The following is a 57,671-nucleotide window of genomic DNA, read 5'->3' as shown; positions in this document are numbered from 1 at the left end:
TGCACCTCGGGTCCCGGCCCGTCGGGATAGGACCCGTCGAGCCGGGGCCACCGAGCGATCGGCAGGTCCGGCACGTCCTGCAGGTCCGCCAGCGTGAGCCGGTCGCGTGACGCGAGCGGATGCCCGGCGGGCACGATCGCGACCTGGCCCTCGACGTAGAGGTCCTCGGAGTCGAACCCGGCGAGGTCGTCGTACGGGTGATGCATGAGTGCCACGTCGGCGTGCCCGTCGCGGAGCAGCCGTGCCTGCTCGCCGACCTCGCACAGGAGGATCTCGATCGGTGGCGCTTGCGGGTCGCTCGCCACCGAGTCGAGGAGCTTTTGTAGCACTTCGTGGGATGCCCCGGCCTTCGTCGCGAGCACCAGCGGTCGCTTCGGGTCCCCGGCACGCCGCGTTCGACGTGCGGCGGCGGCGACCGCGTCCAGGGCCGCTCCGGCCTCCCGGAGCAGCACACTGCCGGCCTCGGTGAGCGCCACTCCGCGACGGTCCCGGTCGAGGAGCCGCACGCCGAGCCGGCGCTCCAGCCTCGCGATCGCGCGGGAGAGCGGCGGTTGCGCGATCCCGAGCCGAAGGGCGGCGCGCCCGAAGTGCAGTTCCTCGGCGACGGCGACGAAGTACCGAAGCTCGCGGGTCTCGAGATCGTCCACCCGGACAGCCTACCGACTGATACCCGGTGAGTATCACAGTGCACCGGTTCGATATTGGACGGTCAATGAACGGCTCGCCCAGCATGGATGGCGTGAACGACATGAAGACCGCGCTGGTCACCGGCGCGAACAAGGGAATTGGTTTCGCCATCGCACAGGGTCTCGGGACCCTTGGCTTCACGGTCGCGGTGGGAGCCCGCGACGACTCCAGGCGCGAGCAGGCCGTCAAGGAACTGCGGGCCGCGGGCGTCGACGCGTTCGGTGTCGCCCTCGACGTCACCTCCGACGACAGCGTCGCCGCGGCGGCGGCGACCGTCGAGCGGACGGCAGGTCGGCTCGACGTGCTCGTCAACAACGCGGGCGTCTCCGGCGCCATCGAAAACGGCACGCAGGATCCGACGACGCTCGACCTCGACGTCGTCCGCACCGTCCTCGACACCAACGTCCTCGGGGTCGTCCGGGTGACGAACGCGATGCTCCCGCTGCTCAGCCGCGCGAACTCACCGCGCATCGTCAACGTGTCGAGCAGCATGGGCTCGTTGACGCTGCAGACCGGACCGATCATGGCCGCGTACGCACCGTCGAAGTCGATGCTCAACAGCGTCACGGCGCAGTACGCCCGCAGGCTCGCCGATACGAACGTCATCGTGAACGCCTGCTGCCCCGGCTATGTGGCGACCGACTTCACCGGCTTCAACGCACCGCGGACACCCGAGCAGGGCGCGGCGATCGCCGTCCGGCTCGCCACCCTGCCGGACGACGGACCGCGCGGCGGCTTCTTCGACGACGAGGGCGTGGTCCCCTGGTGACCCCGGAAGGACGGCGGCGGCAGCGACGCTGCCCGTCCGGCGTCGCATGCCCGTGGCGCGCCTGACGGTCTCGGTCCGGTACTTCGGTGGTGCCGGACCCGCAGCTCATCGGCCGCCCGCTCGCGGCACGCGCGCCTGCGTCCTCGGTGGCGCCCTGCGACGGGGCCCGGCAGGCTTGCCCATCGCTTCCGTCCGGCGCCGGTCGCGTCGCTGACCGGGAACGTGTCCGTGGCGCGCTTGACGGTCGCGGTCCGGTACTTCGTTGGTGCCGGACCCGCAGCTCATCGGCCGCCCGCTCGCGGCACGCGCGCCTGCGTCCTCGGTGGCGCCCTGTGACGGGCCCGCCCGGCAGGCTTGCCCATCGCTTCCGTCCGGCGCCGGTCGCGTCGCTGACCGGGAACGTGTCCGTGGCGCGCTTGACGGTCGCGGTCCGGTACTTCGTTGGTGCCGGACCCGCAGCCCATCGGCCGCCCGCTCGCGGCACGCGCGTCTACGTCCTCGGCGGCGCCCTGAGACCCTCGCCTCCCGCACCGCTTGGCCCGTGCCGTCTGTTCCGGTGCCGACCAGCACACGCGGCTCAGGCGGGCGGCCGCCCCGTGCTCTCCCGGACCACCAGTTCCGGCACGGAGAGCGGACGCGGGGCGATCGGCGCGGACTCTTCCAGTACTCCGTGCAGCAGGGCGAACGCGGCTCGGCCGAGGCCCGTGAAGTCCAGGCGTACGGTCGTGAGGGACGGCGTCAGATAGGCGGAATGCGGGGCGTCGTCGAACCCGGCAACACTGACCTCGCCCGGCACCGAGCGGCCGGCCTCGTGCAGGGCGCGCAGCACACCGACGGCGAGGTCGTCGTTGCCGCACAGGATCGCGGTGACGGACGGATCCCGGGCGAGTGCAAGGCCCGCCGCGTGGCCGTCGGCGGGGCCCCAACCGCCCTGCACGGGAGGGGGTTCCGGAGCGTCCGCCTCCTTCAGTGCCCGGCGCCAGCCGCCGGTGCGGGCGCTGGTGCGACGGGTGCTGGAGGGAATGGCGACGTAGTGCACACTCTCGTGGCCCAGGGACAGCAGATGCCGGGTCACCTCGTAGGCGGCCTCGCGGTCGTCGGTCCACACCCACGGCCGGTCGCCGGTGGGCGCGCTCGCCGGGGTCTCGACGACGCCGACGACCGGCAGCCCGGCCGGGACCGCCTCAAGGGCCCGAACGCCCGCGGGATCGTAAGCGATCGCGATCAGCCCGCCGCCCGCGTCGGCGGCACGCTGCACCTCTACGGTGACGGCGGCCTCGTCGGCCGATTCGAGGACGCCAACACCCACCGAGTACGCTGCCGCGCGCGCTGCCTCCTCGACGCCCTGGAGGATCGAGGCGTACCCGTAGTGCGTGGTGTTGGCGGTGAGCACGGTGACGGCCCTGCTGCGGCCCCTGGCCAGGGCGAGCGCGGTGGCGTTGCGCCGGAAGCCCAGCTCGTCGACGGCGGCGAGAACCCGCTCCCGCGTCGACTCCTTGACGCTGGGGTGGCCGTTGATCACCCGGCTGACGGTCTGGTAGGAAACGCCGGCGGCCGCGGCGACATCCCGGATGCTCGCCGCACTGCGGGTGTGACCGGTCACATTCACCCCCGGATTGTGGCCGGTCACCAGCGGAACGTCAAGAGAGCTCCGTGCGCTTCGACCCGGGATGTTCCGGCGGCTCGACTCCGTCAGCGGGGCCGGTACGCCCTCGGCAGCGGCATTCCGCGGTCGGCCATGATCTGCCGTATGTGATTCGGGTAGTTGGTGATGATCCCGTCCACGCCCATGTCCATGAGCGCCTCCACGGTGGCGGGGTCGTCGCAGGTCCACGGGACGACCTTCAGGCCCCGGGCGTGCGCCTCCCGGACCATCGTCCGGTCGGCGTAGAAGCGGAAGCCGGGGTCGCCGACCTTGCCGCTCTGCGGGAAGCCGTAGTTGGGGGAGAGGGCCCTGACGCCGGGGATCGTGGCGGCCGCCCTGACGAAGTCGCCGCCGTAGTCGTCGGCGTCGATCCCGCCGAGCCACGGGGAGGCGCCTGGCAGGCCGACCTGGAGGAAGTCGTAGTTGGTGAGCGCGACGAGGGGCCACTTCGGGGCCAGTCGGTGCATCGCCTTCAGCGCGCCCCAGTCGAACGACTGGATGGTGACCTGGTTCTCGATGCCCGAGCGGTGGATCTCCTCGTAGACCCGCCGTACGAACAGCGCGCGCGGTGCGGTCTGTTCGGGTGCTCCCGCCTCGACCTTCGTCTCGATGTTCAGCTTGACCTGCTTGGCGCGGTAACTCCTGACCAGGTTCAGGACGTCCCTCAACTCGACCATCCGGAAGCCCTTGACCACCTCCTGCTCGGGGAAGCCGGGCAGTTGCTGGTAACCGCAGTCCATGGTCCTGATCTGAGCCAGCGTCAGATCCTTGATGTACTTGCCGACATACGGATACATCGGGTCGCCGGCCGTCACCGGCCCCGTGTCACGGCACTTGACCGCGCTGATCTGCCGGTCGTGGTTGACGACGACCTTCCGGTCCCTGGTGACATGGGTGTCCAGCTCCAGCGTGGACACCCCGAGGCGCATCGCCTTGCCGAAGCCCTCCAGGGACTCCTCGGTCGTCATGCCGATGCCGCCGCGATGGGCCTGGAGGTCGAAGTGCGGCTTGGACTTCGGGAGTTGGTTGCCGTCGTACGCGATCGCGGGCGTGGCGGCCGACAGCGCGAGCACCGGAACCAGCGCCAGGCCGGCGAGGACACGTCTTGAGGACATCGACACCTCACTCCTATGGGTCGGGACGCCCACAGACGCTAATGAGGACGCGGTTCGGTTCAACCCCTCGGACGTGATCCGGGCGTGAATGTCCGAGGAACGCCGTCCATGCGCGCGTCCACCGAGTACGGCCGTACGTCGGTCTCCGGGAAGGTCCCGAGATACGGCACCCCCGGCAGCCCGAGCCGGCCGATCCGGTGCGTCCGGAACGCGACCAACCGGGACTGACGGGAGCCGGGTTCGGCGCGGGGGCCAGGGTGGCAGACACCGATCGTGTCCGGCCCGGCGGTGTGCCGGACGGGGCGGCGTCCACCGAGCCATGCGGCCCGGCGGACGCCGCCCCGTGAGACCGCCGTCAGTTGCGGCGACCGGCCGGATCCTGCACCACCGTGTCCCGGCCGCCACCGGAGACCGGTGCGGGGGCGGCCGGCGGTTCCTTCGCCCGGTCCGCGTGCCCCGGCCACCAGGCCGCGTGGCCGATGAGGGCCGTGAGGCTGGGCGTGAAGAACATCGCCATGACGAACGCGGCGACGGCGATGCCGAAGGAGACCGCGAAGCCCATCTCCGTCAGCAGGGCGTTGCCGGCCAGCATCATCGTGGCGAAGGTCGCCGCCAGGATGAAGCCCGCCGCGGCCACCGTGGGACCGGCGTGCCGCAGCGCCATACCGGCTGCCTCGCGTGGTTCGCGGCCCTCGCGGGCCTCCTCCCGCAGCCGGGCGATCATGAGGATGTTGTAGTCGGTGCCGATGGCCACCACGAAGAGATACATGATCACCGGGAGCATGAACATCAGGCCCGAGTGCCCCTGGCCCTCCTGGAAGATCCAGACCGTGGCACCGAGCGTCGCGCCGAAGCCGAGGCCCACCGACGCCATCAGGTACAAGGGGGCGACCACACTGCGCAGCAGCAGCCCCAGGATGAGCATGATCAGCACGGCGGCGACGGGGAAGACCGTCCGGTAGTCGTGGTTGACCGCGGTGTCGATGTCCTTGAAGATCGAGGACATGCCGCCGACCAGGGCCTCGGTGCCCTCCGGGGCGTTGGCGTGCGCGACGTCGCGGACCCGGCCCACCGCCTCGATGGCCTTGTCCGTCGACGCCTCGTACTTGAGGGTGACGGTGAAGTCGACGGTGGTGCCCTCCTTGTTCGTCTGCGCCCGGCGAGCGTTCGCCACGCCGTCCACGGCCCCGAGTTTCTTCACGTACGCGTCGGAGACCGTCGTGTCGATCGGCTTGCCGTCGGTGCTGGACAGATAGACGTCGGTCGGCGCGGCGGCACCCGCCGAGTACGCCTTCTGCATCTCGTCCTGGACGACCATCGACTCCTTGGTCTTCGGCATGGAGCCGGATGCCAGGTCGAAGGTGGCGTTGTAGCCGAACGTCCCCAGCGACAGCGCGACCAGGACGAGCCCGGAGAGCGCGGCGGTGAGCGCCGGACGGTTCCGCACGCCGCGGCCCAGAGCGGCGAACCGGGCGTTCTCCGGCTCGCGTTGCCAGGACTTGGACGGCCAGAAGACCTTCGGGCCGATGAGGGAGACGACCGCCGGGATCAGTGTCAGGCCCGCGATCAGGGTGACGGTGACCGCGATCGCGAGGGCCGGGCCCATCTGCTTGAGGAAGCCCAGCGTCGACAGGACCAGCGCCAGGAAGGCGATGATGACCGCTCCGGCGGCGGAGGCGATGGCCTCCCCGACCCGGTCGACCGCGTTGATCATGGCCTGCTTCGGTTCGTCGCCGAGGCGCAGGCGTTCGCGGTAGCGGAACATCAGGAACAGGAAGTAGTCGGTACCCACGCCGAAGAGCACGACGATCAGGATCGACGAGATCGAGCTGTTGGCCTGGAGGTCGAACAGCTTGGTGGCGTACGCGATCAGCCCGTTGGCGATCGCCGACACCAACCCGATCGTGATCAGGGGCAGGAAGGCCAGGATCGGAGCCCGGAAGATGATCAGCAGGGTCACCAGGATGATGACGAAGGTGCCGATGCCGATCAGCGCCTCGCCACGCTTGGACGAGTCCTGCTGGTCGAGGGCCTGCGCGGCGGAACCGCCGAGCTTGACGTCGAGGTCCGTGCCCTTGGCGAGTTGCTTGACGTCCTCGCGCAACACCTCGGCCGCGTCGGCCTGTTTGGGCTGACCGGCGTTCTTGCTGTCCATCTGGACCAGGGTCAGGGCGTACCTGCCGTCCGAGGACGGCTGGCCGGGGACGACCTTCTGCACCTGGTCGATCTTCTTCTTGCCGAGCTCGGAGGTGATCCGGGCGACGTCCTTCTGGTCGGCGGCGGTCAGCTTGCCGCCGTCGGTGCGCTGGTACAGCGCGATCGCGGACGGGGTGAAGGCGCTGGGGAACGCCCTCTCCTGGAGTTCCGCCGCTTTGATGGACTCGTAACTCTTGGGGAGGAAACTGCTCTCGTCACTGTTCGAGGGCAGGCTCGGGGCGGTGGCGACGATCGCCACCGCAGCGAATAACCATGCAACGATCGTCCAGACGGGATGCCGGACGACAGCGTTGCCAATACTTCGGAACATGCGGAAGGTCCTCCTGGGAAGGAAGATCACCGCAACCCGGGGAGCGGTCCCTGGCATCGGCGACCCCCGGCCGTCCCTCAGGGCAGTCCCCCCGTCGGACCGACCGGAATGGTTGTCTTGAGCTCTTATCCTAGGGATCACCGGTGAAGATCGCTGGAGGTGCCGTACCTTCACCTGTCGTGCCGCTCGGGACGTATGTGTACGGGCGAGTTGGTTCGGGACGCGTCTACCAGTTCGGCATCATGCTCTCGGGGTAGCGGGAGCCGGCCGAGCCGCGGGGGAGGAGCTCCTGGATGCGGGCGAGGTCCTCGGGCGTGAGGTCGACGTACGCGGAGGCGACGTTCTCCTTCAGGCGACGCGGGCTGCGGGTGCCCGGGATCGGCACGATGTCCTCGCCCTGCGCCAGCAGCCAGGCCAGGGCCAACTGGGTCACCGCGATGTCCTTGGACTGCGCAAGGGCGGTCAGTTCACGCACCGCGGCCAGGTTCTTCTCGTAGTTCCCGGGCTGCCAGCGCTCGTCCCAGCTGCGCATGTCGTCGGCCGGGTACTCCGCGGCCGGCTTCACCGCGCCGGTGAGGAAACCGCGGCCCAGCGGCGAGTACGGGACGAAGCCGATGCCGAGTTCGCGCACGACCGGCAGCACCTCCGCCTCAACGGCCCGCTCGAACACCGAGTACTCGGTCTGAAGCACCGATACCGGGTGCACCGCGTGGGCGCGGCGGATGATGTCGGGGCCGGCCTCGCTCAGGCCGAAGTAGCGCACCTTGCCTTCGGCGATCAGCTCGCCCACCGTTCCGGCGACGTCCTCGATGGGTACGTCCGGGTCGACCCGGTGCTGGTAGAGCACGTCGACATGGTCGGTGCCCAGGTGGCGCAGGCTGTTCTCGGTGACCTCGCGGATGTGCTCGGGGCGGCTGTCCAGGCCGAATCCGCCCGCCGTCCCACCGCTCAGGTCGAAGCCGAACTTGGTGGCGAGGACGACGTCGTCACGTACGTCCTTCACGGCCCGCCCGAGGAGCTCCTCGTTGCTGCCGGTGCCCATGCCGTACAGCTCGGCGGTGTCGAAGAGGGTGACGCCGAGTTCGTAGGCGCGGCGGAGGGTGGCGATGCTGCTCTGCTCGTCCGAGGCGCCGTAGGCCATGGTCATGCCCATGGTGCCGAGGCCGACGGCGCCGACCTCCAGACCCTGGGTGCCGAGCCTGCGGTGCGGGAGGTTCCTGTCGTGCTGTGTCATGCCTCAACGCTAGGAAAGCGGCACCGGGGAGTCATGGGGCACGGGTCGCATAGGATTGCCTGATCCTCTCAGTCGAAGGGTGCTCTCATGCTGGACCGGCTCGCCCACGCCATCGAGCGGCACTGCCCGGGGCTGTGGTCGCAGACCGCTGTGCCCAAGCTGTCGCTGGTCTCGCTCGACGAGCTCGTGGACCCGATCGAGGTGACGTACGAGCCGATGATCTGCTTCATCGCCGATGGCGCCAAGCGCACCGCTGTGGGTGAGCGCAGCTGGATCACCCCACCCGGTGAGATGGCCCTGTTCACCCTCGACCTGCCGGTCGTCGCCGCCTTCGAGAAGGTGCCCTACCGCGCCGCCGTCATGCGGATCGACAACGAGGTCCTCTCCGCCGTACAGCTGGAACTGGCGGAGAGCGGACCGCCGCAGTCCCCGGCGGCCGCCGTCGCGGCGGTCACCGCGCCGATGCCCCCGGAGATCGTCGACGCGGTCACCCGGTGGGTCCAGCTCCTCGACAGCCCGGAGGACATCGGTCCCCTGGCGTCCCGCGTCGAGACCGAGATCCTCTATCGGCTGCTGCGCAGCCCGCTCGGACCCGTCCTGCGGCACTGGTCGCTCGCCGACTCGACCGCCGGCCGGATCCGAACGACCGCCCGCTGGATCCGCGACCACTGCACCGAACCGCTCGGCATCGACGAGATCAGCGAGGTGGCCCGGATGAGCCCGGCCACGTTGCACCGGCACTTCAAAGCGGCCACCGGCATGAGCCCTCTGAGGTTCCAGAAACACCTGCGGCTCCAGGAGGCCCGAAGGCTGCTGTTCACCAGGGATATGACGGCGGCTCAGGTCGCCCAGGAGGTCGGGTACGTCAGCGCCACCCAGTTCAACCGCGAGTACCGCCGCGCCTACGGCCTGCCGCCCGGCCAGGACGCGGCACAGCTGCGCACCCGGCTGGTCGAGGCCCGGGAGGTGCCCGTGCTGCACGACGGCTCGGGCGCGAAGCCGTGAGGGTCGTTCACGCGCTTGCCTCCTCGGGGTCGCACCCATAGATCCAGCCGTTGCCACCAGCGGCTGGAGCCGACGAGCGCCGCGTCGCGGGCTCGCTGGTGGCGGCCGTCGTGAGTGCGCTGTCGAGGCGCTCGCCCGGCTCCCCGACCTGCCGACCCGGCACCGGCGGCGCATCACGGCGGTGGGCTGGCTCGCTTCGCGCCGGTGCGCGGACCGTGGCTGTCGCCGGGATGACCGGTGTGGGGTGTGAGTGCGGTCGTGTCGGCGTCTGCCTGGGTGCCGTCTGTTGTGGGATTGCAGCCTCGTGGCGTGGGCTGTCTCGGCTCGCGCTGGTCTGCGGCGCCGTGGTTGTTGCTGGGGTGATCCGTGTGGCGTGCGCGTGCCGTCGGGTCGGCGCCTGTCTGGGCGCCGTCTGTTGTGGGATTGCAGCCTCGTGGCGTGGGCTGTCTCGGCTCGCGCCGGTCCGAGGAGCCGTGGCTGTCGCCGGGGTGACCGGCGTGGCGTGCGAGGCCACCGCGTCTGCCTCGACGCCATCCGCTGTGGGATCCCCCCTCCGCGGCCGTCCGCTGTCTCGTCGTCGGCGCGGTGGCCGCCGTGAAGCCGGCCGCTCGCGCCGTGTCCGCCGATTCGCGGCAGTCGCCGCGCTGAGCGGCATCGCGCCGCATGCGGCCGTGCCGAGGCCTCGACTCCGTCGGGTACAGGCATCGCCTGCCACCTCGGCGAAACCGCCTACGGCGCCGGTGTGTGGCTATCCGCCGTGCAGGGCCGCTGACGGGCGGCCCTGTGGTCCCGCCCGGTCGGCCGTCGGGTAGGGCGGCGTGAGCCTTCTGCTGTGCTTCTGCTCACCCCGGCTCCGCGATTTTACTAGGACGTCCTACTATTTTCTCAGCCCGCGTTTTCCGACGTGTCCTGGGAAGGCTCCGCCATGAGCGATCTGCATCGCCCCGTCCACCCCGTCCGCCTGGTCACCGCCTCGGCACTGTTCGACGGGCACGACGCCTCGATCAACATCATGCGGCGGATCTTCCAGTCGCAGGGCGCCGAGGTCATCCATCTGGGCCACAACCGATCCGTGCGGGAAGTCGTGGACGCGGCTCTCGAAGAGGACGCGCACGGCGTGGCGGTCTCGTCCTACCAGGGCGGACACGTCGAGTACTTCGAATATCTGGTCGCCTCACTGCGCAAACAGGGCGCGGAGCACATCCGGGTGGTGGGCGGCGGAGGCGGTGTGATCGTGCCCGAGGAGATCACCCGGCTCAGGGAGAGCGGGGTGACGATCTTCTCCCCCGAGGACGGCCAGCGCATGGGCCTGGCGGGGATGGTCAACACGGTCGTCAAGGACTGTGACTTCGACCTCTGGGACGGCAAACCGGCCGACCTCACCGCGGTTCTGGCTGGCGACCGGTTCGCGATCGCCCGCGCCCTCACCGGCGCCGAACTGGGCAAGCTACCGCCGGAGTTCCGGCAGGAACTGCGGACCACCGCGGCCGGGCGCCACGTGCCGGTGCTCGGCATCACCGGCACCGGCGGTTCGGGCAAGTCGTCCCTGACCGACGAGCTGGTGCGCCGGTTCCGTGTCGACCAGCGGGACGCCCTGCGCATCGCCGTGATCGCGGTCGACCCGACCCGTCGCCGGGGCGGCGGCGCGCTGCTCGGCGACCGGATCCGGATGAACTCCCTCGACGGCGACAAGGTCTTGTTCCGCAGTTTGGCCACCCGCGGCAGCCGCGAGCTGCCCGAGCACCTTTCCGACGTGATCGATGTCGTGAAGGCCGCCGGATTCGACCTGGTGATCGTGGAGACGCCGGGCATCGGTCAGGGCGACGCGGCGATCGTGCCCTTCGTCGACGCCTCGCTGTACGTGATGACGCCGGAGTTCGGTGCCGCCTCGCAGCTGGAGAAGATCGACATGCTCGACTTCGCCGACGTCGTGGCGATCAACAAGTTCGAGCGGCGCGGCGCCAAGGACGCCCTGCGCGACGTGGGCCGCCAACTGGTGCGCAACCGCGAGGCGTTCGGCAAGCGGCCCGAGGACATGCCGGTGTACGGCACCTCCGCGGCCACCTTCAACGACGACGGCGTCACCGCCCTGCACCAGCACCTCACCGCCGTCCTCGCCGAGAAGGGACTCCCGCTGCCCGAGGGCACCCTGGCGCGGGTCGACGTACGCCACTCCTCCGGCATCCGGCAGGTGGTCCCGCCCGAGCGGGTGCGCTACCTCGCCGAGATCACCGACACCGTCCGCGGCTACCACGCCGACACCGAACGGCTGGCCGAAGCGGCCCGGCGGGTCCAGCGGCTGGAGCTGGTCGGGGCCGAACTCGCCGACGCCGGCTCCGATGCCGCGAACGTGCACGCGCTGCTGGAGAACGCCCGCACGCACCTCCCGCACGACATCGTGCGGCAGATCGAGAGCTGGCCCGCCGTGATCGCCTCGTACTCCGGCGACGAGCAGGTCGTGAAGGTCCGCGACCGGGAGATCCGCACCAAGCTGACCCGCGAGTCCCTGTCCGGCAACAAGATCCCCCGCGTCGCCCTGCCCCGCTTCACCGACCACGGAGAACTGGTCCGGTTCTGGCGCGCGGAGAACCTGCCCGGCCACTTCCCCTTCACGGCCGGGGTGTTCCCCTTCAAGCGCGACGGCGAGGACCCGGCACGGATGTTCGCCGGCGAGGGAGACCCGTTCCGCACCAACCGCCGCTTCAAGCTCCTCTCCGAGGGCCAGCCCGCCACCCGCCTGTCCACCGCCTTCGACTCGGTGACGTTGTACGGCCGCGACCCCGACGAGCGCCCCGACATCTACGGCAAGGTCGGCACCTCCGGCGTCTCGGTGGCCACCCTGGAGGACATGAAGGCGCTCTACGACGGCTTCGACCTCGTGGCGCCCACCACCTCCGTCTCCATGACGATCAACGGACCCGCCCCGGCCGTCCTGGCGTTCTTCCTCAACACCGCCATCGACCAGCAGACCGAACGCTTCCGCGAGCAGGAGGGCCGCGACCCCTCGCCCGAGGAGACGGCCCAGCTGCGGGCACACGCGCTGGCGAACGTGCGCGGCACCGTGCAGGCCGACATCCTCAAGGAGGACCAGGGCCAGAACACCTGCCTGTTCTCCACCGAGTTCAGCCTGCGGATGATGGCGGACATCCAGGAGTGGTTCATCACGCAGAAGGTCCGCAACTTCTACTCGGTGTCCATCTCCGGGTACCACATCGCCGAAGCCGGCGCGAACCCCATCAGCCAGCTCGCCTTCACCCTGGCCAACGGCTTCACCTACGTCGAGGCCTACCTCGCCCGCGGCATGCGCATCGACGACTTCGCCCCGAACCTGTCGTTCTTCTTCTCCAACGGCATGGACCCCGAATACTCCGTGCTCGGCCGGGTCGCCCGCCGCATCTGGGCCGTGGCGATGAAGGAGAAGTACGGGGCCGGCGAGCGCAGCCAGAAGCTGAAGTACCACGTCCAGACCTCCGGACGCTCCCTGCACGCCCAGGAGATGGACTTCAACGACATCCGCACCACCCTCCAGGCCCTCATCGCCATCTACGACAACTGCAACAGCCTGCACACCAACGCCTACGACGAGGCCGTCACCACCCCCACCGAGGAGTCCGTACGCCGGGCCCTGGCCATCCAGCTGATCATCAACCGGGAGTGGGGCCTGGCGATGAACGAGAACCCCCTCCAGGGGTCGTTCATCATCGACGAACTCACCGACCTGGTCGAGGAAGCCGTCCTTCAGGAGTTCGAGCGGATCAGCGAACGCGGCGGCGTGCTCGGCGCGATGGAGACGGGCTACCAGCGTGGCCGTATCCAGGACGAGTCGATGCTCTACGAACAGCGCAAGCACGACGGCTCCCTGCCGCTGATCGGCGTCAACACCTTCCGCAACCCGCACGCCGACACCGCCGAGCCCGCCGTCGTCGAACTCGCCCGCGCCACCGAGGAGGAGAAGCAGTCCCAGCTGGAACGCGTACGCACCTTCCACGCCCGGCACCACGACGAGGCCCGGGCCGCCCTGGACGCCCTCAAGGACGCGGCCGTACGCGGCGACAACGTGTTCGCGGTCCTCATGGAGGCCACCCGGGTCTGCTCCCTCCAGCAGATCACCGAGGCCTTCTTCGAGGTCGGCGGCCAGTACCGCCGCAACGTCTGAAGCCGGCGTCGGCCTGGTGGGTCAACCGCCGTCAACCGCACCCACCGACCCACCCCCGACCGCGTCCACGACATGACGCAGGAAGCCCGCCGCGGTGGCTCCGTCGCAGACGCGGTGGTCGAAGGTCAGGGACAGGCCGACGACCTTGCGCACCTCCACCCGGCCGTCCACCGCCCACGGGCGGTCGGTGATGCGGCCCACGCCGAGCATCGCCACCTGTGGGTGGTTGAGGATCGGCGTGGCACCGTCGACGTCGAAGACGCCGTAGTTGTTGAGGGTGAACGTGCCGCCCGTGCGGTGCCCGACCGGCAGGGCGTCCTGCCGCGCGAGCCCGGTCAGGCGGCGCAGTTCCGCGGCGAGGGCGTCGAGGGACAGCCGGTCCGCATCCCGTACGACGGGCACCACCAGGCCCTCCGGCGTCTGCGCGGCGAAACCGAGGTGCACCTGGGAGAGGCGGACGACCTCCCCGCGGTCACTGTCGACGCGGGAGTTGAACTCCGGGAACTCGGCGAGCCCGGTGAGACAGGCCCGGGCGAGCAGCGCCAGCAGTCCCGCCCCGCGGGAGGCCCGCTCGACGAGCAGTCCGGTGGCGTCCACGTCCGCCCAGATCGTCACCGAGGGGGTGTCGCGATGGGCGCGGAGGAACTTCTCGGCCGACGCCCTCATCGGCACCCGGGCATCGGACGCCTCGACTCCGCCGACCGGACGGGCCCGTGAGAGGGACCAGCGCTCCGACTCCCCCGTCCCGTACCCCGTCAGCACCGCACCCGAAGCGTCTTCGGACCCCGCCACGGAGAGCAGCGGCGCTCCCACCCGTACGACCTCACCGGCCGGGCAGTGCAGGGCGGTCACCGTTCCCGTGAACGGACTCGGCAGCGTCACCACCGACTTCGCGGTCTCGACCTCGGCAACCACCTGGTCGTGCGCGACGGAGTCGCCCACCTCGACCTTCCACTCCAGGAGTTCGGCCTCCGTCAGGCCCTCACCCAGGTCGGGGAGGGTGAAAGTGCGGTCGGCAGCGGGCCGCAGGGGCCGGGCGGCCGGCCGGCCGCCCACCCCGGACAGCCGCTGCAGCCCGGCCAGCACACGCGCGACCCCCGGAAGGTAAGCGCCCTCCAGCAGCGGCGGGGGACAGGGCACGTCCGGGCCCGTGACCCGCAACACCGGTGCGCGCAGGGCCTCGAAGCATCGCTCCTGCACCAGCGCCGCGATCTCCGCGCCGACGCCCGCGAACCCCTGGGCCTCGTGGACCACCAGACAACGCCCGGTGCGGCGCACGGACTCCGTGAGCGCACGGTCGTCCAGCGGAACGAGGGTGCGCAGATCGAGCACCTCGACGTCCAGGCCGACGGCGGCGGCCTCCGCGGCGGCAGCCAGGGCCACGGCGACCGAGGGGCCGTAGGCGACCAGAGTGGCGTCGGCACCGGGGCGACGGACTGCTGCGGTGCCGAACGGCTCGGTGCGACAGGGGAGTTCGGTCTCCTCCTTCGTCCAGTAGTGCCGTTTCGGTTCGAGGAAGATCACCGGGTCGGGGTCCTCGATCGCCTCGCGCAGCAGCGAGTAGGCGTCCGCCGTCGTCGCCGGGGTCACGACCTTCAGGCCCGCCGTGTGCGCGTAGTACGCCTCGCTGGAGTCGCTGTGGTGCTCGACGGCGCCGATGCCGCCGCCGTAGGGGATACGCACCACGATCGGGAGTCCCACCAGCCCTCGGGTCCGGTTGCGCATCTTGGCCATGTGGGAGGCGATCTGCTCGAAGGCCGGGTAGGCGAACGCGTCGAACTGCATCTCCACCACGGGGCGGAAGCCCGCCATCGCCAGCCCGATCGCGAGACCGGCAATGCCGGCCTCGCTGACCGGTGTGTCGAAGCAGCGCCGGTCGCCGAAGGTCTCCGCGAGCCCGTCGGTGATCCGGAAGACCCCGCCGAGACGGCCGACGTCCTCGCCGAAGACCAGGACACGCTCGTCCGCGGCGAGCGCGTCGCGCAGGGCGGTGTTGAAGGCCTGCGCCATCGACGTCGGTTCCAGAGCCTGTGTCATCTCAGTGCCTTTCCGACTCGCGGTGCAGCGACGCGCGTTGGGCGAGCAGTTGGGGGGTCGGGGTGTCGAAGACGTGGTCGAACAGGGCGGAGGGGTCGGGTTCGGGATCCTGCGCCAGCCGTCCGCGCAGCCGGGTCGCGTACGCCTCGGCCTCTTCCGACGCGGCGAGGACGTCCGCCGCGGTCAGCAGGCCTTCCGCGCGCAGCGCGGCCTCCAGTCGGGCGAGCGGGTCCCGGGCCCGCCAGTGCTCCTCCTCGGCCGCCGTGCGGTAGCGGGACGGGTCGTCGGCGCTGGTGTGCGGACCGACCCGGTAGGTGTGTGCCTCCACCAGCCAGGGCCCGCCGCTCCTGCGCGCGTCCTCCACGGCGGTGGTCAGTACCGCGAGCACGGCGGCCGCGTCGTTGCCGTCCACCTGCTCCGCACGGACGCCGTAACCGATGCCCTTGTAGGCCAGGCCGGGCGCGGCCGTCTGCGCGGAGAGCGGCACGGAGATGGCGTACCGGTTGTTCTGCACGAGGAACACGACCGGCGCGCGCAGCACCCCGGCCAGGTTCACGGCCTCGTGGAAGTCGCCCTCGCTGGTGGCGCCGTCGCCGACCAGGGCCAGGGCGACCGTGTCTGAGCCCTTGAGGCGCTCGCCGTGGGCCAGTCCGACGGCGTGCGCGGCGTGGGTGGCCAGCGGGGTGCACTGCGGTGCCGTGCGGTGACGCATGGGGTCGTAGCCGCAGTGGGCGTCACCGCGCATCAGTGTGAGCGCCTCGACGGGGTCGATGCCTCGGCTGACCAGCGCGACGCAGTCACGGTAGGTGGGGAACAGCCAGTCGCTCTCGCGCAACGCGAGGGCCGCACCCACCTGACAGGCCTCCTGGCCGAGGCTCGACGGATAGACCGCGAGCCGCCCCTGGCGGGCGAGCGCCGTCGCCTGCCGGTCGAACCGGCGCCCGAGGACCATTCTGCGGTAGGCCTCCAGGAGGAGTTCGGCGGAACCCCCATTTTTCAATTCTGGCAAAAAGGAAACCGGAACCTGTGAAGGGAGCCAGAAGGACGCTTCTTCCCATTCGGAGTCGTCCTTATGCATCGACGTATCTCCCATGTTCCGCAGTCCTTTCGTCGAGGCGTGTGCGAAAGGGATGCTGTCCGCTTTCCCAACTGCCGTGCAGGGGCGGCCGGGTGAAGTGCCGCTGAACATCGATCACGCTGTTCACAGGTCGAACACAATCCGGTTCATGTCGAGCAGGCGTCGCCAAAGGGCCATGTGCGTGTCACTCCTGCTTTCCGTAGCCCGGGGTCCAATTGACCGGCCAGACACGGCACTTCGGAAAGCGAGCGAAAATGTTCCGAGCGCTCCCGGGAACACGTCACTACACGGTTGTCTGTTCCTCATGCGGAACCCGCTACGAGGACGACGGACTCATGCTCGACTGCCGTGCGTGCCGGGAACCGGCGTTCCTGCGCACCGAGTACCACGGGACGCACACCCCGAGCGCGACCGGGCTGTTCCGCCACGCCCCGCTGCTGCCCGTGGTGCGGACCTTCCCCGGCGTACCGGGACCCGTGGTGTACCCGGCGGAGCGGCTCGGCCGGCTGCTCGGCCTGGACCGGCTGTGGGTGGCGTTCAACGGCCACTGGCCCGAGCGCGGAGCGCAGTCACCCACCTGTACGTTCAAGGATCTGGAGGCCTACACCGTCCTGGGGCGGCTGCCCGCCGACCCGCCGCTCCTCGTGATCCCCTCGGCCGGGAACACCGCCGCCGCCTTCGCCTGGGCCGCCACCCGGTACCGGGTTCCGTGTCTGCTCGTCGTGCCCGCCCCGGCCCTGGAGCGGATGCGCTTTCCCGCGCCGCTCGACCCCTGTGTCCGCATCGTCGCCCTCGACGGTGCCGCCACCTACAGCGACACCATCGCGTGCGCCGACCTGCTCGCCCGGATGCCCGGCCACCACGCCGAGGGCGGTGCGCGCAACGTCGGCCGCCGCGACGGACTGGGCACGGTCATGCTCGCCGCCGCCGAGGCCGTCGGACGCCTTCCGCAGGTCTACGTGCAGGCCGTGGGCAGCGGCACGGGCGCCATCGGCGCACACGAGGCGGCCCGCCGGATCCGCGCCGCAGGCGAGCCCCTGCCGCGGCTGCTGATGTGCCAGAACGAACCGTTCGCCGCGCTGTACCAGGCCTGGTGTCACGGCGGCCAGCCGCCCGCCAGCCGCGAACTCGAACCCCTGGCCCGTGAACTCACCAACCGCCGGCCCCCGTTCGCAGTCCGTGGTGGGGTGCGGGACGCGCTGGAGGAGAGCGGCGGCCAAATCCGATGTACGGACAACGAAGCCGCGCTCACCGCCATGGCCCTCTTCGAGGAGACCGAGGGGATCGACATCGAACCCGGCGCCGGCGTGGCCGTGGCCGCCCTCGCGGAAGCCGTACGCGACGGACAGGTGCGCCCCGACGAACTCGTGCTCCTCAACATCACCGGCGGCGGCCGCGCCCGCCAGGCCCAGGACCTTCCTCTCGTACCCGCCGGACCCTGGCTGCGCGTCACCTGGCCGGGCGGCGAGTCCGGGCCGCGCCGCGTCGTCGAGCAGGTCGAGCGTCAGCTGGCGGGCGCCGTGACCGCGGGGGCGGCCCGATGACGGACCTTTCCGCGTCTGCCGACGTGCCGCCCACGACCGGCGTGTCCCTGCCCGCCCGCGCACTGGGCCTGTCCGCCGCCCAGCGCTCGATGTGGTTCGGCCAGCGTCTGGACTCCGCCGCCCGATCCGCCTACAACGTCGGCGAGTACACCGAGATCCACGGCTCCGTCGACGTCGACCGCTTCCGCACCGCCCTGTGCCGGGTCGTCGCGGCGACCGAGACCCTGCGGGCCCGCGTCACGGCCGACGGCGACGTCCTCCACCAGATCGTCGAGCCCGACCCCGTCTGGGAGTTGACCGTCGTCGACCTCAGGGACTCGGCCGACCCCGTCGCCGCCGCCGACGCCTGGCGGGAGGCCGACTTCGCGCTGCCCTTCGATCTCGAACGGGCTCCGCTGTTCCGGTACGCGCTGCTCAGGCTCCGTGACGAGCACTGGATCTGGTACCACTGCTACCACCACATCGTCGTCGACGGGTTCAGCTGCTCCCTCATCGCGGCCCGGGTCGCCGACGCCTACACGGCCCTCGCCGCGGGCACCGCGCACACCCCGCCCGAGGCCCCCCTCGCCCCGCTGGTCCAGGCGGACGAGATGTACCGCACCGACGACCGCCGAGCGGCCGACAGCCGCCACTGGGCCGACGTCTGCGCCGACCGCCCGGATCCGGTCGGCCTCAGTGACCAGTCGCCACGGGTGAGCGAGGGCTTCCTGCGCCGAACCGGTCGCCTCGCCGACAGCGCGGGCGACTCGGTCCACTCGGCCGCCGCGCACACGGGCACCCGCTGGTCCCGGGTCCTGATCGCCGCGACCGCGGCCTATCTGCACCGGCTCACCGGGGCGCGGGACATCGTCCTCGGCCTCGCCGTCACCGCCCGCGAGAGCGACACCGAGCGCGCCACCCCGGGCATGGCCTCCAACGTCCTCCCGCTGCGGCTGTCCGTACGCCCCGACACCCGCGCCGACGACCTCGTACGCCAGGCCGCCGCCGCGACCCGGGACCTGCTCGCGCACCAGCGGTACCGGGGCGAGGACCTGCGTCGCGAGCTGGACTGGCCCGGCGGCGACCGCAGATTCTTCGGCCCCGTCGTCAACATCATGGCGTTCGGACCGGAGTTGAGGTTCGCCGGGCACCCGACCACCCGTCACAACCTTTCCACGGGCCCGGTCGAGGACCTCGCCGTCAACGTCTACGAACGCGCCGACGGCAACGGCATCCGCATCGACCTCGACGCGAGCACCGCCTGCTACACGGACGCCGAACTCACCGCCCACCACGGCCGGTTCAGTCACTTCGCGGAACGTTTCGCGGTCGCCGTGCTCGGTCCCGCCACCCCGATCGGCCGGATCGAGCTGACGCTGCCCGACGAGTCGCGGGCGGCCCTGCTGGACGGCCCGGTGCCCCGGACGGCCACGGGAACCGTGCCCGCCCTCTTCGCGGCCCGGGTCGCCGCGACGCCCACGACGCCAGCTGTCGTGTGCGGCGAACACGTCCTCAGCTACGCCGAGTTGAACGCCCGCGCCAACCGCCTCGCACACCGCCTGCTGCGTCTCGGCGTCCGCGCGGAGGACCGCGTCGCCGTCCTGACGCGCCGCTCCGAACACCTGGTCGTCGCCCTCCTCGCGGTCCTCAAGGCGGGCGCCGCCTACGTCGGCGTCGACCCCCGCGCCCCGGCCGCCCGAACCCACCGGATCCTGGACGGAACATCGGCGGCGGTCCTCCTCGCGGACGGGACGACAGCCGAGGCCCTCCGGGCGGACGGAACGTCACCGTCGTACGACTGCCCGGTGGTCCTGGTCGACGACCTGCCGTCGCTCGCCACCGAGCCCGACACCGATCCCGAGCTCCCGCTGCATCCGGACCAGTTGGCCTATGTCAGTCACACCTCCGGCTCCACCGGCACGCCCAAGGGCGTGGCGGTCAGCCACCGGGACGTCACGGCCCTCGCGACGGACAGTGCCTTCGCGGGCGGCGCGCACGCGCGTGTCCTGGTCCACTCGCCGACGGCTTTCGACGCCTCCACCTACGAGCTGTGGGTCCCGCTGCTGAGGGGCGGCACCGCCGTGGTCGCGGGCCCGGACGAGGATGTGGACGCCGCGGCGATCAGGCGGCTGTCGCGTCGCCACGGGCTGACCGCGCTGTGGCTGACGGCGGGGCTCTTCCGGCTCGTCGCGGAGGAGGACCCGGGGTGCTTCACGGGGCTCCGCCAGGTCTGGGCGGGTGGCGACACGGTGCCGGCCGCCGCCGTCCGCAGCGCACTGGACGCCTGCCCGGGGCTGACCGTCACCAACGGCTACGGGCCCACCGAGGCCACCACCTTCGCCACCACCCGCCCCTGCCCCGGCACTGCGGAGGTGCCGGAACCGCTGCCCATCGGTCGCCCGCTCGACGGCATGCGCGCCTACGTCCTCGACGGCGCCCTGCGACCGGCCCCGCCGGGCACGGTGGGGGAGTTGTACCTCGCCGGCCCCGGCGTGGCCCGCGGCTACCTGGACCGTCCGGGCGCCAGCGCGGAGCGGTTCGTCGCCGACCCGTTCGGACCGCCCGGCGGACGCATGTACCGCACCGGGGATCGCGTACGGCTGACCCCCGACCGCCAACTCGCCTTCCACGGGCGTGCGGACGACCAGGTCAAGGTGCGCGGCCACCGTGTCGAACCGGCGGAGGTCGAGGCGGCTCTCGGCGGCCACCCGGACGTCGAGCACGCCGTCGCCGTCGTCCGCGAGGACCGGCCCGGCGACCGCGGCCTCGTCGCCTACGCCACCGCCGCCGCGGGTGCGGAGGCGGACGCCCTGCGCGCGTACCTCGCCGGGCTCCTGCCCGCCTACCTGGTGCCCTCCGCCGTCGTCCTCCTGGACCGGCTGCCACTGACCGCCAACGGCAAGGTGGACCGCGCGGCCCTGCCCGCGCCGGTACGCGCCGCCGGCCGGCACGCCGGGCGGAGTGCGCGTACCGCACACGAAGAGGTGCTGTGCGCGCTGATCGCCGATGTCCTCGGTCTTCCCGGCGTCGGCCCGGACGACAGTTTCCTCGGTCTCGGCGGCCACTCCCTGCACGCGCTGCGGCTCGTCCACCGCATCCGGACCACGCTGGGCACCGACCTCGGCCTGCGGGACGTCTTCGAGGCGCCGACCGCGGCGGCCCTGGCCCGGCTCCTCCCTGCCGCCGAACCGGTGCGCCCGGTGCCTCCACTGGTCAGGAGTGCGCAGGACGGTGATGCTCCGCTGTCCTCCGCCCAGCGGCGTCTGTGGTTCCTGCACCGCGCCGAGCCGACCGGCGCCGCCTACCACGTGCCCCTCGCCGTACGGCTGACCGGCGCGGCCCTGGACCAGGACGCCCTGCGAGCGGCCCTGGCCGACGTCAGCGGCAGACACGAGATCCTGCGCACCGTCTATCCGGACACCGACGGCACCCCGCGTACCAGGCTGCTGGCACACGTGTCCCCGGAACTGTCCGTCCAGCCGGTGACTGAGTCCGAACTCTCAGACTTGGCAGCCGAGTTGGCGGCCAAGAGGTTCGAGCTCGCCACCGACGCACCGTTCCGTGCCCACCTCCTCGCGCTGGGCCCCGAGGATCACGTCCTCCTGCTGGTGCTTCATCACATCGCCGCCGACGGCTGGTCCCTGCAGCCGCTCCTGAGCGACCTGGCCACCGCGTATCGGACCCGGCTCACGGGCGAGGCCCCCGACTGGGCGCCGCTGCCCGTCCGGTACCAGGACTACGCGCGCCGGCAGCGTGAACTCCTCGGCGACGACCGCGACCGGCAACTCGCCCACTGGCGGCAGGCCCTGGCGGGCCTCCCCGACGAGCTCCCGCTCCCCGTCGACCGGCCCCGCCCGGCGCGGGCCACGCACCGGGGTGGCGACATCCCCGTCCACTGGGACGCCGACCTGCACCAGCGGCTGCGCGACCTCGCCGCCGACCGGGGCGTGACGGTGTTCATGGCCGTACAGGCCGGGCTCGCCGCCCTGCTGACCCGGCTGGGCGCGGGGACCGACATCCCGCTCGGCACACCGGTCGCGGGCCGCCCCGACGAGGCCCTGGACGATCTGGTCGGCTGCTTCGTGAACACCCTCGTGCTGCGTACCGACACCTCGGGCGGGCCGACCTTCCGCGAACTCCTCGACCGGGTGCGCGAGACGGACCTCGCCGCCCACGCACACCAGGACCTGCCGTTCGAGCAGCTCGTCGAGGCGCTCAATCCGTCCCGCTCGCCGGCCCGGCACCCGCTGTTCCAGGTGATGCTCGCCTTCCGGCCGACCGCCTCATGGCGTCTGAGACTGCCCGGCCTGGACGACCGCACCCTCCCCGTGGAGACCGGCTCGACCAAGATCGACCTCACCTTCAACCTCGCCGAGCACCGGGCGGCCGACGGCACCCCGAAGGGCATCGACGGCACCCTCCAGTACAGCGCCGACCTCTTCGACCGCCGCACCGCCGAGGAACTGGCCGCACGTCTGGAACGACTGCTGCGGGCGGCGCTCGCCGCACCGGACCGGGAAATCGCGGATCTCGACGTCCTCGCACCGGACGAACGCCGACGTCTGCTGTCCGACCTGACCGACACCGCGCGGGCCATCCCGGACACCACGTTTCCCCGGATGTTCGCCCAGCGGGCGGCCGAAACGCCCGACGCCCTCGCCGTGACCGACGCGCACACCTCATTGACGTACCGCCATCTAGAGTCTCGGACAGACGACTTGGCGCACGCGCTGGTCGAGCGCGGCGCCGGTCCGGGCCGTGTCGTCGCCTTCGCGCTGCCCCGTTCCGTCGACCTCGCGGTCGCGGTCCTCGCCGTCCTCAAGGCGGGGGCCGCCTATCTCCCGCTCGACCCGGACCACCCCGCCGAGCGGACGGCCCACCTGCTGTCCGACGCCGACCCCGTCTGCGTCATCGCACCGGTACCCGTCGACGCGGACCGCCCGCACGTGAGCCCCGACGCGACCCCCGACGGCCCCACGGCCGAACTCCCCGAGGCCCGGCCCGCCGACCCGGCCTACCTGATCTACACCTCAGGGACCACCGGCCGCCCCAAGGGTGTGGTCGTCGAACACCGCAACCTCACCACCTATGTGGCCCGCTGTGCCGAGGCCTACCCGAGCCTGCGCGGCACCTCGCTGCTGCACGCCACGATGACCTTCGACGCGACCGTGACCACCCTGCACGGAGCGCTCGCCCTGGGCGGCCGGGTGCACATCGCGGCCTTCCACGAGGCGGGCACCACCGAACTGCCCGGCGGCTACAGCTTCCTCAAGGCCACTCCCAGCCACCTTCCCCTGCTCCCCGCGCTACCGTACGATCTCTCGCCCACCGAGGAGTTCATGCTGGGCGGGGAGGCCCTGGTCGGCGAGGCGCTGCGCGTCTGGCGTCGCGATCACCCCGGGGTACGGCTGGTCAACCACTACGGCCCCACCGAACTCACCGTCGGCTGCACCGACCACCGCATCGAGCCGGGGGAGGAGCTGCCCTCCGGACCGGTGCCCGTCGGCCGCCCCATGTGGAACACCCGGGCCTATGTGCTCGACGCACACCTCAACCTCGTACCGGCAGGCGTCGAGGGCGAGCTGTATGTGGCGGGTGACCATGTGGCCCGCGGCTACTGGAGGCGCCCGGACCTGACCTGCGAGCGGTTCGTCGCCGACCCCTTCGGCCCACCGGGCGCACGCATGTACCGCACCGGCGACCTGGCCGTGCGGCGCGCCGACGGCGTGCTGGAGCTGCGGGGCCGGGCCGACGGACAGCTGAAGATCAGGGGGCTGCGGATCGAGCCCGGCGAGGTCGAGGGGGCGCTGACCGGCCATCCCGCCGTCGCCCAGGCAGCGGTGGTGGTGCGCGAGGACACACCCGGCGTACGGCGCCTGGTGGGCTATGTCGCCGGGGCCGCCGCCGGTGACCTCGACGCGGTCCGCGCCCATGCCGCCCGGAACCTCCCCGCGCACATGGTCCCCGAGGCGCTCGTGGCCCTCGACGCCCTGCCCATGACATCCAACGGCAAGCTCGACCGGGCCGCCCTGCCCGCCCCCGGCACCCGCTCCGCCGCGAACAACAGGGAGCCGCGCACACCGCAGGAGGAGACCCTGCGCGCCCTCGTCGCCGAGGTGCTCGGGCTGCCCGCCTGCCAAGTGGGCCTGAATACGGGCTTCTTCGATCTCGGTGGCGACAGCATCACCTCCATCCACCTCGTCAGCAGGGCCCTCGCGGAGGGACTGCGCCTGACGCCCCGGGATGTGTTCGAACAGCGCACAGTCGCAGGCCTCGCCGCGGTGGCGGCCGACGCGCCGCCCCCGACGTCGGTGACACAGGACGCCCCGACGGGCGAACTGCCCCTCACACCTGCCTTGCGGCGACTCGTCGAACGTGGCGGCCCCATCGAGGCGTTCAGCCAGTCGATGCTGCTCGTCACCCCGGAGGACGCCGACGAGGAGAGCCTGTGCAAGGCGCTCCAGGCAGTGATCGACCACCACGACGCCCTGCGGCTGCGTCTGGACGGCGGCGGAACGGCCGTCATCCCACCACCCGGCTCCCTCGACGCCACCGGCCTGCTGGAACGGGCCACCGTCCTGGATCTCCAGCGGGCGGCCCCCCGACTCGACCCGCACCGCGGCGATCTGGTGCGCGCGGTCTGGTTCGACGCGGGCCCCGGCCGTCGCGGACGGCTGCTGCTGACGATCCACCACCTCGCCGTGGACGCGGTGTCCTGGCACATCCTGCGGACCGACCTGGCCGCGGCCTGGCGCGGAGAGGAACTCACCCCGCGAGGCACGTCCTTCAGGGCCTGGGCTCGTCTGCTGGAGCACGAGAGCACATCGAGGTCCGCCGAACTCGACTTCTGGAGGGGAGTGTTGGGGGACCCCGATCCGCTGCCCGCCGTGCGCTCCACGGACCTCGTCGGCCAGATGCGCCACCTCACCCGGGGGCTCCCGGCCTCCGGTCTGCTCACCACGGTGCCCGCGGCCTTCCACGCGGGTCCCGAAGACGTCCTGCTCGCCGCGCTGGCAACCGCCTTCGCCCGTCTGCCGGGCCGCCCGGCGCCGCTGCTCGACATCGAGCGGCACGGCCGCGAGGAGTTCGCCGAGGGCGTCGACCCGACCCGGACGGTCGGCTGGTTCACCAGCGTCGTACCGGCCCGCCTCGATCTGCGCGGGCTCGACCTCGGCGACCCGGCGCGGATCCTCAAGGTCGTCAAGGAGCACCTGCGGGCTGCCCCCGGCCACGGTCTCGGCCACGGCCTGCTCCGCCACCTCAATCCCGAGACGGGCCAACTCCTCGCCGGACTCCCCGTCCCGCAGATCGGCTTCAACTACCTGGGCCGCCGCGACCCCGGCGCGGACGCCCCCTGGTCGCCGGCGCCCGAGACCCTGTCCGGCACGGTACTCGGCGCCGCCCACGACCCGGCGCAGCCCGTCGCCCACGGCCTGGAGATCACAGCCGTGGCCGACCCCGACGGCACGCTCACCGCCACCTGGTCCTGGGTACCGCGCCTCTGGAACGACGACGAGGTGACCGCCCTGGCCGACGGGTGGTGCCAGGCCCTTGCCGCCTTCGAAGGCACCGGCACGGACGGCGGGCACACCCCGTCCGACCTGCCCCTGGTGTCGCTGTCCCAAGCGGAGATCGACGAACTCGAAGCCGAGTTCTCAAGCGAGTGGAGGTAACCCACGGTGACCCGGTCCGGAATCGCCGACATCCTGCCCCTGTCGCCGTTGCAGGAAGGGCTGCTCTTCCACGCCCTGTACGACGACGAGCAGGCACCCGATGTCTACGCCGCCCAGCAGATCCTCGAACTGACCGGTGACGTCGCCCCCGCCGCCGTACGCGCCGCGGGCCAGGCCCTGCTCGACCGGCACCCGAACCTGCGTGCCTGCTTCCGCCGCCGGGAGTCCGCGGCCCCCCTCCAGATCGTTCCCACGGACGTCGAACTGCCCTGGTCCGAGGCCGACTTGCGCGGTCTCGACGACGCCGAACGCGAGAGCGCCTGGCTGCGGATCCTGGACGAGGAGCGCGCCCGCCGCTTCGACCTGGCCCGGCCCCCGCTGCTGCGGTACCTGCTCGTCCGCTGGACGGCCGACCGGTACCGCCTGGTGATCACCAACCATCACATCCTGCTCGACGGCTGGTCGAAGCAGTTGCTGGTAAGGGAGTTCACCGCCCTCTACGCGGGCGAGCACCCCACCGCGCTGCCCGCSCCCCCGCCGTACCGCGACTACCTCGGCTGGCTCTCCCGGCAGGACCGCGCCGCCGCCGAGGTCGCCTGGCAGAAGGCGCTGGAAGGCGTCGAGGATCCCACCCTCATGGCCCCGGGGGCGGCGGGTACGACGGTGCTGCCGCACGACCTCGTCGTCGAACTCCCCGAGCCGGCGACCACCGACGCCGAGAGCGCCGCACGCAACCTCGGCATCACCCTCAACACCCTGGTCCAGGGCGCCTGGGGCGTGCTGCTCGGCCGCCTCACCGGGCGCACCGACACGGCGTTCGGCCAGACCGTCACCGTCCGCCCGCCCGAGCTGCGGAACGTGGCCTCGATGGTCGGCTTCTGCATCAACACGGTGCCCACCCGCGTGCGTTGGGACGACGCCGACACCGTCGCCGACTTCCTGAACGCTCTACAGGAGCGACAGGCCGCCCTGCTCCCGCACCACCACCTCGGTCTCTCCGACATCCGGCGCACCACCGGCACCGGCGACCTCTTCGACACCCTGCTGGCCTTCGAGAGCCACCCCACGGCCACCGGCCCCGGCGAGGCCCGCGTCACGCAGCTCACCGGCCGCGACGCCACCCACTACCCCCTCACCCTCGCCGTCCTGCCCGCCCGCCGCCTGGCCCTGCGTCTGTCCTACCGGCCCCACCTGTACGACGAGACCGGCGCCCGCACCCTCCTGGACCGCTTCGCCGCGGTTCTGGCCCAGTTGGCGGCCGACCCGTCACGCCGCCTCGGCGAGGTGGAGGCCCTGCTGCCACAGGAGCGGGAGCAGCTGACGGACGGCTCTGCGAGGGTCCCGGCGTACGCGTCCGCCGCTCCGTCCGTCGCCCTGACCGATCTCTTCGCCCGCCAGGCCGACCGCACCCCCGGCGCGACCGCGGTGGTCCACGGCGACAACCGTCTTACCTACGCCGAACTGAACGCCCGGGCGACGGAGTTGGCCTCCCTGATGGTCACCAGGGGCGCCGCCCCCGAACGCCTGGTGGCCCTCGCCCTGCCCCGCTCCACGGACCTGGTCGTCGCGATCCTTGCGGTGCTGAAGACCGGCGCGGCCTACGTCCCGCTGGACCCGCAGTATCCGGCCGAGCGGCTCGCGTACCTGCTCGACGACTCCGCACCCGTCCTGCTCCTCACCACACAGGACACGGCACCGAACCTGCCCGACACCGCCGTACCCGTGCTGACCCTGGACGACCACGGCGCCTCCCCGAGTGTTGCTGACCTCCCGCAGCTGACGGGTGATCACCTCGCCTACGTCATCCACACCTCCGGCTCGACCGGACGACCGAAGGGTGTCGCCGTCCCGCACGGCAACGTGACCCGCCTCTTCGAGTCCACCCGCCACTGGTTCGACTTCGGCCCCGGCGACGTGTGGACCCTGTTCCACTCCTACGCCTTCGACTTCTCCGTCTGGGAACTGTGGGGAGCACTGCTGCACGGCGGCACGCTGGTCGTCGTGCCGCACGAGGTCAGCAGGGATCCGCACGAGTTCCTGCGGCTGCTCGCCCGGGAACGGGTGACCGTCCTCAACCAGACCCCCTCGGCCTTCGGCGAGCTGGTACGGGCCGACGCCGAGCTGCCGCGGATCTCAAAGGAACTGAGCCTGCGGCACGTCGTCCTCGGCGGAGAGGCGCTCGACGTCACGCCCGTCGCGGACTGGTTCACCCGGCACCCCGAAGACGCCCCCGCCCTCGTGAACATGTACGGCATCACCGAGACAACCGTCCACGTCACCGGACTCCCGCTCACCCGGGAGCGGTGCGAGGGCATCGGCGAGCCCATCCCCGATCTGCGAGCCCATGTCCTGGACGCTGGTCTGCGGCTGGTACCGCCGGGTGTGGCCGGTGAGCTGTACGTGGCGGGCGCGGGCCTCGCCCGAGGCTATCGGGGTCGCCCGGGACTGACGGCCGGCCGGTTCGTAGCGGACCCCTTCGGCGGGCCCGGCGACCGGATGTACCGCACCGGCGACCTCGCACGCCGTACGGCGGACGGGCAGCTGGAGTACGCCGGCCGGGCCGACGACCAGGTCAAGATCCGCGGTTTCCGGATCGAGCCTGGGGAGGTCGAGGCGGCGCTGGCGGCCCATCCGGAGGTGTCCCGCGCCGTCGTCCTGGTCCGTCAGGGGCGGCTGGTGGGATACGCCGTGTCCGAAGGCACGCCCGACCCGGTGTCGCTGCGGGACCACATCGCGCGGACCCTGCCCGAGCACATGGTGCCCTCCGCGGTCGTCGTCCTGGACCGGCTCCCGCTGACCGCCAACGGCAAGCTGGACCGCGCGGCCCTCCCGGTCCCGGCCGCGACCACCAGGGTCACCGGTGCCGACCGCGCCCCGCGCACCCCGCAGGAGGAGATCCTCCGCGGACTGTTCGCCGATGTCCTCGGGCTCGACGCCCACCAGGTCGGCTCGGACGATGCCTTCTTCGACCTCGGCGGCGACTCCCTGCTCGCCATGCGCCTCACCGACCGGATCAGGACCGCTTTCGGCACCGTGCTGCCCGTACGAGCCGTCTTCGAGGCCGCCACCCCGGCGGCCCTCGCCCGCCGCCTGGGCGAGACGGGCAACGCGCTACGGCCCGCCCTCCTCCCGCCGCCGGTCCGTCCCGACCCGATACCCCTGTCCTACGGCCAGCAGCGGCTGTGGTTCATGAGCCGCCTCGACGGCGGCCACACCGCCTACACCGTCCCCGCGGCCCTGCGCCTGACGGGCCCCCTGGACCGGCAGGCGCTCGCGGAGGCGCTCGCCGACGTCGTCGCCCGCCACGAGCCGCTGCGCACCCTCCAGCCCGACGTCCAGGGCGCTCCCTACCAGCGGATCCTGGCCCCGGAGGAGGCCCGGCCGCGCCTGGACCTCGTCCGCGCCACCGAGGCCGAACTTCCCGGGCTGCTACAGGGCGCCGCCGGCCGGCGCTTCGACCTCTCCGTCGAACTGCCCCTGCGGGTGACCCTGTACGACCTCGGCGACGACACCCACGTCCTCCTCCTGCTCGCCCACCACAGCGCGGTGGACGGCTGGTCCATGCGGCCGCTGACGCGGGACCTGGAGCGCGCCTACACGGCCCGCCGCGAGGGAAGATCGCCCGAGTGGCCGCCCCTGCCCGTCCAGTACGCCGACTTCGCGCACTGGCAGCGCGAGTTGCTCGGGGACGAGCACGACCCCGGCAGCATGATGGCCGGTCAGATCGACTTCTGGCGCGCGGCGTTGGAGGGAGTCGCCGAGGAACTCCCGCTGCCCGCCGACCACCCGAGGCCCGCCGTACCCAGCGGCCGGGGCGACCGTACGGCCGTCGCCGTGGACCCGGAGCTCCACGCCGGTCTCGCCGACCTGGCCGCCGCACAGCGGGTGACCCTCTTCATGGTGCTCCAGGCCGGACTCGCCGCCCTCCTGACCCGGCTCGGCTCCGGCACCGACGTGCCCATCGGCACCCCCGTCGCCGGCCGGAGCGACGAGCGGCTCGACGACCTCGTCGGATTCTTCGTCAACAGCCTCACCCTGCGCACCGACACCTCCGGCAACCCCACCTTCCGTGAACTCCTCTCCCGCGTCCGGGACTTCGACCTCGCGGCCTACGCCCACCAGGACGTGCCGTTCGACCTCCTGGTGGACGTCGTCAGCCCCGAGCGGAGCCTCGCCCGCCACCCCCTCTTCCAGGTCATGCTGGCCTACACCGGCCATGGCGCCGACCCCGTCCCCGCCCTGCCGGGTCTGAGCGTCGCCCGTGAACCGGTGGCGACGGGGGTGGCCCGTTTCGACCTGTCCCTGTATCTCACCGAGCACCGCCACGACGACGGCTCCCCGGCGGGCATCGACGGCGTCGCCGAGTTCAGCACGGATCTCTTCGAGCCGGAGACCGCCCGCCGACTGGCCCACAGGCTCATCCACTTCCTCGACGCCGTCGCCACCGACCCGGACCGGCGCATCGGCGACGTGGACCTCCTCGACGAGGACGAGCACGCCCGCCTCGACGACTGGAACGCGCACCGGGAACCGGTACCGCCCGAGTCCCTGGCCGAGATGTTCACGCGGCAGGTGCGGCAACGGCCCGACGCGCCCGCGCTCAACGACCTGTCGTACGCCGAACTGGACACCGAGGCACGGAAGATGGCCGGCTTCCTCGCCGGGCGCGGTATCGGCCCCGGCGACCTCGTCGCCGTACGACTGCCCCGGTCCGCGGACCGGATCGTCGCCCTGCTCGCGGTCGCCCTGTCCGGCGCCGCGTTCCTCCCGGTCGACCCGGCACTCCCCGCCGACCGCATCGACGCCCTGCTGGCCGACGCCCGACCGGCACACGTCCTGACCGGCCTCACGACGGACGGCGCCCCCGGCGAACCGCCCACCGACCACCACCCCCACCACGCCGCCTACGTAATCCACACCTCCGGCTCGACCGGCACCCCCAAGGGCGTGGTGGTCGAGAATCGCGGGCTCGCCGCCCTCGCGCGCACACAGACCGAGCGCTTCGGACTCGGTCCCGACAGCAGGGTCCTGCAGTTCTCGGCGCCCGGCTTCGACGCGTCCGTGATGGAGCTCTTGATGGCCTTCGCGTCGGGCGGGACCCTGGTGGTGCCGGACGTGCCGGGGCCGCTGCTGGGCGAGGAACTCGAACAGGAGCTGACCCGGGGGCGGATCACCCACGCCCTGATCCCGCCGACCGCCCTCGCCACGCTGCCGCCGAGCGAGCTGCCCGACCTGGAGACCCTGGTCGTCGGCGCCGAGGCCTGCTCCGGCGAACTGGTGGCCCGCTGGGCGCCCGGCCGCCGTATGGCCAACGCCTACGGGCCCACCGAGTCCACGGTCTGCGCCACCATCGCCGTTCCGCTCTGCGGCGACCAGCCCCCGCCCATCGGGCGGCCCGTCGCCGGTACCCGCGCCCTCGTCCTGGACGCCTGGCTGCGCCCGGTGCCGCCCGGCGCGGCCGGCGATCTCTACCTCGCGGGAACCGGCGTGGCCCGCGGCTACCTCGGCCGCCCCGGCCTGACGGCCGCGCGCTTCGTCGCCGACCCGCACGGCGGCCCCGGCGACCGCATGTACCGCACCGGCGACCTGGCCCGCTGGTCGCCCGACGGACAGCTGGAGTATCTCGGCCGCGCCGACGAGCAGGTCAAGCTGCGCGGCTTCCGGATCGAACCCGGCGAGATCGAGGCGGCGTTGGCCCGCGACCCCGCGGTCGCGCAGGCAGCCGTCGTGATGCGCGAGGACGAGCCGGGGGAGCGGCGCCTGGTCGCCTACGTCACCACCCGCCCCGGACACCGGCCCGCCGACCCCGCCGCGCTGCGCCGGGACGCCGATCGGCTGCTCCCCGAGTACATGGTCCCCTCGGCCGTTGTCGTTCTGGACGCCCTCCCGCTCACCCCCAACGGCAAGCTCGACCGCAGGGCCCTGCCCGCCCCCGGGACGCGAACGGCCCTCGAAGCGGACCGTGCGCCGAAGTCGCCCGCCGAGCGGGTGCTCGCCGAACTCTTCCGCGACCTGCTGAAGCTTCCCGGGCTCACCCTCGACGAGGGCTTCTTCGCGCTCGGCGGCGACAGCATCTCCTCGATCCGGCTGGTGAGCCGGGCCGCCGAGGCCGGAGTGGTGATCAGCCCGCGCGATGTGTACGAGCACCAGACGGTGGCCGCCCTCGCGGCGGTGGCCCGCGGTCCCGTGGGCGCCTCGAGCGGCGGCGGCGCCGACGATGGCGTCGGACCGGTGCCGTTCACGCCCGTGATGCACTGGCTGGTCGAGCGCGGCGGTCCGATCGGCCGGCTCAGCCAGTCGGTGCTGCTGACGGTGCCCGCGGACGCCGACGTGCCCCGGCTGACCCACGGCCTCCAGGCGCTCGTGGACCACCACGACATGCTCCGCTCCCGGCTCACCGGGGCCCGTTCGATGGAGGTCGGCCGGGTCGGCTCGGTCACCGTGGTCGTGGACCACCGGGACGTCAGCGGCGAGAACGACCTCCACGCGGTCGTGGCCGAGGAGTTCGACCGCGCGCTCGGCACCCTCGACCCGGCGACCGGCGCGATGCTGCGGGCCGTATGGCTCGACGCGGGCCGGGAACGCCCCGGACGGCTGCTGCTGGTCGTCCATCACCTGGCCGTGGACGGAGTGTCCTGGCGGATCCTCGTGCCCGACCTGGAGGCGGCCTGGCAGGCGGTCACGCAGCGGCGTGAGCCTCAACTGCCGCCCGTCGGGACGTCGTTCCGCACCTGGTCGGCCGTGCTGCGTGCGGAGGCGCGCACCCGAGGTGCGGAGGCCAAGCTGTGGCGGCGGCTGAACGATGCCCCGCGCGACCCCTTCGGCGCCAGACCGCTCGACCCCGCGAAGGACACCGCGGCCACCGCCAGGTCACTGCGCCTGACCCTAGAAGCCGACGTGACCGGCCCGCTGCTCGGCAGCGTGCCCGCCGCGTTCCGCGCCGGACCGCAGGACGTGCTGCTCGCCGGCCTCGCCCTGGCTGTCGCCGCACGCCAGGACGTCCCGCACGTCGTCGTCGACGTCGAGGGGCACGGCCGTGAGGAGATCGCCCCAGGTCTCGAACTCTCCCGCACGGTCGGCTGGTTCACCTCCCTCTATCCGGTCCATGTCGACCTGGAGGGCCTCGACCTGCGGGACGCGCTGGGCGCAGGTCCCGCCGCCGACGATGTCGTGCGCCGTGTCGCCGACCGGACCGCCGAACTGCCCGACCGAGGCGTCGGGTTCGGCCTCCTGCGGTACCTGAACCCGGACACCGCGGGCGAGTTGGCACAGCAGCCCGCACCCCCGATCGGCTTCAACTACCTCGGCCGGTTCGCCGCACCCCCGGCCACCGACAGCCCGTGGTCGTTCGCCCCGGAGTCGCCGGCACTCGGCAGCGGCACCGATCCCGGCCTCGCCGCCGCCCACGCCCTCGACCTCAACGCGGTCGTCCACGACACCCCGGCGGGCCCCCGGCTCGTCGCCGACTGGTCGTGGCCCGACGGAGTGCTCTCCGAGACCGAGGTACGGGAGCTGGCCGAGGCCTGGCTCGCCGCTCTCACCGCGCTGACCGACCGTGCCGCCCGCAGGTCACCGGAGGCCCCGGGCGCCCTGCTGGCGGCAGAGCTCGACGCGGACGAACTCGACGAACTCGCCGCCGGCCTCGACGGCTGACGCGCACGGAAAGAGACGAAGCGATGACCCAGCCCGCGCTGGCCGACGTCCTGCCCCTGACCCCCCTCCAGGAGGGCCTCCTCTTCCACGCCGTCTACGAGCACGAGCGGGACGCCGCCGACGTGTACCTCGTGCAGCTGGTCCTCGACCTCGAAGGCCCGGTCGACCCCGGCCGGCTGCGCGCCGCCTGGCAGGCCCTGCTGGACCGCCACCCCAACCTCCGCGCCGCCTTCCGGCGCCGAAAGGGGGGCGCGCCGGTGCAGGTCGTCCCGCACCGCGCGACCCTGCCGTGGACCGAGACCGTCGTCGACTCCGAGGGCGGCTGGTCCCGGCTCCTCGACGCGGACCGCGACCGCGGTTTCGACCCGGCCACCCCGCCCCTGATCCGCTGCACCCTGGCCCGCCTGGCCGACGGACGGCACCGGCTCCTCGTCACCCACCACCACATCCTGCTCGACGGCTGGTCGGTCTCCGTCCTGGTGCGCGAACTCCTCGCGCTCTACAAGTCAGAAGAGCTCCCGCCCGCCCCCGCCTACCGCACCTTCCTGGAATGGCTCGGCCGCCAGGACCGCACCGCCGCGGAGACCGCCTGGCGGACGGTCCTGGACGAAGTGACCGAACCGACCCGGCTGGCCCCGCCCGACCCCGGGCCCGGTCCACTGGACCAGGCCCGCGCCGAGCTGCCGGAGACCACCGGGGCCGCCCTCACCGCTCTCGCCCGCAGGCTCGGCGTCACCGCCAACACCCTGGTGCAGACCGCCTGGTCGGTCCTGCTCAGCCGGACGACCGGCCGAAACGACGTGGTGTTCGGCGCCACCGTCTCCGGACGCCCCGCAACCCTGCCCGGCGTCGAGTCGATGGTCGGGCTGTTCGTGAACACCGTGCCGGTTCGCGTACGGCTGCGCCCCGACCGCTCGCTGAGCGACCTGATGCGGGACGTCCAGGGCGGCTGCGTCAGCCTCCTCGACCACCACCACCTCGGCCTCGCCGACATCCAGCGCACCACCGGCCTGCCCGAACTCTTCGACACCCTCGTGGTGTTCGAGAACTACCTGATGGAAGACACGGCTCCCGCCGACAGCCTGCGCATCACCGGCACGAGCGGCCGTGACGCCACCCACTATCCCGTGACCCTCGTCGCCTTCCCCGGACGACGCCTGCGCTTCCGCCTCGCCCACCGGCGCGACCTCTTCGAGGACGGCTGGGCCGACGCCCAACTCGCCCACCTCGTGCACATCCTGGAGACCCTCGCCGCCGACCCGGACCTCCCGCTCGGGCGCCTCGGCCTCCTCGACCCCAAGAACGACCCCCGCCCCGACCCGGCCACCGAACCGGCCCCCGCGACCCGCACCCTCACCGACCTCTGGACGGCCCAGGCGACGGCCACACCCGACGCGGAGGCCGTACGAGCGGGCGGCACGAGTCTGTCGTACGGCGAACTAGACGCGCGGGCCGAGCGGCTGGCCCACCGGCTCACCGCGCTCGGCGCCGGTCCGGAACGGGTGGTCGGTATCGCCCTGCCCCGCACAGCCGACCTGGTCGTGGCCGTCCTGGCCGTACTGAAGTCGGGGGCCGCCTATCTGCCGCTCGACCCCGCCTACCCGAAGGACAGACTCGCGTACATCGTGGAGGACGCCGGGCCGGTGGCCGTGCTGGTCACGGCCGACACGGCGGAAGTGCTTCCCGCGACAACCCAACTGGTGCTGATCGGCGCTGAGCCGGCGGACCATCAGGAACCCCCGCTACAGCGCCCACTGCCCGGAAACCTCGCCTACATCACCTACACCTCCGGCTCCACCGGGCGCCCCAAGGGAGTCCTCGCCACCCACCGCAACGCCGTCGAGTTCGTGGAATGGACTCATCGCACCTTCGGCCGCCAGGCTCTGCGCAAGGTCCTCTTCTCCACCTCGCTCAACTTCGACGTCTCGGTGTTCGAGATCTTCGCGCCGCTGCTGTGCGGCGGACGCATCGAACTCGTCGACAACCTGCTGTCCCTCACCGCCTCCGGCACCGACGCCGGGCTGATCAGCGGCGTACCGTCGGTGATGGCGGGCCTGGTCGCGGAACGCCCGGACGCCGCACCGCACACCGTCGCCCTGGGCGGTGAGCCCATCCCCGCACAGCTCCGCGAAGACCTCCGGGACGCCTTCCCCACAGCACGGCTGGTCAACTTCTACGGGCCCACCGAGGCGACGATCTACGCCACGGCCTGGCGCTCCGACGAGGACACCGTTCAGGGCTCACCACCGCTCGGCGAACCCCTCGCCCGTAACCGGGTCCACCTCCTGGACCAGGCCCTGCGGCCGGTACCCGACGGAATCGTCGGCGAGATCCATCTCGGTGGCGGCGGCCCCGCCCGCGGCTACCTCGGCCGCCCGGCACTCACCGCCGAGCGGTTCGTCGCCGACCCCTTCGGGGCGCCGGGGGAGCGGATGTACCGGACCGGGGACCTCGCGGTCCGCGGCCGTGACGGACGGCTGCGGTTCGTCGGACGTGCCGACCAGCAGGTGAAGATCCGTGGCTTCCGCGTCGAACTCGGCGAGATCGAGGCCGTGCTCACCGCACACCCAGCCGTAACCGAAGCAGCGGTGACAGTGCGTCAGAACCAGCGAGGCGACCAGCAGTTGGTGGCCTACGTCGCGGGGGATGCCGCCCCCGACCGCCTGCGCGAGCACCTGGCCGGCGCCCTCCCCGCGCACATGGTCCCGGCCACCGTCGTGCCGCTCACCGCTCTCCCGCGCACCGCCAGCGGCAAGACCGACCGCACGGCCCTGCCGGACCCGTCCGCACCGGCCGAGACCACCGGCGCCCCGCGCACCCCGCACGAGGATCGGCTGCGCGCGATCGTCGCCGAGGTCCTCGCACTGGCGCCCTCCAGCGTCGGCATCCACGACAGCTTCTTCGACCTCGGCGGCCACTCGCTGCTGACCCCCCGCCTCACCGCCCGGATCCGCACCGACCTCGGCGCCGAACTGCCGCTGCGCGCGGTGTTCGACACCCCCACGGTCGCGGGACTGGCCCAGCGACTGCGGGGCGGCACGTCGGGCGCGGCGCCCCTGGACGCCGTACTGCCCCTGCGCACCCGGGGCGGCAAAGAACCCCTCTTCTGTCTGCCGCCCGCCTCCGGTCTCGCCTGGGGCTTCGCCGGACTCGCCCGCCACCTCGACGCCGAACGCCCGCTGTACGGGCTGCAGTCGCAAGGCCTGATCCCCGGCCGCCCGCGTGCGGACAGCCTTCCGACGGCGGTCGCCGACCACCTCGCCCGCATCCGCGAGATCCAGCCCGAGGGCCCTTACCACCTGCTCGGCTACTCCATGGGCGGCCTGGTGGCGTACGACGTCGCCGTTACCCTCCAGAAGCAGGGCCACGACGTCGCCCTCCTGGCGATGCTCGACGCCTTCCCCGGGATCTGGATCGACCGCGGTGCCCGCGCGGCGGACCGGCCCGCACTGCTGCGCAGCCTGCTCGGCATCCTGGGCCGCCCCCAACCCGACGAAACCGAGCCCCTCACCGACACCCGCTTCGCCGAACTCGTGCGCAGCGTCCCCGACATGACCGCGAGCCTCGACGACGCCGAACTGGCCGCCCTGGTCGAGGTCACCGCCGGAAACCGACTGTTGATGGACGAGTTCGCCCCTACGACGTACCGCGGCGACCTGCTGTTCTTCACGGCCGCACAGGATCCGGACACACACCCGGAGCGCCACCGTGCCTGGCAGCCGTACGTCCGCGGACGCGTCGACAACCACGACCTCCCGTGCGTTCACGGGGAGATGACCCGGCCGGGCCCGCTGGAGCGGATCGGCCGCGTACTGGACACGGCAACCCATGGAAGGAACCCCGCATGAGCGCCAACCCGTTCGACGACGACACCCTCGAGCACTTCGTGCTGGTCAACGACGAGGGCCAGCACTCCCTGTGGCCCGCCTTCGCGGAGGTGCCGGCCGGCTGGACGGTCGTCCACGGCCGGGCGGCCCGCCAGGAGTGCCTGGCGTACGTCGAACGGCACTGGACCGACATGCGGCCCAAGAGCCTGATCCGGGCCATGGGCGAATAGAGCAGGGGGAGTCGAACGATGACCACGCGGCGGACCATCGGTCCGGAAGAGCTCGACACACTGAACCTGGCGGATCCGCGGCTGCACGCCGAGGACGAACTGTCCGCCGTGTGGCACCACTTGCGGGAGCATGAGCCGGTCCACTGGAACCGGGCCACCGAAACGGCTCCCGGCTTCTGGGTGGTGACCCGGCATGCCGACGTGACCTCGGTGTACCGCGACAACACCACCTTCACCTCCGAGGGCGGCAACGTACTGGAAACCCTGCTCACGGGCGGCGACTCGGCGGCCGGCCGCATGCTCGCCATCACCGACGGGGACCGGCACCGGGAGCTGCGCCGCGTCCTGATGTCCGCGTTCACCCCGCGCGCCCTCCAGCCGGTCGTGGCGAGCGTGCGCCGCACGGTCGACCGGCTGCTGCGGGAGGCCATCGACAAGGGGGACTGCGACTTCGCCGCGGATGTGGCCGCCGGCATCCCCCTCGGGGCGATCTGCGACCTGCTCGGCGTGCCCGAGAGCGACCGCGCCCATGTCCTGAGCCTGACGTCCTCGGCCCTGGGCTCCCACGACGCCGACGGCACCGCCGCCGACGCGTGGATCGCCAAGAGCGAGATCCTGCTCTATTTCGCGAACCTCGCCCGCGACCGGCGTGACAGCGGCCACGCGGACGTCATCGCGCTCCTCGCCGGAAGCAGGGTGAACGGGCTTCCGCTGGACGACGACGAGGTCATGCTCAACTGCTACAGCCTGATCCTCGGCGGTGACGAGACGGCCCGGCTGTCCATGGTCGGCGCCGCCCTGGCACTGGTGGAGCACCCCGACCAGTGGGAGGCGCTCAAGCGCGGGGATGCAGGTGTCGACACTGCCGTGGAGGAGATTCTGCGCTGGACGACCCCGGCGCTGCACTCGGGACGCACGGCCACGACCGACACCGAGATCGCGGGCCGCCCGATCCGCGCCGGCGAAATCGTGACGGTGTGGAACGCCTCCGCCAACCACGACGAGCAGATCTTCGACGACCCCGGAAGGCTCCACCTCGACCGCACCCCCAACAAACACTGCACCTTCGCCTACGGCCCGCACTTCTGCCTGGGCGCCTACCTGGCCCGCGCGGAGATCGGAGCGGTCCTGGAGGGACTGCGCGATCTGGTGGAGGACATGGAACAGACCGGCCCGGCGAAGCCGGTCTACTCCAACTTCCTCAGCGGCCTCGGTTCCCTGCCGCTGGTCCTGAAGTGAGGCTCACCCGCTGATCGCCTCCCGCTCGGTCCCGGCCGGCGCCCGATGGCGCCGGAACCCCGGGAAGAGCAGGAGGAGGGTGAGCGCCGCCACCACGGTCAGGACACCGCCGCCCGAGACGGTCCACGTGACGCCGAGGGCGGCGCCGACCGTGCCGTGCAGGAGGTCGCCCAGCCGTGGCCCGCCGACGGCCACCACGGTGTCGATCCCCTGGAGCCGGCCGCGCATCCCGTCGGGAACGGCGCTCTGCAGCACCGTCTTGCGGAAGACCCCCAGCGCGAGGAGCGCACCGCCGGCCGGCAGCAGCCACGCCACGGCGGAGACGAGCGACTGGGCCAGCCCGAATCCCGCGATGGCCAGGCCCCACGCGCCGACCGACACGGCCACCGCGACTCCGTGGCGCCCGACGCGCGTGAAGGCCCCCGAGAACAACCCCGCCAGCACACCGCCGGCCGAGACGGCGGCGTACAACACCCCGATGTCCGAGGGGTGGAAGATCTCCGCCGCCAGTTGCGGGAACAGTGCCGTGGGCAGACCGAGGGACAGCGCGGCGAAGTCGGCGAGATAGACGACCAGCAGGGTCTGACGTCCCGTCACGAACCGTATGCTGTCCGCGATCTGGCGCAGCACCGCGCTCTGTCGTCGCTCGCCGCCGCCGTCCGGAGGAAGAGCCGGCAGTCGCCACACGGCCCACACCGTCGCGCAGACGGCGACCGCGTCCGCCAGATACAGCGTCCGGCTGCCCACGATGGGCAGCAGACCGCCGGCCAGCAGGGGGCCGGTGATGCCGGCGGACAGGAGCACCGTCGACTGCAGGGCGTTGGCGGCCGTCAGCGACTCGGGTTCCACCAGACGGGGCGTGACGGCCCTGCTCACCGTGGAGTTGGCGCCGAACAGGGCCTGCTGCACGGCCACCAGCACGAGCAGCACGGTGACCGACCGCAGATTCGCCCACGCCTGCGCCCACAGCAGCAACGACGTCACCCCGATGCCGATCGTGGTCGTCAACAGCACCCGCCGTCGGTCGCGTACGTCGGCGAGCGCCCCTCCCCACAGCGCCGCCGCGGCCATCGGAGCGAGGCCCACCAGACCGGCCAGCCCCACGTAGGCCGACGAGCCGGAGAACTCGTAGATCTGCAACGGCACCACGACCGCCGTGAGTTGAGCGCCGAGGGCGGTCACGATCCCGGCGGACCACAATCGCCGGAACGCGCCCGCCCGCAGCGGCCGTACATCGATCAGCAGCGGTTTGTCTCGCACCATGGAGTGAGGCTGCGGGCTCCCCTTGGGGCAAGGTCAACCGACGTGGGCGAGCACCTGGTCGGCCAGTTCCCGCGGGGCCGACTCGCCGTCGAGGAACACCGTGTCGCCGGGCAGGGTGTCGACCGCCGCCGTACACGCCTCGATGCGCGCCTTGCACCACGCCCGCACCCGTTCCTCCCGGACGGGATCGTCGGGGAAGAAGCTCCGCGCGTCGATCCGCCGTACCAGGACCTCCGGCGTGACCTTGAGGAAGAAGTGGTGGACCACGACGTCCGCGGCCTTCAGGGCGCCGAAGATCTCGCCCAGGTAGCCGGGGTCCACCAGCGTCATGGGGACCAGGAGCGGGCGCCGGTACTCCTCGACGAGACCGACGGCCAGGCCGGCGACCTGCCGCCGCCACAGCGGAAGGTCCTGGAAGTCGCCGGTCGGCACGTCCACGATCTCCCGCAGCACATAGCCGACCATCTCCGGGTCGAAGACCAAGGCTTCGGGCCACCGCGGGCGCAGTTCCTCCACGAGGGTCGTCTTCCCGCCGCCGAACGGGCCGTTTATCCAGACGATCACAGCCGCTTTCCCCCTGTTCTCACGAACGCCGAACGAGTGAGGTCAGCGTCAGCCCCGCGGTGGCGCGCTGCTCCCCCGCACCACGAGACGTGTCGGGACGAGATCGGTACCGGGCTGTCCGCCCTCATGCGCGCGGATCTGCTGCAGCACCTTCTGGACGCAGCGATGGCCCACCTCCGCGAAGTCCTGGTGGACGGTGGTGAGCGGCGGCACGAAGAACGCGGCGTCCGGGATGTCGTCGAAGCCGACCACGCTGACGTCGTGCGGCACGGACAGCCCGCGCTCGTGGAACGCCCGCAGCAGCCCCAGCGCCATCTGGTCGTTGGCGGCGAACACGGCCGTGCAGTCCGGCGGTTCGGCGAGCGCGAGGCCGGCCGTGTAACCGGATTCGGCCGACCAGTCCCCGTACAGCGCGGGCGGCACCGGCCGCCCGGACTCCTCGAGGACCGCACGCCAGGCCTGGGCCCGCCGCTGTCCCGCGAAGGAGGCCTGCGGACCGGTCACATGCCAGACGGTCCGATGGCCGAGGTCCAGCAGATGCTCTACGGCCTTCCGCGCGCCGTCCGCCTGGTCGGTGTCGACCACGCTGTAGCGGTCGCCGGCGTCGGAGTCCACGACGACGACATGCACCCCGGGCGGCAGCTGGACCGTCCCGGTGTCGAGGAGATGGATCTCCATGATGACGATGACCGCGTCCACGGCCAGCTCGCCCATCCGCGTGAAGGCCCCGAGGACGTTGTCCTGCGTCGGGACGTCGATGGGGATCAGGGTGATCGCGTACCCCTCGGCCGCCGCGTGAGTGGCGATCGCCTCCACCGTGCGGCTGTTGCCGGTCGAGGACAGGCTGAACAGGATCACGCCGATGGTGTTGAACTGGCCGTACCGCAGCGCCCGCGCGGCACTGTTGGGGCGGTAACCCAGTTCCCGCATCGCCGCCAGGACCTGCTCGCGCGTCGCAGGGATCACTCCGGGGTGACCGTTGGAGACCCGCGAGACCGTCTGCGAGGACACGCCCGCCCGCTTGGCGACGTCGGCCATGGACACGCGCTGCTTGCGCCGCCCCCCGGGCACACCGGAGCCGCCCCGTTCCACCACTGCTGCCTCCTCCGTCCGCACACGAACGTGTTGCGTGTCGCACCGGATGTTACGTGTGGGAAACCTTGACGGTCGCCGAGGCGGATGCCACGATTCCGGCGCCGTCATGTTTACGTAAACATGCTGTCATTCCGAAAGGGTTTGGTCGATGCGCAAGACCCCCGTCAGCACCCGTCGCGCCCCGAGGCTGCGTGCCTCGCTCGTCGCCCTCGCGATCGCCGCGGTCAGCGGCGTCACCCTCACCGGCAGTCCCGCCTCCGCCGCCGCGCCGACCACCGACACGACCCAGTTCAAGGGTGTCAACTGGGCCGACCCGCGCGACAACTTCGCCGACGACGAGCTCCAGCTGTCGGGCCTGTCGACCTCCGACACCTACGCCCAGACGTACGCCAAGGCGAGCCGCATCATCTCGGCGTTCCGGGCGAACCTCGGCGCCAACACCGTCCGGCTGCCGATCAACCCGTACACCGTCAACGGCTCCTACTGGAAGTCGTACCGGGGCGTCATAGACGCCGCGACCGCCCACGGCTTCAAGGTCATCGTGTCCTACTGGGAGGGCACGGGCGACCGCAAGGACGGCTTCATCGACGACGAGGCCACCTACTGGCCGATGTGGAACACCGTGGTCAAGGCCTACAAGGGCAACTCCCGGGTCTACTTCGAGCCGATGAACGAGCCGCACGGCTACACGGACGCGCAGTGGGCCGACATCGCCGCGAAGTGGCTGGACACCTACAAGTCCGTGCCGCGCAACCGGGTCTTCGTCAGCGGCGCCGGCTACAACGACCACGTCACGACCGTGTGCGCCGACCCGCGACTGAAGGGCACCTACCTGTCGCTGCACCACTACGGCTTCTGGAAGTCGTACGCCACCTACGACGAGTGGGTGGCCGACCTCAAGGTGCGCATCGGCGACTGCGCGAACCGGACCGTGGCGGACGAGTTCGGCGCGCCGATGACGACCGGTCTGAACTACAACGTGAAGACCCCGGACGACAACTTCGTCAACTACGTCCAGGCCGTCACCGACACCTTCCGCGAGCTGAAGATGGGTTCGGTGTACTGGCCGGGCCTGCGCACCGACGACATCTACTCGGTGCAGAAGCTCGTCGGCCCGGCCAACCGGCCGTGGCTGGAGACCACCAACCAGTCGGGCGCCGACCGCCTCGCCTGGGCCTGGGGCCGCGGAACGCCCGTCAAGGGCTGACGCCCTTCCCTGTTTCGGCCGCGGTGCCCTTCGGTGCCGCGGCCGACCGGCGTTCACAGCGGTGTTCGGACATGGCCGACTCGCGCCCTTCTCACGCCCTGTTGAGCTGCCCAGACTCCTTGGCAGGGACACAGGGGGGAGAGTGCCGTGGCCAGGCGTCGACGGGGTGCGGCCGCTCGCGGGCGGCGAGCGCGGCGGTGGTGGTGGGGCGGCGCGGTGGCGCTGGTTGTCGTGGTGCTGTTCCGGGCGAGCGTGTGGCCGTATCTCGTGGCCGTGGTGTCGGTCGCCGTCGCAGCTGCGATCGTCTGGCGGCTGTGGCACACGGACCGGCTTCTGCGGGGCGGGGACTGTCTCTGGCGGCAGGAGGAGGCGGTGAGGGCGGGCCGCCGGACCCTCGCCGAGGTGGACGTCATGACGGGTACCGAGTTCGAGGAACTGGTCGCGGGGCTGTGCCGGCGGGACGGGTGCACGCAGGTCCGGCGGGTGGGCGGTGCGGGCGACAACGGCGCCGATGTCCTGGGCCGGCTGCCGGACGGCCGCACGATGGTCGTCCAGTGCAAGCGGTATGCGCCGAGCAGGGCGATCCCCAATCGCGAGCTGCGCGATCTGCTGGGCGCCCGGGTGCACTTCCGCGCCGACGTGGCCGTCTTCGTGACGACCTCACGCTTCACCGGCCCCTCCGAGAAGTTCGCGCTGGAGCACGACATCCTCGCCGTGCACCGCGACCTCCTCGGCCTGTGGAACAACGGCGTCTCCCTCGTGTCGCTGGGCGAGGTGAACGGCCGGGGCCAGGGGGACGCACGGCATCGGGCCCGCTGGAGGAAGGCGTACGGCGGCTAGGTCCCCCGTCCCAGGGAGACGCAGGTCACATCCATGCCTGTCACAAACCGCCGGGCCATTGAGTCGTAGGTGTGTAGCCACCGACAACGGCAGAAGGAGCCCACCATGGAAGCCCGACTCAACGTCTTCACCAGCCCGCTGGCCGGCAAGCTGCTGAAGCACTTCGCCTCGGCGGGGAAGGTGGTCACGGACTCGGGACTGCCGATGACGACCCAGGAACTGGTGAAGATCCGCGCGAGCCAGATCAACGGCTGCGGGTTCTGCCTCGACATGCACACCAAGGAGGCCGCCGCCGCGGGCGAGACCGCACAGCGCCTCCACATGGTCGCCACGTGGCGTGAGGCCAAGGTCTTCACCGAGGCCGAGCGCGCCGCGCTGGAGCTGACGGAGCAGGGCACCCGCCTCGCGGACGGGGCCGGCGTCCCGGACGAGGTCTGGGAGAACGCCGCCAAGCACTACGACGAGGAGCAGCTCCTCGCCCTGGTCTCCCTGATCGCCGTCATCAACGCCTTCAACCGGCTGAACGTCATGACCCAGCAGCCGGCCGGCGACTACGTGGTCGGTCAGTTCGGCTGAACCTGAGGACCTGATCCTGAGGACCGCGTGACCGGCCCGGGGGCTGCAGACCCCGGGCCCGACCCCACAACCTCAGCCGGCCAGCGGGTAGTGACAGGCCACCTGACGGCCGGAGGCCGTCGGCGTGAGCCGCGGCCGTTCCACCGCGCACAGATCCCGGGCGTACGGGCAGCGCGTGCGGAACGGGCAGCCCGTCGGCTTGTCCGCCGGACTGGGCACCTCACCGGTCAGCACGATGCGCTCCCGGGGCGGCCCGTCCTCCGCGAACGTCCCGTCGTCGATGTCCGGCACCGCCGACAGCAGGGCCTGCGTGTACGGATGGGCCGGGTCCGAGTACAACGCCTCCGTGCCGGCGAGCTCGACGATCTCACCGAGATACATGACGGCGATCCGGTCCGACACATGACGGACCACACCGAGATCGTGCGCGATGAAGACGTACGTGAGTCCGAACTCCTCCTGGAGATCGGCGAAGAGGTTCAGCACCTGCGCCTGGATCGACACATCCAGCGCGGACACCGGCTCGTCGGCCACGATCAGCTTCGGATTCGTCGCCAAGGCGCGTGCGATACCGATGCGTTGGCGCTGACCGCCGGAGAACTCGTGCGGATAGCGGTCCAGATGGGCCGCCGCGAGTCCTACGACGTCGAAGAGTTCCCGCACCCTGCGGCGGACCGCGGACGCGTTGCCGTAGCGGTGCACGAGCAGCGGCTCGGCCACGATGTCCCCGGACCGACGGCGGGGGTTGAGCGAGGCCTGCGGGTCCTGGAAGACCAGTTGCATGCCCGGCCGTACCGGACGCAGCCGTCGCGCGGACAGCGTGGAGATGTCCTGGCCGTCGAACTCGACGCGCCCGCCGGTGAGTTCGGTGAGCCGGACCAGGCACCGGCCGAGCGTGGACTTGCCGCAGCCGGACTCCCCGACGACGCCGAGGGTCTCGCCGCCGCGCACCGCCAGGGAGACCCCGTCGACGGCGCGCAGCACCTGGCGTCTGCCCCGCACGGGGTAGTGCTTGGTGACGTCCGTGGCCCTCAGGAGGACCTCTCCGGCGGGCGGTGCGTCCGTGTCCACCGCCACGATGTCCTGTGCCGTCACGACGCCGCCTCCGTGTCTCTCGCGCTCACTCTCAGTCCGGCCCGGTCGCCGGACGGCAGCCAGCAGGCGTCGAGGTGGGTGTCACCTGACAGAACGGGCCGTTCCTCGCACCGGTCGTGCCGCAGCCGGCAACGCGGCGCGAACGCGCAGCCTTCCGGAACGCCACCCGGTGCGACCGGCACGCCCGCGATGGTGGGCAGCCGCCGCAGCCGGGGACCGCCCACCCGGGGCACCGAGTCGAGCAGACCCCAGGTGTACGGGTGCCGCGGACCGTGGAACACCGCCCGCCGCGGGCCCTCCTCGGCCGCCCGGCCGCCGTACATGACCAGGACCCGGTCGGCGATCTGGGAGACCACGCCCATGTCGTGGGTGATGAGCACCATCGCGGAGCCCCCTCGGTTGAGTTCTCGCATCAGATCGAGGATCTGCGCCTGGACGGTGACGTCCAGTGCCGTCGTCGGCTCGTCGGCGATGAGCAGTGAGGGGCTGCAGGAGAGCGCCATCGCGATGACCGCGCGCTGCCGCATCCCGCCGGAGAACTCGTGCGGATAGGCGTTCACCCGCGAGGCCGCGTCGGGGATGCCGACGTCCGAGAGCAACCGGACGGCCCGCGCGTTGGCCTCCTTGCGGGAGACCTGTTCGTGCGCCCGGATCGCCTCGGCGATCTGCCAGCCCACGGTGTACACCGGCGTCAGGGCGGTCATCGGGTCCTGGAAGACCATCGCGATCTCCCGGCCGCGCACCGCACGCATCTCCTTGTCGGGCAGGGTGAGCAGATCACGTCCTCGGAAGAGGACTTCACCCGACACGGTCACGTTCGGGTTGGTCAGCAGCCGCAGTACGGCGAGCATAGACACACTCTTGCCGGAGCCCGACTCGCCCACCACGCCCAGCACTTCGCCGGGAGCGACCGAGAAGGAGAGATGGTCGACGGCGGTGACGAGGCCCTGGCGGGTGCGGAATTGCACTCGCAGGTCACGTACGTCCAGCAGCGGTTCAGGCATGGCGGGCCCTCGGATCGAGTCGCGCGTACAGGATGTCCACCAGGGCGTTGGCGAGGACCACGAAGAACGCCGCGTACAGAACCGTGCCCATGATCACGGGCAGGTCCAGGTTCTGCAGGGCGTCGAAGGTGAGCTTGCCGATGCCGGGCAGGCCGAAGACCACCTCGGTCAGGAGCGCGGCCCCGCCGACGAGCGCGCCGAAGTCCAGGCCGAACAGCGACACGATCGGGATCAGCGAGCAGCGCAGGGCGTGCCGGAGCAGGATCCGCCGCTCGGACAGGCCCTTGGCGCGGGCCGTACGGACGTAGTCCTCGTTCAGTGCGGTGACGACCTCGCCGCGCAGCAGCCGGGCGTAGATCCCGGCGTACAGCAGGGCGAGCGTCAGCCAGGGGAAGAGCATGTGCAGCGCCCACTGGCCGGGGTCCTGGCCGAGACCGACGTAGCCGGGCGGGGGCACCCAGGAGAAGAGCGAGTCGTGCAGCTGCTTCTGGGTGAGGAGGTTGACGACCTCGCCGAGCCAGTAGGCCGGGAGCGAGACGCCGACCACGCCCACCAGCATGATCAGCGGGTCGGCGGCTTTGCCGCGCAGCGTCGCCGCGGCCGTGCCCATGAGGATGCCGGCCGTCATCCAGATCAGGGCCGCGCCGATGACCAGGGACAGGGTCACGGGGGTGGCCTGGATGATCTGCGGGATGACCCGGGAACCGCGGTTGACGAACGACTCCAGATCCCGGTCGATCAGCAGGTGACGCATCATCAGCAGGTAGCGGATCGGCATCGGCCGGTCCAGTCCGAAGGAGTGCCGCACCTGGGCGAGGGTGGCCGGGTCGGCGTTGCGGCCGGCGATGCGTGCCGCCGGGTCGACTCCCGGGGTGGCGAAGAAGATCAGGAACACCAGCACGCTGATCGCGAACATCACCAGCAGGGCCGAGGCGAAGCGCTTGAGGGCGAAGGCGAGCATGGTCACACCCCTCCGCGCAGCCGGGCGCTCGGGTCGAGCGCGTCACGCACCCCGTCGCCGAGGATGTTGAGCGCGGCCGTGGTCAGGGCGATCAGCAGACCGGGCGCGATCGTCACGGCGGGCCGGGTGTAGAGGAGCCCCAGACCGTCCTCGATGATCGTGCCCCAGCTGGCGTCGGGTGGCTGGACGCCTACGGACAGGAAGGACAGCGCCGACTCGGTGAGCATGGCGAGCGCGGTCATCAGCGGGACGAACACGATCGCCGTCGGCACCACGTTCGGCAGCACCTCCCGGCGCAGGATGCGCGGGGTGGGGGCGCCGGAGCCGACGGCCGCCTGGATGTACTCCTTGTTGCGCAGCACCAGCACCTGACCGCGCAACGGCCGTGCGATGTACGGCACATAGATCGCCGCGATGATCGTGACGGGCAGCCAGAGACTTCCCGCGTCGACCGTGACAGGGCCCAGCTTGAGACCGTTGGTGAGCAGCACCACCGACAGACAGATCGCCAGCAGATAGACCGGGAACGCCCACACGACGTCCAGGACCCGCGAGATGACGGCGTCCACCACCCCGCCCGCGTACCCGGCGACGACCCCCACGGCCGTGCCGACGACGCAGGTGAGCAGCGCCGCCGTGAACCCGATGAACAGGCTCGTACGGCCGCCGTACAGCAGCCGGGCCAGCACGTCCCGGCCCTGGTTGTCGGCGCCGAGGAAGTAGTGGGCGGGCTCCCAGGTCGGGCCGATCGGGGTGACGCCGAGGCCGAGGCCGGTGCTGCTCGGAGTGAGCACCGGCACGGTCTTTCCGTCCACGACCGTGGTGCCGGAGACATGGGACTGGAAGGGGTCGGTGTGGGCGATGTGGTCCGCGTAGAGCGGGGCGCACAGGCTCGCCAGCACGACGAGGAGCAGGACCGCGGCGGCGGCCAGCGCCGTCCGGTTGCGCAGCAGGTCGCCGGCGGCGGTCCGCCAGGGGCCCGGCGAGCGCCGGGTCCCTGGCGACGGGGGGAGGGTCACTTCACCCACAACTGCCCGACCAGCATGTAGAACTGCTTGCTGAACCGGTAGTTGCCGACCCGCGTCGACGTGAAGTCGATCAGCTTCGGGTTGATCAGCGGTACCACCGGGGACTGGGCCATGACCGTCTGGTCGACGGCACCCCACTGCTTGTCGGCGCTCGCCTTGTCGGTCTGCGAGGTCTTCAGCGCCGCCTGCATCTTCGCGTCGACGCCCTTGTCGCAGAACCCGGAGATGTTGATGCTGGAGTCGCTGCCCGGGTGATAACTCGCGCAGGACAGCAGCACGTTGAGGAAGTCGGAGGCCGCGGGATAGTCCTGGTACCAGGACGTCAGGGCCAACTGCACCTTGTTCTTGGTGTTCTGGATGTAGGTGAACTGGATGTTCGCCGACAGCGGCTTGAGCGTCGCCTTGTAGCCGAGTTGGGTGAGCAGGCTCTGCAGGTACTGCCCGATCGACTTGTTGACGTCGTCGTCCTGGACGACGATGCCGACCTCCTGCCCCGCGGTGCCTGACTGCTTCACGAGCTCCTTGGCCTTGGCGAGGTCCGCGGCCTTCCAGGTCGTACCGCCGCCCTTGGTGTAGTCGCACGATTCGACGTGCCCGGGGAAGCCGGGCGGCAGGACCGTGCACGCGGGAGAGGCGAGGTTGGTGCCGCCGTACAGCCGCACCACGGCGGATCGGTCCACGGCCCAGTTGATCGCCTGACGCGCCAACTTGTTGTTGAAGGGAGCCATGTTGACGTTGAGCGTCGCGTACCAGAACGCCGTCAGCGGGCTCACATGCGCCCGCGAAGCGTACTTGGTGCCGATCTCGTTGAGCCGGTCGGCGGGCGGCGCGTCGAACATCCAGTCCGCCTGGCCGTTCTCGACGGCGGTCACCTCGGACTCGACGGTCTGGCCGAAGGTGTAGTCGATGGCGTCGGGATAGCCCTGCGGCTCCGCCTGCCGCGACCACTCCTTGAAGTGCGGGTTGCGGACCAGCTTGAGCGCCCGGTTGGGGTCGTACGACGCCGCCATGTACGGCCCGGTCGACGGCAGCGGCTTGGTCCCGGCGTCCTTCGTCGGCGAGTCCTTCGGTACGACGACGGCGTGCGGGACGGCCAGCTTGTACTCGAACTCCGGATCCGCGGCCGTCAGGTTGACGGTGACCGTGTTGGTCGTGGCGTCACCGATCACGCCCTTGGACAGGGTGCAGGAGGCCGGTGTCTTCAGACAGGCGTCGGCGCCGACGATGCCGTTGTAGAAGGTGCCCGCGGTGGGGCTGGAGACCTTGAAGATGCGCTGGAAGGACGCCACCACGTCGTCGGTGGTCAGGGGCTTGCCGTTGGAGAAGGTGACGCCCTTGCGGAGGGTGAAGGTGTAGGTCTTGCCGCCGTTGGTCACCTTCGGCATGGCCGTGGCCAGGTCGGGGACGACGGTGAAGGACTCCTGCCCGTCGACCTTCTTGAAGGCGAGCAGCCCGTCGTACATCGACTGGAACAACTGCCAGTACTGGAGCGTGTAGTTGACCTGCGGGTCGAAGCTGCCCGCGGCCGCGTGGGCGACGAGCTTCAGGGTGCCGCCCTTGTGCTGGGCCTGGAAGGCGGACGAGCCGGAGGAGGAGGCGCTCGGGCCGGAGGAGGACCCCGAGTCGGAGGAGGACGAACAGGCGGCCGCGGTGAGCGCGAGCGCGACGGTGGCGGCGGCGAGCGCGCCCCGTCTGGAGGTGCGGGACATGGCTGGGAACTCCCGGGGTCAGTCGGTGGAGTCGAGGAACTCGCCGACGATCCGGAGGTAGAGCTCCTCCTCCTCGACGTGCGGCATGTGGCTCGAATGCTCGAACATGTGCCAGCGCACATCGGGGATGCGGTCGGCGAAGGGGCGGACGGTCTCGGGGGTCGCCTCGTCGAAGCGCCCGGACACCAGCAGGGTCGGCACCTCGATCAGATGCAGCCGGTCGATGACCGACCAGTCCTTGAGGGTGCCGATGACATGGAACTCATTGGGGCCGTTCATCGTGTGGTACACGGTCGGATCGGCCGCGATGTTGTCCCATGTGGCCTGCACCTCGGGCGGGTTGGGTGTCAGTCGGCACACATGGCGCTCGTTGAAGACCTGTTCGGCCGCCCGGTAGTCGGGGTGGTCCGTGGTCCCGGCCGCCTCGTGGGCGTGCAGGGTGTGCTGGACCTCCTCGGGGAGTTCGGCGCGCAGTTCGGCGGCCGCCTCGAGCCACAACTTCATGGACGCGGGGGAGTCGGCGATGACCAGTCCGCGCAGCCCGGGCGGGCGGCGTACCGCGTGCTCGGCGGCGAGCATGCCGCCCCAGGACTGGCCGAGGATGTGGTACCCGTCGGCGATCCCCAGCTCCTTGAGCAGGTTGTCCAGTTCGTCGAGGAAGAGCTGGACCGTCCAGAAGTCGGCGCCCTCGCCGGGCAGATGGGTGGAGAACCCGGTGCCGAGCTGGTCGTAGTGGATCACGAGGCGGCCCTGCTCGGAGATGCCCGCGATGCTGAGCGTGTAGTGGTGGCCGGCGCCGGGTCCGCCGTGCAGGACCACCAGGGGTGTCCTGCCCGGTTCGCCCGTGATCCGGTACCACGTGGAATGGCCGTTGAAGTCGACGGTTCCGGTGTGGTTCGGTTCGGGAATCGCCACGGGGAAGCCTCCCAGACCGGCCGGAACCAGCCGACCGCTGTCTGAAAAATCGTTGGGATGTGACGGATGGATGCGATAGTGAGGGGGCAAAAGGTCAGTCCACAAGACCTTTTAGCGGGGTGGGGGAAAGACGTAACAGCGGGTTCACGTGGCCCGTGCGCGTTTACAGAAACGACGACTTGCGGGAGGACAACTGACATCCGCACCTGAACCCGGTGACGAGTTCTCACGAGTTCTCGACCGTGTCCTGCTCGGCGACGGTCCGTCGTCCTCGCTGCGTCCGGTCCGGGTGAACTCGGCGGTCGACGAGGTCGCCGACCGGCTGCTCACCGCGATCGCCGTCGGGGACTTCCTGCCCGGCGAGCGGCTGCCCGCCGAACGCGAACTCACCGCACTGCTGCACGTCAGCCGTCCCACCGTGCGCGAGGCCGTCGCACGCCTCCTGGCGTTGGGCGTCATCGAGATCCGCCGGGGCCGCAACGGCGGAGCGTTCGTCCGCGACGCCTGGACCGAGTCCTCCGGCGCCGCGGTCCGGCGGACGCTGCTGCCCCGCTGGGCGGAGTTCGAGCAGCTCTTCGACCTGCGCGGGCTGGTGGAGGGCATGGTGGCCGCGACGGCCGCCCGGCGCCGGCGCCCCGAGGACCTGGAGCCCATGCGCGAGGCGCTGGACGCGCACCTGAGCGCGAGCACACCCAGGGAGGAACAGGCCGCCGACAGCGCGTTCCACCGGGCGATCTGCGCGGCCACCCACAATCCGCAGATCGCCCAGCTCAGCCAGGACCTGCTGACCCGGATCAGTCTGGGCTTCCCGATCGAGCCCTGGGGCAAGGGCGAGCGCTCCCACCACGAACAGGCCGGTCACGGACACAGGGCGCTCTACGAGGCCGTCGCGGCGGGCGATCCGGAGCGTGCGGAGGAGACGGCCCGGGAGCATTTCATGATCAGCGCCGAGATGATCCGGGATGTCCTGGCCCGGGTGCGGGCGGCCGAGGCTCCCTGACCGGGGCTACACCTCCCGGTGGTCGATCCCCAGCAGACTCGCCGCGGCCCCGAAATCAGCGCCGTGGTGCCCCACCGCAAGCGACCAGTGATGCCCCACCCCCGTGGCGCTCCACGCGTCGACCCACTCACCCGGATCCCGGCCGAAGTCGACCCTGCTGGTGGTGTTGCCGATCTCCAGCAGCGGACCGGGCACGACCGTGCCCTCGGACGTGATGAACGACAGACTGCCGTCGGCGTCCTGGCCGAGGCCGAGCAGCGTGACCGGTCCCCGCCGGACGTCGAACTCCACGCTGACACCCCAGCCGCGCTTGCCGTGATAGACGCCGAGGCCGCGCAGCAGCGGGTCCCGGGCGCTGAGCGCGAGGTGGGCCGGCCCGTCGTGGCCCATCTCCACCACGCCGTCCTCGAAGTTCAGCGCCTGGATCTCGGTGAAGGAACCCCCGGCGCCGACACTCTGCGAGGCCAACTGGGCGAGGCTGGTGCGCAGTTCGAACTCACCGGCCGCGGGCACACCGCGGGCGGTGAGCAAGGAGGCGCCCAGGATCATCCCGGCGCCGAGCCGCTCGTGCAGCTCACCGTCCAGGCCCCGGTGGTAGTACGCGAGGGTGTCGAGGCCGAAGTCCTCCACCAGCCGGTCGAGAGCCACCGACACGGTCGCGCCCCACGCGAAGTCCTCGTCGACCACGCTGTCGTCGACGGTGAAGATCCGCCGGGCGAGCTCCACCCGCTCCCGGGTCTCCGCCTCGGTCACCTGCTCCACCCGGTGCCGCAGATCGTCGAACTCCAGCACCTCGACGTGCGAGCCGAACGTCGCCGACAGCAGCGTCGGATCGGTCTGCACGTCGAGCATCCCCGGATACACGTGCCCCATCAGTCCGTGCCGGGCGTGCCGCAGCGCGGCCCGGACGTGCGCGGCCCGCACCCACCGCTCGACGCGCCGCCACGCCGACTCCTGCCGCAGCCAGCCCGACACCGAACGGAAGGGGACACCGGCCCGGCGGAAGACGTTGCCGACCTCCGGTACCGAGCACTGCGAGCAGTACGCCAGCCAGTCGCCCGTGTCGAAGGAGGCGTGGTCCATCCGCTCGGACGGCTGGAGGTCGACGACCAGCACCGGGGTGTGGGTGCGCTGCGCGATCGGCAGCACCATCGACGAGGTGAGATAGGTGGTCAGGAACAGCACGATCAGATCGCAGTCGGCCCGCCGGAGTTGCTCGGCGGCGGCCGCGCCCTCCTGAGCGTCGGAGACGAACCCGGCGTCGGTCACCTCTGCGTCCAACTGGCCCAGCCGGTCGGCGACATACGCGGCCGACTCCTTCAACTGGGGCAGCAGCCCCGGGAACTGCGGCCAGTAGGTGCCGAGCCCGCCGGAGACCAGCCCGATCCGTGGTCGGCGGCGCGGCACGGGCGGGAGCAACTCACCCAGCACGGCCTCCCGTTCACCGGCACGCGTCGTGGTGGATTCGGTCGTCGCCATGGTCGGCGCTCCTTCGGGGGTCGGTTCAGGTCTGCGCGACCTTGAGGTCCGCCGGCGCGGTGGCGGCCGCGGACGCGCGGGGAACGAGGACACGGACGATGTACAGACCCGCGAGCGCCGACAGCGCCATGCATCCGGTGATCACCCAGAGCAGCAGACTGGGGCTCCGGTCGAGCAGGGCGGGCGTGACGAACGCGACGCCCGCGAACACCCCGCGCGAGACGGCGTAGGTGATCCCCTGCGTGGTGCCCCGGGTGTCCGCGGGCAGCGTCAGCTGCGACCACACCTTGTAGTTCGCCTCGCCCGCGAAGGGATAGGACAGCTGGTAGAGGACGTAGAAGACGAGGAAGCCGACGATGGCGCCCAGGGTGAGGGTTCCGATCGCGAAGGCCGCGATCTGCACGACCGTGGCGACGTAGAACATCCGGTCGCGCCGCGGGCCGTCGGCGATCCGGACGAAGGCGAGCGTCAGCAGCAGGCCGATCGGGAGACAGGCCAGGTTGATGCCGGTGGCCACGCTCTGCGAGGCACCGCTGACGGTGACCAGCAGATACGTCGTGAACTGCCCCATGGTGTTGGCGCCCAGGCCCCAGGTGACGTAGAAGGCGAAGGTCGCGAGCATGGGCACCAGCGCGGCACGGGTCCAGACGTTCCTGAGCGCGACACCCTGCTGCTCGGCCGGCTTCTCCGTCGCGACCTGGTCCTGTGCCGGGTCCGGTCCGGTGGCCAGCTCGAGCCGCGAGCGCAGATGCCAGGTGACCAGAGCGGCGACCGCCAGATGGCCGGTGATGAGCCGGGCGCCGAGCATGCCCGTGTCCGACAGGGCGAAGCCGGCGAAGACCACGACGATGATGCCCAGCATCCACATGACCTGCGTGAACGCGATGAGCCTGCCTCGGGCGTGATCGGGGGACGCGTCCGAGACCACGGCCAGGGACGTCGGCAGGTCGGCGCCGGCCGCGAGACCGGCGAGGAGGACACCCACCAGAAGGGTGATGTCGTCGGGCGCCAGCGTGATGACGATCGCCCCGAGGGCGTAGCAGAGGATGTCCAGGTTGTAGAGGCGGCGTCGGCCGAACACGTCGGCGAGCCGTCCGCCGACCAGGGATCCGACAGCGATGCAGATGGTGACGATCGCACTGATCGCACCGGCCATCCAGACACCCATGTCGTAGGCGTCACGGTAGATGGCCAGATTGACGCCGATGCTGACGATGAGTGCGGCATCGAGGTAGGACGCCATGCCGGAGAGGGCCGCGACCTTCCACAGGCGCTTCTCGATGGGCGGTTCCGGCTGGTTCGGGGCAGGCGAGGTTCGGGCCATGATGCGGCTCCGTCTGGGGAGAGGGGGTTCCGAGCGGAGGGGGACGTCGCTGTTCTCGGCCGATGTCCAGCGACTATAAGAGGGTAAAAACGTTCCAACAAGACGTCATGCGGCCATCCGTGGAAACAGCCTGACGGCCCCGCAGCTCTGGTGGGTGCCGTGGGGGTGTCCTACGGTGAGGCAGATGTAAATCGTTTTTGATCCGTGAGAGTGTCCGGGCCGTAGTCGGAAGGACCCATCCGTGATCTCTCCAGCCCTGCAACGGCTGTTCGACAACCCGCCCCGGGACTTCGGCCCCACCCCGCTGTGGTGGTGGTCGGGCGCGAAGGTCACCCGTGACCGCCTGGCCTGGCAGCTGCACCGGTTCGCGGACGGCGGCGTCCACAACCTCGTGGTGATCAACCTGGCCCCGGCCGGCCCGACCTTCGGCGCCCGCACCGACGACCCGGTGTGGTTCGGCGAGGAGTGGTGGGACCGCTTCACGGACGCCTGCGAGATCGCCGGGGACCTGGGCATGCGCCTGTGGTTCTACGACCAGATCGGCTTCTCCGGCGCCAATGTGCAGGGCAGCATCACCCGGGAGCACCCCGAGGCGGCGGGCCGTGCACTGCGCTCACGCCTGGCCGTCGTCTCCGACGGCACGGTCGCACTGCGGGGCACGGAGACGCTGCTGGGGGCGTACGACAGCGGAGGTGCGCGGCTGCCGGTCTCCGGGGAGCCCGGCCCTGCCGGTCGCCAGGCACCGCCACGGATCGGGGCCGCCGACGGCACCGAGGTGCGCCTGGTCCTCGCCGTCCCCACCGCCTTCGACTACCTGAACCCCGCGTCCGTCGATCTCCTGTTCGATGCCATCCATCGCGAGTACGACCGGCGCGTGCCCGAGTACCTGGGCAACGTCATCGCCGGCAGCTTCCAGGACGAACTGCCCGCCACCAACTCCTGGACCGGCCGCTTTCCCGAGGAGTTCCAGGCCCGACGCGGCTATGACCTGGTCGATCACCTGCCCCTCCTCTTCGGCGAAACGGGTGACGACACCACCCGGGCCCGGAAGATCCGCGCCGACTACTACGCCGTCCGTGCCGAGCTCACCGAAGAGGCGCTGTTCCGCCCCCTCGCCGCCTGGCACGACGAGCGCGGCCTGCTCCTGGGCTGCGACCAGAGCCATCCCGCCCGCTCCGGCTTCCCGGCCCAGTCGACGCAGCTCTACACGGACTACTTCCGCACCCACCGCTGGTACAGCGCCGCCGGCAGCGACCACCACGGCGACGCCAAGGTCCACTCCTCCATGGCCCACCTCTACGGCCACGAGCGCGTGTGGATCGAGTCGTTCCACTCCTCCGGCTGGGGCGGCACCCTGGAGGAGACCTACGACTGGCTGCTGCCGTTCCTGCGCAGCGGCGCCAACCTGTACAACCCGCACGCCAGTTACTTCGGCACCGCGGGCGGCTGGTTCGAGTGGGCGCCGCCCTCCACCGACTGGCGCCAGCCCTACTGGCGGCAGTACCCCGCCTTCTCCCGGGCCGTCTCCCGGATCTGCTCGATCCTGTCCTGGGGCACCTACAGCGCCGACGTGGCGGTCCTGCATCCGACCGCCACCATGCAGGCGCTCATCCCCCTCGACGCCCCCGTCCAGCACTTCGGCGACGGCCGCCCGGTCGGGACCCACGCCGACGTCGACGAGACCCAGCGCCACTACCTGGAACTGTGCGGCACCAACAACTGGCTCAGGCCCGCCGTCGGCGCCCTCGACCGCCACCGTGTCTCCTTCGACGTCATCGACGACGCCTCCGTCCAGGCGGCCAAGGCCGGGGACGGGGCCCTGCGCATCAGGGACCTGGCGTACACCGCAGTCCTGCTGCCCTCGGCGAGCGTCCTGGAGCACGAGACGGCCCGCCGACTGGCCGAACTCCTCGACGCCGGCGGACGGGTCGTGGTCGTCGGCCGCCCACCGACGCAGGCGGCCGGGCTCGCCGGTGACGACTCCGTCGTGGCCGCACTTCTGGATCACCCCCGTCTGGAGCGGGTGCCCGACGCCGAGGCCGGTGCCGCCGCGGTCGCCGACGCCGCCGGATACGCGACGGGCGAGGTGCCGCTGCTCGTCAGGAGGAAGGGCGACGCGGCGGTCGCGCTGGTCACGGGGGCGTTCCCCGACGCCCGTACGCATCCGCCGAGGGACCACCACGAGATCGATCCCGCGCGCTACGCCCTTACCTCCTCCGTCACCGTGCGGGCCCCGGTCGCCGAGGCCGAGATCTGGAATCCGGCGACCGGCACCCGCCGCCCCGGACGCGTCACCGTCGCCGACGGCGTCTCGACCATCGAGGTACCCCTCGGGGGCGCCCCAGCCGCCCTCGTCGTATGGCGCGAAGGCCCCCAGGCGGACGCTGTGCCCCCGCCGCCCACGGAGCCCTCGGAGACGACCGACCTGTCGACCGGCTGGGAGGGCCGCCTTGTTCCCACCATGGACAACACGTGGGGCGACCTGGCCCTGCCCGTCGGAGCTTCCGTCACCGAACCGCAGATCTGGACGATGCGATGGACCGAGACCGGCGACTCCTGGGAACGGACACGGGCGACCTACGGCAACCGGGTCCGCGTCCTGGCCCCCGTGCCCTCCGAGCGGGCACCGGCTCCCCTTGACCGTGCCGCCGTCGAGCAAGTCTTGGCCGGACAGCAGGAGTTGGCCCCGGCGAACTGGGATGTCTCGCTGTACTCGACGAGTCGTGGCATCCCGGACCCCGACGGGCTGCTCGGCAACAAGGGGCTGGTTCCCGAGGAGTTCGTGCGGGTGCCGGTACCCATGAGCGGGAACGTCGCCCGGGTCAGGGCCGTCATCGAGACCGACCACCGGGGACCCGCCGACCTCCATGTCGGCGCGGCGGCGGTCAAACACGTGTGGTGGAACGGCAGCCGACTGGCGACGGGCAGCGGCTATCTGGCGTCCGCCCGGGTGGAGGTCGAACGGGCCCGCAACGTGCTCGAGTACGAACTGTCCGACGCCCAGGACCGGCCGCAGACCATCTCGGGCGCCGCCGACACCCCGCTGGGCAGCTACTTCTGCCTCTCCCGCCCGGACGGGTTCGCGCCGCGCCCGCTGTTCATGCGTCTGCCCGACGGCGTACGACCGGACGGCAGGGTGACCTACCGGGGCCGGATCAGCCTCCCGGGCCAGGGTGCGGACGCGGTCCTCGTCGTGGGTGCCGCGGTGGGCGT

At 71.5% G+C, this 57,671-nt stretch carries 32 protein-coding genes (2 of these 32 cut by a window edge); 14 read left to right on the top strand and 18 right to left on the bottom strand.

The window, feature by feature from the left end; translation table 11 throughout:
* On the bottom strand, positions 1 to 647 hold the 5' portion of the coding sequence (locus BFN33_RS06535; RefSeq protein ID WP_069758827.1) for a LysR family transcriptional regulator. 217 nt of this gene lie to the left of the window's left edge; 647 of the gene's 864 nt are visible here — the first part of the coding sequence; the start codon lies at positions 645 to 647; its stop codon lies beyond the left edge, outside the window.
* 83 nt (positions 648 to 730) lie between these two features.
* On the opposite strand from BFN33_RS06535, the gene BFN33_RS06530 reads away from it, so the two are divergent.
* Positions 731 to 1,456 (top strand): SDR family oxidoreductase, encoded by a 726-nt coding sequence (locus BFN33_RS06530; RefSeq protein ID WP_069758826.1) that lies wholly within the window; start codon positions 731 to 733, stop codon positions 1,454 to 1,456.
* Between the two features lie 577 nt (positions 1,457 to 2,033).
* Here the strand turns inward: BFN33_RS06530 and BFN33_RS06525 are convergent.
* From BFN33_RS06525 to BFN33_RS06510, 4 genes are all read right to left on the bottom strand, one after another.
* Positions 2,034 to 3,086 (bottom strand): LacI family DNA-binding transcriptional regulator, encoded by a 1,053-nt coding sequence (locus BFN33_RS06525; RefSeq protein WP_069758825.1) that lies wholly within the window; start codon positions 3,084 to 3,086, stop codon positions 2,034 to 2,036.
* Between the two features lie 62 nt (positions 3,087 to 3,148).
* Positions 3,149 to 4,216: a glycerophosphodiester phosphodiesterase family protein gene (locus BFN33_RS06520; RefSeq protein WP_069758824.1), complete on the bottom strand. Its 1,068-nt coding sequence runs from the start codon at positions 4,214 to 4,216 to the stop codon at positions 3,149 to 3,151.
* A gap of 355 nt (positions 4,217 to 4,571) precedes the next feature.
* Complete coding sequence (locus BFN33_RS06515; protein ID WP_069758823.1) at positions 4,572 to 6,743, bottom strand: MMPL family transporter; 2,172 nt, start codon at positions 6,741 to 6,743, stop codon at positions 4,572 to 4,574.
* Between the two features lie 226 nt (positions 6,744 to 6,969).
* Positions 6,970 to 7,977, bottom strand: a complete 1,008-nt coding sequence (locus BFN33_RS06510; RefSeq protein WP_069758822.1) for an aldo/keto reductase — start codon at positions 7,975 to 7,977, stop codon at positions 6,970 to 6,972.
* A gap of 87 nt (positions 7,978 to 8,064) precedes the next feature.
* On the opposite strand from BFN33_RS06510, the gene BFN33_RS06505 reads away from it, so the two are divergent.
* Together BFN33_RS06505 and icmF are read left to right on the top strand one after the other, a co-directional pair.
* Entirely contained in the window at positions 8,065 to 8,982 is a 918-nt protein-coding gene (locus BFN33_RS06505; protein WP_069758821.1) for an AraC family transcriptional regulator, read from the top strand.
* 925 nt (positions 8,983 to 9,907) lie between these two features.
* Complete coding sequence (gene icmF, locus BFN33_RS06500) at positions 9,908 to 13,138, top strand: fused isobutyryl-CoA mutase/GTPase IcmF (RefSeq protein WP_069758979.1); 3,231 nt, start codon at positions 9,908 to 9,910, stop codon at positions 13,136 to 13,138.
* 21 nt (positions 13,139 to 13,159) lie between these two features.
* Here the strand turns inward: icmF and BFN33_RS55430 are convergent, their stop codons facing one another.
* Positions 13,160 to 15,175 (bottom strand): 2-oxo acid dehydrogenase subunit E2, encoded by a 2,016-nt coding sequence (locus tag BFN33_RS55430; RefSeq protein WP_069758820.1) that lies wholly within the window; start codon positions 15,173 to 15,175, stop codon positions 13,160 to 13,162.
* A gap of 1 nt (position 15,176) precedes the next feature.
* A complete protein-coding gene (locus BFN33_RS06490) occupies positions 15,177 to 16,253 on the bottom strand; it encodes a thiamine pyrophosphate-dependent dehydrogenase E1 component subunit alpha (RefSeq protein WP_069758819.1) in 1,077 nt (358 codons plus the stop codon).
* 254 nt (positions 16,254 to 16,507) lie between these two features.
* Here BFN33_RS06490 and BFN33_RS06485 point away from each other — a divergent pair, with 254 nt between their 5' ends.
* From BFN33_RS06485 to BFN33_RS06460, 6 genes are read left to right on the top strand one after another with little or no spacing between them, the layout of a single operon-like run.
* On the top strand, positions 16,508 to 17,797 hold the full coding sequence (locus BFN33_RS06485; protein WP_069758818.1) for a cysteate synthase: 1,290 nt from the start codon (positions 16,508 to 16,510) through the stop codon (positions 17,795 to 17,797).
* Entirely contained in the window at positions 17,794 to 25,449 is a 7,656-nt protein-coding gene (locus tag BFN33_RS06480) for a non-ribosomal peptide synthetase (RefSeq protein WP_079140658.1), read from the top strand. Before BFN33_RS06485 ends, BFN33_RS06480 begins: the two co-directional genes overlap by 4 nt.
* A gap of 6 nt (positions 25,450 to 25,455) precedes the next feature.
* Positions 25,456 to 33,102 carry a non-ribosomal peptide synthetase gene (locus BFN33_RS06475; RefSeq protein WP_069758817.1) on the top strand — a complete coding sequence of 2,549 codons (7,647 nt, stop codon included), beginning with the start codon at positions 25,456 to 25,458 and terminating at the stop codon, positions 33,100 to 33,102.
* Positions 33,103 to 33,125: 23 nt separating this feature from the next.
* Positions 33,126 to 36,950: a non-ribosomal peptide synthetase gene (locus tag BFN33_RS06470; RefSeq protein WP_069758816.1), complete on the top strand. Its 3,825-nt coding sequence runs from the start codon at positions 33,126 to 33,128 to the stop codon at positions 36,948 to 36,950.
* Positions 36,947 to 37,159 carry an MbtH family protein gene (locus BFN33_RS06465; RefSeq protein ID WP_069758815.1) on the top strand — a complete coding sequence of 71 codons (213 nt, stop codon included), beginning with the start codon at positions 36,947 to 36,949 and terminating at the stop codon, positions 37,157 to 37,159. The genes BFN33_RS06470 and BFN33_RS06465 overlap by 4 nt, the downstream gene beginning before the upstream one ends.
* An 18-nt stretch (positions 37,160 to 37,177) precedes the next feature.
* Positions 37,178 to 38,398 (top strand): cytochrome P450, encoded by a 1,221-nt coding sequence (locus BFN33_RS06460; protein ID WP_069758814.1) that lies wholly within the window; start codon positions 37,178 to 37,180, stop codon positions 38,396 to 38,398.
* Positions 38,399 to 38,401: 3 nt separating this feature from the next.
* Here the strand turns inward: BFN33_RS06460 and BFN33_RS06455 are convergent, their stop codons facing one another.
* Genes BFN33_RS06455 through BFN33_RS06445 form a run of 3 tightly spaced genes read right to left on the bottom strand, consistent with a single transcriptional unit; the run spans position 38,402 to position 41,320 of the window.
* Entirely contained in the window at positions 38,402 to 39,661 is a 1,260-nt protein-coding gene (locus BFN33_RS06455; RefSeq protein WP_079140656.1) for an MFS transporter, read from the bottom strand.
* Positions 39,662 to 39,694: 33 nt separating this feature from the next.
* Positions 39,695 to 40,225: an AAA family ATPase gene (locus BFN33_RS06450; RefSeq protein WP_069758813.1), complete on the bottom strand. Its 531-nt coding sequence runs from the start codon at positions 40,223 to 40,225 to the stop codon at positions 39,695 to 39,697.
* Between the two features lie 48 nt (positions 40,226 to 40,273).
* Positions 40,274 to 41,320, bottom strand: a complete 1,047-nt coding sequence (locus BFN33_RS06445) for a LacI family DNA-binding transcriptional regulator (RefSeq protein ID WP_069758812.1) — start codon at positions 41,318 to 41,320, stop codon at positions 40,274 to 40,276.
* Positions 41,321 to 41,468: 148 nt separating this feature from the next.
* Here BFN33_RS06445 and BFN33_RS06440 point away from each other — a divergent pair, with 148 nt between their 5' ends.
* From BFN33_RS06440 to BFN33_RS06430, 3 genes are all read left to right on the top strand, one after another.
* Entirely contained in the window at positions 41,469 to 42,527 is a 1,059-nt protein-coding gene (locus BFN33_RS06440) for a glycoside hydrolase family 5 protein (RefSeq protein ID WP_069758811.1), read from the top strand.
* Between the two features lie 147 nt (positions 42,528 to 42,674).
* Entirely contained in the window at positions 42,675 to 43,367 is a 693-nt protein-coding gene (locus BFN33_RS06435) for a restriction endonuclease (protein ID WP_256122646.1), read from the top strand.
* 105 nt (positions 43,368 to 43,472) lie between these two features.
* Positions 43,473 to 43,943 (top strand): carboxymuconolactone decarboxylase family protein, encoded by a 471-nt coding sequence (locus tag BFN33_RS06430; protein ID WP_069758810.1) that lies wholly within the window; start codon positions 43,473 to 43,475, stop codon positions 43,941 to 43,943.
* Positions 43,944 to 44,015: 72 nt separating this feature from the next.
* Here BFN33_RS06430 and BFN33_RS06425 read toward each other — a convergent pair whose 3' ends face one another.
* Genes BFN33_RS06425 through BFN33_RS06400 form a run of 6 tightly spaced genes read right to left on the bottom strand, consistent with a single transcriptional unit; the run spans position 44,016 to position 50,655 of the window.
* On the bottom strand, positions 44,016 to 45,038 hold the full coding sequence (locus BFN33_RS06425) for an ABC transporter ATP-binding protein (RefSeq protein WP_069758809.1): 1,023 nt from the start codon (positions 45,036 to 45,038) through the stop codon (positions 44,016 to 44,018).
* Positions 45,035 to 46,042, bottom strand: coding sequence for an ABC transporter ATP-binding protein (locus BFN33_RS06420; RefSeq protein WP_069758808.1), 1,008 nt, complete (start codon positions 46,040 to 46,042; stop codon positions 45,035 to 45,037). Before BFN33_RS06420 ends, BFN33_RS06425 begins: the two co-directional genes overlap by 4 nt.
* The gene (locus tag BFN33_RS06415) at positions 46,035 to 47,003 is read right to left on the bottom strand and encodes an ABC transporter permease (RefSeq protein WP_069758807.1); all 969 of its coding nucleotides are present in this window, start codon (positions 47,001 to 47,003) and stop codon (positions 46,035 to 46,037) included. The genes BFN33_RS06420 and BFN33_RS06415 overlap by 8 nt, the downstream gene beginning before the upstream one ends.
* A gap of 2 nt (positions 47,004 to 47,005) precedes the next feature.
* Entirely contained in the window at positions 47,006 to 48,022 is a 1,017-nt protein-coding gene (locus BFN33_RS06410; protein ID WP_069758806.1) for an ABC transporter permease, read from the bottom strand.
* Positions 48,019 to 49,740: an ABC transporter substrate-binding protein gene (locus BFN33_RS06405; protein WP_069758805.1), complete on the bottom strand. Its 1,722-nt coding sequence runs from the start codon at positions 49,738 to 49,740 to the stop codon at positions 48,019 to 48,021. The genes BFN33_RS06410 and BFN33_RS06405 overlap by 4 nt, the downstream gene beginning before the upstream one ends.
* Before the next feature lie 18 nt (positions 49,741 to 49,758).
* Entirely contained in the window at positions 49,759 to 50,655 is an 897-nt protein-coding gene (locus tag BFN33_RS06400; RefSeq protein WP_069758804.1) for a proline iminopeptidase-family hydrolase, read from the bottom strand.
* 289 nt (positions 50,656 to 50,944) lie between these two features.
* Here BFN33_RS06400 and BFN33_RS06395 point away from each other — a divergent pair, with 289 nt between their 5' ends.
* A complete protein-coding gene (locus tag BFN33_RS06395) occupies positions 50,945 to 51,655 on the top strand; it encodes a FadR/GntR family transcriptional regulator (protein ID WP_256122645.1) in 711 nt (236 codons plus the stop codon).
* A 6-nt stretch (positions 51,656 to 51,661) separates the two neighbouring features.
* On the opposite strand, the gene BFN33_RS06390 is transcribed toward BFN33_RS06395, so the two are convergent.
* Both BFN33_RS06390 and BFN33_RS06385 read right to left on the bottom strand, forming a co-directional pair.
* On the bottom strand, positions 51,662 to 53,134 hold the full coding sequence (locus BFN33_RS06390; protein ID WP_069758803.1) for an L-fucose/L-arabinose isomerase family protein: 1,473 nt from the start codon (positions 53,132 to 53,134) through the stop codon (positions 51,662 to 51,664).
* Between the two features lie 25 nt (positions 53,135 to 53,159).
* On the bottom strand, positions 53,160 to 54,458 hold the full coding sequence (locus BFN33_RS06385; protein ID WP_069758802.1) for an MFS transporter: 1,299 nt from the start codon (positions 54,456 to 54,458) through the stop codon (positions 53,160 to 53,162).
* A gap of 241 nt (positions 54,459 to 54,699) precedes the next feature.
* Here BFN33_RS06385 and BFN33_RS06380 point away from each other — a divergent pair, with 241 nt between their 5' ends.
* On the top strand, positions 54,700 to 57,671 hold the 5' portion of the coding sequence (locus BFN33_RS06380) for a glycosyl hydrolase (RefSeq protein WP_069758801.1). It continues 985 nt past the right edge of the window; 2,972 of the gene's 3,957 nt are visible here — the first part of the coding sequence; its start codon is at positions 54,700 to 54,702; the stop codon falls past the right edge of the window.

It is taken from the genome of Streptomyces sp. LUP47B, from assembly GCF_001746295.1.
In the GTDB taxonomy this organism is placed as follows: Bacteria; Actinomycetota; Actinomycetes; order Streptomycetales; family Streptomycetaceae; genus Streptomyces.
The sequence above is the reverse complement of the archived record's forward strand: the minus strand, read 5'-3'. Positions and strand labels throughout refer to the sequence as shown.

Excerpts from the sequence above, each read along its gene's own strand:
- BFN33_RS06520 (WP_069758824.1), bottom strand. The coding sequence starts at position 4,216 with ATGTCCTCAAGACGTGTCCTCGCCGGCCTGGCGCTGGTTCCGGTGCTC.
- BFN33_RS06480 (WP_079140658.1), top strand. The coding sequence starts at position 17,794 with ATGACGGACCTTTCCGCGTCTGCCGACGTGCCGCCCACGACCGGCGTG.
- BFN33_RS06530 (WP_069758826.1), top strand. The coding sequence starts at position 731 with ATGGATGGCGTGAACGACATGAAGACCGCGCTGGTCACCGGCGCGAAC.
- BFN33_RS06460 (WP_069758814.1), top strand. The coding sequence starts at position 37,178 with ATGACCACGCGGCGGACCATCGGTCCGGAAGAGCTCGACACACTGAAC.
- BFN33_RS06405 (WP_069758805.1), bottom strand. The coding sequence starts at position 49,740 with ATGTCCCGCACCTCCAGACGGGGCGCGCTCGCCGCCGCCACCGTCGCG.
- BFN33_RS06415 (WP_069758807.1), bottom strand. The coding sequence starts at position 47,003 with ATGCTCGCCTTCGCCCTCAAGCGCTTCGCCTCGGCCCTGCTGGTGATG.
- BFN33_RS06505 (WP_069758821.1), top strand. The coding sequence starts at position 8,065 with ATGCTGGACCGGCTCGCCCACGCCATCGAGCGGCACTGCCCGGGGCTG.
- BFN33_RS06440 (WP_069758811.1), top strand. The coding sequence starts at position 41,469 with ATGCGCAAGACCCCCGTCAGCACCCGTCGCGCCCCGAGGCTGCGTGCC.
- BFN33_RS06430 (WP_069758810.1), top strand. The coding sequence starts at position 43,473 with ATGGAAGCCCGACTCAACGTCTTCACCAGCCCGCTGGCCGGCAAGCTG.
- BFN33_RS06490 (WP_069758819.1), bottom strand. The coding sequence starts at position 16,253 with ATGCATAAGGACGACTCCGAATGGGAAGAAGCGTCCTTCTGGCTCCCT.
- BFN33_RS55430 (WP_069758820.1), bottom strand. The coding sequence starts at position 15,175 with ATGACACAGGCTCTGGAACCGACGTCGATGGCGCAGGCCTTCAACACC.
- BFN33_RS06485 (WP_069758818.1), top strand. The coding sequence starts at position 16,508 with ATGTTCCGAGCGCTCCCGGGAACACGTCACTACACGGTTGTCTGTTCC.
- BFN33_RS06465 (WP_069758815.1), top strand. The coding sequence starts at position 36,947 with ATGAGCGCCAACCCGTTCGACGACGACACCCTCGAGCACTTCGTGCTG.
- BFN33_RS06510 (WP_069758822.1), bottom strand. The coding sequence starts at position 7,977 with ATGACACAGCACGACAGGAACCTCCCGCACCGCAGGCTCGGCACCCAG.
- BFN33_RS06515 (WP_069758823.1), bottom strand. The coding sequence starts at position 6,743 with ATGTTCCGAAGTATTGGCAACGCTGTCGTCCGGCATCCCGTCTGGACG.
- BFN33_RS06385 (WP_069758802.1), bottom strand. The coding sequence starts at position 54,458 with ATGGCCCGAACCTCGCCTGCCCCGAACCAGCCGGAACCGCCCATCGAG.
- BFN33_RS06420 (WP_069758808.1), bottom strand. The coding sequence starts at position 46,042 with ATGCCTGAACCGCTGCTGGACGTACGTGACCTGCGAGTGCAATTCCGC.
- icmF (WP_069758979.1), top strand. The coding sequence starts at position 9,908 with ATGAGCGATCTGCATCGCCCCGTCCACCCCGTCCGCCTGGTCACCGCC.
- BFN33_RS06470 (WP_069758816.1), top strand. The coding sequence starts at position 33,126 with ATGACCCAGCCCGCGCTGGCCGACGTCCTGCCCCTGACCCCCCTCCAG.
- BFN33_RS06455 (WP_079140656.1), bottom strand. The coding sequence starts at position 39,661 with ATGGTGCGAGACAAACCGCTGCTGATCGATGTACGGCCGCTGCGGGCG.
- BFN33_RS06390 (WP_069758803.1), bottom strand. The coding sequence starts at position 53,134 with ATGGCGACGACCGAATCCACCACGACGCGTGCCGGTGAACGGGAGGCC.